Source organism: Acidimicrobiia bacterium (assembly GCA_041393965.1).
In the GTDB taxonomy this organism is placed as follows: domain Bacteria; phylum Actinomycetota; class Acidimicrobiia; order Spongiisociales; family UBA5794; genus UBA5794.
This window is the reverse complement of the sequence record JAWKJB010000002.1, coordinates 1-55,563: the sequence shown is the minus strand read 5'-3', so window position 1 is coordinate 55,563 and position 55,563 is coordinate 1. Positions and strand designations below refer to the sequence as shown.

General features: G+C 63.8%; 62 protein-coding genes, 1 pseudogene and 2 riboswitches (1 of these 65 only partly in view). Of the genes and pseudogenes, 30 read left to right on the top strand and 33 right to left on the bottom strand.

The genetic code is table 11. The features are described 5' to 3' along the window. From R2823_05070 to R2823_05005, 14 genes are all read left to right on the top strand, one after another. Nucleotides 1-623, top strand: partial view of a LeuA family protein gene (locus R2823_05070; protein MEZ5175560.1) — the end only. 628 nt of this gene lie to the left of the window's left edge; only the last 623 of its 1,251 coding nucleotides appear in the window; its start codon lies beyond the left edge, outside the window; its stop codon occupies nt 621-623. Then, entirely contained in the window at nt 620-2,431 is a 1,812-nt protein-coding gene (gene iorA, locus R2823_05065) for an indolepyruvate ferredoxin oxidoreductase subunit alpha (GenBank protein MEZ5175559.1), read from the top strand. The genes R2823_05070 and iorA overlap by 4 nt, the downstream gene beginning before the upstream one ends. Next, nucleotides 2,424-3,302 (top strand): 2-oxoacid:acceptor oxidoreductase family protein, encoded by an 879-nt coding sequence (locus tag R2823_05060; GenBank protein MEZ5175558.1) that lies wholly within the window; start codon nt 2,424-2,426, stop codon nt 3,300-3,302. Before iorA ends, R2823_05060 begins: the two co-directional genes overlap by 8 nt. Continuing rightward, a complete protein-coding gene (locus tag R2823_05055; GenBank protein MEZ5175557.1) occupies nt 3,299-4,444 on the top strand; it encodes a 2-oxoacid:acceptor oxidoreductase subunit alpha in 1,146 nt (381 codons plus the stop codon). The genes R2823_05060 and R2823_05055 overlap by 4 nt, the downstream gene beginning before the upstream one ends. Beyond that, nucleotides 4,441-5,316 (top strand): 2-oxoacid:ferredoxin oxidoreductase subunit beta, encoded by an 876-nt coding sequence (locus tag R2823_05050; protein ID MEZ5175556.1) that lies wholly within the window; start codon nt 4,441-4,443, stop codon nt 5,314-5,316. Before R2823_05055 ends, R2823_05050 begins: the two co-directional genes overlap by 4 nt. After that, nucleotides 5,303-5,839, top strand: a complete 537-nt coding sequence (locus tag R2823_05045) for a 2-oxoacid:acceptor oxidoreductase family protein (protein MEZ5175555.1) — start codon at nt 5,303-5,305, stop codon at nt 5,837-5,839. Before R2823_05050 ends, R2823_05045 begins: the two co-directional genes overlap by 14 nt. Further along, nucleotides 5,836-6,435, top strand: coding sequence for a TetR/AcrR family transcriptional regulator (locus R2823_05040; GenBank protein MEZ5175554.1), 600 nt, complete (start codon nt 5,836-5,838; stop codon nt 6,433-6,435). Before R2823_05045 ends, R2823_05040 begins: the two co-directional genes overlap by 4 nt. Beyond that, nucleotides 6,432-7,664 (top strand): CoA transferase, encoded by a 1,233-nt coding sequence (locus tag R2823_05035; GenBank protein ID MEZ5175553.1) that lies wholly within the window; start codon nt 6,432-6,434, stop codon nt 7,662-7,664. Before R2823_05040 ends, R2823_05035 begins: the two co-directional genes overlap by 4 nt. Beyond that, entirely contained in the window at nt 7,654-8,481 is an 828-nt protein-coding gene (locus R2823_05030) for an enoyl-CoA hydratase-related protein (GenBank protein ID MEZ5175552.1), read from the top strand. The genes R2823_05035 and R2823_05030 overlap by 11 nt, the downstream gene beginning before the upstream one ends. Before the next feature lie 174 nt (nt 8,482-8,655). After that, on the top strand, nt 8,656-9,396 hold the full coding sequence (locus tag R2823_05025) for a glucose 1-dehydrogenase (protein MEZ5175551.1): 741 nt from the start codon (nt 8,656-8,658) through the stop codon (nt 9,394-9,396). A gap of 123 nt (nt 9,397-9,519) precedes the next feature. Further along, entirely contained in the window at nt 9,520-10,791 is a 1,272-nt protein-coding gene (locus R2823_05020) for a 3-isopropylmalate dehydratase large subunit (GenBank protein MEZ5175550.1), read from the top strand. Next, a complete protein-coding gene (locus tag R2823_05015) occupies nt 10,784-11,302 on the top strand; it encodes a 3-isopropylmalate dehydratase (GenBank protein MEZ5175549.1) in 519 nt (172 codons plus the stop codon). The genes R2823_05020 and R2823_05015 overlap by 8 nt, the downstream gene beginning before the upstream one ends. 37 nt (nt 11,303-11,339) lie before the next feature. Beyond that, a complete protein-coding gene (locus R2823_05010) occupies nt 11,340-12,008 on the top strand; it encodes a LuxR C-terminal-related transcriptional regulator (protein MEZ5175548.1) in 669 nt (222 codons plus the stop codon). Between the two features lie 67 nt (nt 12,009-12,075). Continuing rightward, nucleotides 12,076-12,486 (top strand): nitroreductase/quinone reductase family protein, encoded by a 411-nt coding sequence (locus R2823_05005; protein ID MEZ5175547.1) that lies wholly within the window; start codon nt 12,076-12,078, stop codon nt 12,484-12,486. A 19-nt stretch (nt 12,487-12,505) separates the two neighbouring features. On the opposite strand, the gene R2823_05000 is transcribed toward R2823_05005, so the two are convergent. Beyond that, complete coding sequence (locus R2823_05000; GenBank protein MEZ5175546.1) at nt 12,506-13,057, bottom strand: hemerythrin domain-containing protein; 552 nt, start codon at nt 13,055-13,057, stop codon at nt 12,506-12,508. Nucleotides 13,058-13,137: 80 nt separating this feature from the next. On the opposite strand from R2823_05000, the gene R2823_04995 reads away from it, so the two are divergent. Further along, a complete protein-coding gene (locus tag R2823_04995) occupies nt 13,138-14,835 on the top strand; it encodes a discoidin domain-containing protein (protein MEZ5175545.1) in 1,698 nt (565 codons plus the stop codon). An 88-nt stretch (nt 14,836-14,923) separates the two neighbouring features. Then, nucleotides 14,924-15,430 carry a hypothetical protein gene (locus tag R2823_04990; GenBank protein ID MEZ5175544.1) on the top strand — a complete coding sequence of 169 codons (507 nt, stop codon included), beginning with the start codon at nt 14,924-14,926 and terminating at the stop codon, nt 15,428-15,430. A gap of 32 nt (nt 15,431-15,462) precedes the next feature. Here R2823_04990 and R2823_04985 read toward each other — a convergent pair whose 3' ends face one another. From R2823_04985 to R2823_04945, 9 genes are all read right to left on the bottom strand, one after another. Continuing rightward, nucleotides 15,463-16,437 (bottom strand): DUF2157 domain-containing protein, encoded by a 975-nt coding sequence (locus tag R2823_04985; protein MEZ5175543.1) that lies wholly within the window; start codon nt 16,435-16,437, stop codon nt 15,463-15,465. A gap of 56 nt (nt 16,438-16,493) precedes the next feature. Further along, complete coding sequence (locus tag R2823_04980; protein ID MEZ5175542.1) at nt 16,494-18,377, bottom strand: hypothetical protein; 1,884 nt, start codon at nt 18,375-18,377, stop codon at nt 16,494-16,496. A gap of 2 nt (nt 18,378-18,379) precedes the next feature. After that, entirely contained in the window at nt 18,380-19,261 is an 882-nt protein-coding gene (locus tag R2823_04975; protein ID MEZ5175541.1) for a hypothetical protein, read from the bottom strand. Nucleotides 19,262-19,294: 33 nt separating this feature from the next. After that, nucleotides 19,295-19,927, bottom strand: coding sequence for a DUF998 domain-containing protein (locus tag R2823_04970; GenBank protein ID MEZ5175540.1), 633 nt, complete (start codon nt 19,925-19,927; stop codon nt 19,295-19,297). A 10-nt stretch (nt 19,928-19,937) separates the two neighbouring features. Next, a complete protein-coding gene (locus R2823_04965) occupies nt 19,938-20,246 on the bottom strand; it encodes a hypothetical protein (protein MEZ5175539.1) in 309 nt (102 codons plus the stop codon). Nucleotides 20,247-20,311: 65 nt separating this feature from the next. Beyond that, entirely contained in the window at nt 20,312-21,103 is a 792-nt protein-coding gene (locus R2823_04960) for an alpha/beta fold hydrolase (protein ID MEZ5175538.1), read from the bottom strand. Further along, the gene (locus R2823_04955) at nt 21,072-21,509 is read right to left on the bottom strand and encodes a VOC family protein (protein MEZ5175537.1); all 438 of its coding nucleotides are present in this window, start codon (nt 21,507-21,509) and stop codon (nt 21,072-21,074) included. The genes R2823_04960 and R2823_04955 overlap by 32 nt, the downstream gene beginning before the upstream one ends. Nucleotides 21,510-21,546: 37 nt before the next feature. Further along, the gene (locus R2823_04950; GenBank protein MEZ5175536.1) at nt 21,547-22,794 is read right to left on the bottom strand and encodes a hemolysin family protein; all 1,248 of its coding nucleotides are present in this window, start codon (nt 22,792-22,794) and stop codon (nt 21,547-21,549) included. Nucleotides 22,795-22,840: 46 nt separating this feature from the next. Continuing rightward, a complete protein-coding gene (locus R2823_04945) occupies nt 22,841-23,968 on the bottom strand; it encodes a hypothetical protein (GenBank protein ID MEZ5175535.1) in 1,128 nt (375 codons plus the stop codon). A 133-nt stretch (nt 23,969-24,101) separates the two neighbouring features. Between R2823_04945 and R2823_04940 the strand changes: the two genes are divergently transcribed. Beyond that, complete coding sequence (locus tag R2823_04940) at nt 24,102-26,657, top strand: hypothetical protein (GenBank protein MEZ5175534.1); 2,556 nt, start codon at nt 24,102-24,104, stop codon at nt 26,655-26,657. 48 nt (nt 26,658-26,705) lie between these two features. On the opposite strand, the gene R2823_04935 is transcribed toward R2823_04940, so the two are convergent. Then, entirely contained in the window at nt 26,706-27,200 is a 495-nt protein-coding gene (locus R2823_04935; GenBank protein MEZ5175533.1) for a ferritin, read from the bottom strand. A 211-nt stretch (nt 27,201-27,411) separates the two neighbouring features. On the opposite strand from R2823_04935, the gene R2823_04930 reads away from it, so the two are divergent. Beyond that, entirely contained in the window at nt 27,412-27,762 is a 351-nt protein-coding gene (locus R2823_04930; protein ID MEZ5175532.1) for an STAS/SEC14 domain-containing protein, read from the top strand. Between the two features lie 64 nt (nt 27,763-27,826). On the opposite strand, the gene R2823_04925 is transcribed toward R2823_04930, so the two are convergent. Further along, on the bottom strand, nt 27,827-29,869 hold the full coding sequence (locus R2823_04925; protein ID MEZ5175531.1) for a copper-translocating P-type ATPase: 2,043 nt from the start codon (nt 29,867-29,869) through the stop codon (nt 27,827-27,829). A 107-nt stretch (nt 29,870-29,976) separates the two neighbouring features. Between R2823_04925 and R2823_04920 the strand changes: the two genes are divergently transcribed. Further along, on the top strand, nt 29,977-30,552 hold the full coding sequence (locus R2823_04920) for a YdeI/OmpD-associated family protein (protein MEZ5175530.1): 576 nt from the start codon (nt 29,977-29,979) through the stop codon (nt 30,550-30,552). Nucleotides 30,553-30,679: 127 nt separating this feature from the next. Here the strand turns inward: R2823_04920 and R2823_04915 are convergent, their stop codons facing one another. Continuing rightward, nucleotides 30,680-31,696 (bottom strand): NAD-dependent epimerase/dehydratase family protein, encoded by a 1,017-nt coding sequence (locus tag R2823_04915; protein ID MEZ5175529.1) that lies wholly within the window; start codon nt 31,694-31,696, stop codon nt 30,680-30,682. A 274-nt stretch (nt 31,697-31,970) separates the two neighbouring features. Here R2823_04915 and R2823_04910 point away from each other — a divergent pair, with 274 nt between their 5' ends. After that, nucleotides 31,971-32,837 (top strand): hypothetical protein, encoded by an 867-nt coding sequence (locus R2823_04910; GenBank protein ID MEZ5175528.1) that lies wholly within the window; start codon nt 31,971-31,973, stop codon nt 32,835-32,837. A 179-nt stretch (nt 32,838-33,016) separates the two neighbouring features. Here R2823_04910 and gdhA read toward each other — a convergent pair whose 3' ends face one another. The 3 genes from gdhA to R2823_04895 all read right to left on the bottom strand — a co-directional run bounded on the left by gdhA (nt 33,017) and on the right by R2823_04895 (nt 35,638). After that, on the bottom strand, nt 33,017-34,387 hold the full coding sequence (gene gdhA, locus R2823_04905) for an NADP-specific glutamate dehydrogenase (GenBank protein ID MEZ5175527.1): 1,371 nt from the start codon (nt 34,385-34,387) through the stop codon (nt 33,017-33,019). A 182-nt stretch (nt 34,388-34,569) separates the two neighbouring features. Continuing rightward, nucleotides 34,570-35,037, bottom strand: a complete 468-nt coding sequence (locus R2823_04900) for a DUF1003 domain-containing protein (protein ID MEZ5175526.1) — start codon at nt 35,035-35,037, stop codon at nt 34,570-34,572. A gap of 109 nt (nt 35,038-35,146) precedes the next feature. Further along, on the bottom strand, nt 35,147-35,638 hold the full coding sequence (locus R2823_04895; protein ID MEZ5175525.1) for a hypothetical protein: 492 nt from the start codon (nt 35,636-35,638) through the stop codon (nt 35,147-35,149). A 329-nt stretch (nt 35,639-35,967) separates the two neighbouring features. Here R2823_04895 and R2823_04890 point away from each other — a divergent pair, with 329 nt between their 5' ends. Beyond that, nucleotides 35,968-36,558 (top strand): VanZ family protein, encoded by a 591-nt coding sequence (locus tag R2823_04890; GenBank protein MEZ5175524.1) that lies wholly within the window; start codon nt 35,968-35,970, stop codon nt 36,556-36,558. On the opposite strand, the gene R2823_04885 is transcribed toward R2823_04890, so the two are convergent. From R2823_04885 to R2823_04865, 5 genes are all read right to left on the bottom strand, one after another. Further along, entirely contained in the window at nt 36,531-36,875 is a 345-nt protein-coding gene (locus R2823_04885; protein MEZ5175523.1) for a DUF190 domain-containing protein, read from the bottom strand. The genes R2823_04890 and R2823_04885 overlap by 28 nt on opposite strands. 12 nt (nt 36,876-36,887) lie before the next feature. Next, nucleotides 36,888-37,238 carry a CrcB family protein gene (locus tag R2823_04880; protein MEZ5175522.1) on the bottom strand — a complete coding sequence of 117 codons (351 nt, stop codon included), beginning with the start codon at nt 37,236-37,238 and terminating at the stop codon, nt 36,888-36,890. Then, nucleotides 37,235-37,585, bottom strand: a complete 351-nt coding sequence (locus R2823_04875) for a CrcB family protein (GenBank protein MEZ5175521.1) — start codon at nt 37,583-37,585, stop codon at nt 37,235-37,237. Before R2823_04875 ends, R2823_04880 begins: the two co-directional genes overlap by 4 nt. A gap of 93 nt (nt 37,586-37,678) precedes the next feature. Beyond that, nucleotides 37,679-37,739, bottom strand: a riboswitch (Fluoride riboswitch). Nucleotides 37,740-37,777: 38 nt separating this feature from the next. Next, nucleotides 37,778-38,266: an inorganic diphosphatase gene (locus R2823_04870; GenBank protein MEZ5175520.1), complete on the bottom strand. Its 489-nt coding sequence runs from the start codon at nt 38,264-38,266 to the stop codon at nt 37,778-37,780. A gap of 16 nt (nt 38,267-38,282) precedes the next feature. Then, nucleotides 38,283-38,678, bottom strand: a complete 396-nt coding sequence (locus tag R2823_04865) for a DUF302 domain-containing protein (GenBank protein MEZ5175519.1) — start codon at nt 38,676-38,678, stop codon at nt 38,283-38,285. Nucleotides 38,679-38,876: 198 nt separating this feature from the next. Here R2823_04865 and R2823_04860 point away from each other — a divergent pair, with 198 nt between their 5' ends. The 3 genes from R2823_04860 to R2823_04850 all read left to right on the top strand — a co-directional run bounded on the left by R2823_04860 (nt 38,877) and on the right by R2823_04850 (nt 40,789). Then, nucleotides 38,877-39,515 carry an HAD-IA family hydrolase gene (locus tag R2823_04860; protein MEZ5175518.1) on the top strand — a complete coding sequence of 213 codons (639 nt, stop codon included), beginning with the start codon at nt 38,877-38,879 and terminating at the stop codon, nt 39,513-39,515. 253 nt (nt 39,516-39,768) lie between these two features. Beyond that, a complete protein-coding gene (locus R2823_04855; GenBank protein MEZ5175517.1) occupies nt 39,769-39,996 on the top strand; it encodes a hypothetical protein in 228 nt (75 codons plus the stop codon). Nucleotides 39,997-40,159: 163 nt separating this feature from the next. Then, nucleotides 40,160-40,789: a hypothetical protein gene (locus R2823_04850; GenBank protein ID MEZ5175516.1), complete on the top strand. Its 630-nt coding sequence runs from the start codon at nt 40,160-40,162 to the stop codon at nt 40,787-40,789. A gap of 4 nt (nt 40,790-40,793) precedes the next feature. Here R2823_04850 and R2823_04845 read toward each other — a convergent pair whose 3' ends face one another. From R2823_04845 to R2823_04835, 3 genes and pseudogenes are all read right to left on the bottom strand, one after another. Further along, nucleotides 40,794-41,537, bottom strand: coding sequence for an ABC transporter permease (locus R2823_04845; protein MEZ5175515.1), 744 nt, complete (start codon nt 41,535-41,537; stop codon nt 40,794-40,796). Further along, nucleotides 41,534-42,457, bottom strand: a pseudogene (locus R2823_04840) (ABC transporter ATP-binding protein). Before R2823_04840 ends, R2823_04845 begins: the two are co-directional and overlap by 4 nt. A gap of 87 nt (nt 42,458-42,544) precedes the next feature. Beyond that, nucleotides 42,545-43,588 carry an NAD(P)-dependent alcohol dehydrogenase gene (locus R2823_04835; protein MEZ5175514.1) on the bottom strand — a complete coding sequence of 348 codons (1,044 nt, stop codon included), beginning with the start codon at nt 43,586-43,588 and terminating at the stop codon, nt 42,545-42,547. 89 nt (nt 43,589-43,677) lie between these two features. Here R2823_04835 and R2823_04830 point away from each other — a divergent pair, with 89 nt between their 5' ends. Then, nucleotides 43,678-44,388, top strand: coding sequence for a TetR/AcrR family transcriptional regulator (locus R2823_04830; GenBank protein ID MEZ5175513.1), 711 nt, complete (start codon nt 43,678-43,680; stop codon nt 44,386-44,388). A 175-nt stretch (nt 44,389-44,563) separates the two neighbouring features. Here the strand turns inward: R2823_04830 and R2823_04825 are convergent, their stop codons facing one another. From R2823_04825 to R2823_04805, 5 genes are all read right to left on the bottom strand, one after another. Next, entirely contained in the window at nt 44,564-45,013 is a 450-nt protein-coding gene (locus R2823_04825) for a helix-turn-helix transcriptional regulator (GenBank protein ID MEZ5175512.1), read from the bottom strand. Beyond that, nucleotides 45,013-45,702 carry a hypothetical protein gene (locus tag R2823_04820; protein MEZ5175511.1) on the bottom strand — a complete coding sequence of 230 codons (690 nt, stop codon included), beginning with the start codon at nt 45,700-45,702 and terminating at the stop codon, nt 45,013-45,015. Before R2823_04820 ends, R2823_04825 begins: the two co-directional genes overlap by 1 nt. 124 nt (nt 45,703-45,826) lie before the next feature. Continuing rightward, nucleotides 45,827-45,940: riboswitch (TPP riboswitch) on the bottom strand. Nucleotides 45,941-46,043: 103 nt separating this feature from the next. Next, nucleotides 46,044-46,307 carry a 2TM domain-containing protein gene (locus R2823_04815; GenBank protein ID MEZ5175510.1) on the bottom strand — a complete coding sequence of 88 codons (264 nt, stop codon included), beginning with the start codon at nt 46,305-46,307 and terminating at the stop codon, nt 46,044-46,046. A 357-nt stretch (nt 46,308-46,664) separates the two neighbouring features. Beyond that, nucleotides 46,665-47,441 carry an alpha/beta fold hydrolase gene (locus R2823_04810; GenBank protein ID MEZ5175509.1) on the bottom strand — a complete coding sequence of 259 codons (777 nt, stop codon included), beginning with the start codon at nt 47,439-47,441 and terminating at the stop codon, nt 46,665-46,667. Between the two features lie 4 nt (nt 47,442-47,445). Further along, nucleotides 47,446-48,828: a glycosyltransferase family 39 protein gene (locus R2823_04805; protein ID MEZ5175508.1), complete on the bottom strand. Its 1,383-nt coding sequence runs from the start codon at nt 48,826-48,828 to the stop codon at nt 47,446-47,448. 238 nt (nt 48,829-49,066) lie between these two features. Here R2823_04805 and R2823_04800 point away from each other — a divergent pair, with 238 nt between their 5' ends. The 5 genes from R2823_04800 (at nt 49,067) to R2823_04780 (ending at nt 51,812) form a co-directional block, all read left to right on the top strand. Then, on the top strand, nt 49,067-49,696 hold the full coding sequence (locus R2823_04800) for a hypothetical protein (protein MEZ5175507.1): 630 nt from the start codon (nt 49,067-49,069) through the stop codon (nt 49,694-49,696). A gap of 214 nt (nt 49,697-49,910) precedes the next feature. Further along, nucleotides 49,911-50,306 carry a VOC family protein gene (locus tag R2823_04795; protein MEZ5175506.1) on the top strand — a complete coding sequence of 132 codons (396 nt, stop codon included), beginning with the start codon at nt 49,911-49,913 and terminating at the stop codon, nt 50,304-50,306. Between the two features lie 50 nt (nt 50,307-50,356). Further along, a complete protein-coding gene (locus tag R2823_04790; protein ID MEZ5175505.1) occupies nt 50,357-50,830 on the top strand; it encodes a VOC family protein in 474 nt (157 codons plus the stop codon). A 159-nt stretch (nt 50,831-50,989) separates the two neighbouring features. After that, nucleotides 50,990-51,307: a helix-turn-helix transcriptional regulator gene (locus R2823_04785; protein MEZ5175504.1), complete on the top strand. Its 318-nt coding sequence runs from the start codon at nt 50,990-50,992 to the stop codon at nt 51,305-51,307. Further along, nucleotides 51,300-51,812: a hypothetical protein gene (locus tag R2823_04780; protein ID MEZ5175503.1), complete on the top strand. Its 513-nt coding sequence runs from the start codon at nt 51,300-51,302 to the stop codon at nt 51,810-51,812. Before R2823_04785 ends, R2823_04780 begins: the two co-directional genes overlap by 8 nt. A 101-nt stretch (nt 51,813-51,913) precedes the next feature. On the opposite strand, the gene R2823_04775 is transcribed toward R2823_04780, so the two are convergent. The 4 genes from R2823_04775 to R2823_04760 form a co-directional block, all read right to left on the bottom strand. Beyond that, nucleotides 51,914-52,834 (bottom strand): pseudouridine-5'-phosphate glycosidase, encoded by a 921-nt coding sequence (locus R2823_04775; GenBank protein MEZ5175502.1) that lies wholly within the window; start codon nt 52,832-52,834, stop codon nt 51,914-51,916. After that, nucleotides 52,831-53,928: a PfkB family carbohydrate kinase gene (locus tag R2823_04770; protein ID MEZ5175501.1), complete on the bottom strand. Its 1,098-nt coding sequence runs from the start codon at nt 53,926-53,928 to the stop codon at nt 52,831-52,833. The genes R2823_04775 and R2823_04770 overlap by 4 nt, the downstream gene beginning before the upstream one ends. A 328-nt stretch (nt 53,929-54,256) precedes the next feature. Next, the gene (locus R2823_04765) at nt 54,257-54,997 is read right to left on the bottom strand and encodes an AAA domain-containing protein (protein ID MEZ5175500.1); all 741 of its coding nucleotides are present in this window, start codon (nt 54,995-54,997) and stop codon (nt 54,257-54,259) included. A gap of 30 nt (nt 54,998-55,027) precedes the next feature. Beyond that, the gene (locus tag R2823_04760) at nt 55,028-55,510 is read right to left on the bottom strand and encodes a hypothetical protein (protein MEZ5175499.1); all 483 of its coding nucleotides are present in this window, start codon (nt 55,508-55,510) and stop codon (nt 55,028-55,030) included. Nucleotides 55,511-55,563 lie beyond the last annotated feature (53 nt).

Sequence of the window (55,563 nt, the reverse complement as noted above, 5' to 3'; positions counted from 1 at the left end):
TACGGGCGCTCGTCGAACTCGCCGTCGACATCGTCGCCGAAACCGGCGAAGACATCAAGATCGACTATCACGGCCACCGGGACCGCAACCTGTCCGTCATCAACTCGATTCAGGCTCTCGCCTCGGGAGCCCACCGTGTGCATGGGTGCGGGATCGGCATCGGGGAACGGGCAGGCAACACGCCCATGGAGATGCTGCTCGTCAACCTCAAGCTGATGGGCTGGCTCGACCTCGACCTCACGACCCTCCCCGCCTACTGTGAGGCGGTCTCCAAGGCGACCAGCACACCGATTCCCAAGAACTGGCCAGCGATCGGGAGTGACGCATTCGAGACGAGCACCGGTGTGCACGCCGCAGCCGTCCTCAAGGCCATTCGTACGGGCGACGAATGGCTCGCCAACCGCATCTACAGCGGCGTACCCGCAGACCTCCTCGGGAGGGAACAAGAGATCACCGTCGGCCCCATGAGCGGAAGGGCCAATGCGGTCGCATGGCTCACGAAACGGGGCCGTGAGACCGACGACGCGACGGTCGACAAGATCCTCGCGGCCGCAAAGACATCGGACCATGTCCTCGCCGAGGACGAGATCCTTGACCTGATCGCCGCCGGGAGCACGCAATGACGACCCTCGAAACGCGTGTCGACGAGGGCACGACCGTCCTCCTGTCCGGCAACGAGGCCATCGCCCGCGGGGCGGTGGAAGCGGGGGCCCTCATGGCCGTCGGCTATCCGGGAACGCCGAGCACCGAGACACTCGAATCGATCGCGAACCGCACCGACATGCAGGTCCGCTGGTCCCCCAACGAGAAGGTCGCCCTCGATGTTGCCCTCGGCGCGTCACTCGGCGGCATCCGCACCCTGTGCACGATGAAGCATGTCGGGCTCAATGTTGCCGCAGACACCTTCATGACGATGGCCTACACGGGGGTCGGGGCGGGCCTCGTCATCCTCGTCGCGGACGATCCCGGCATGCACAGTTCCCAGAACGAGCAGGACACGAGGGCCTACGCCCGGATGGGCTCCGTACCGCTCCTCGAACCCGCAAACAGCGCCGAAGCCAAGCGGTTCACGGCGCTCGCATTTGAGATCTCCGAGCAATACGACACCCCGGTTCTCGTTCGCACGACGACACGGGTTTCGCACAACCGAGGGGTCGTAGAACTCAGGGACCGCCAGGAAAGGCCGGTCGCCGGCTTCGAGCGTAACCCCCAGAAGTACGTCATGATTCCTGGGCACGCCCGAGGGCGACGACCGGCACTCCTGCGGCGGTTGCAGGACCTGAAAGAATTCGCAGACCAGAGCCCCCTGATCGAGGAATCCGGGACGGATACCTCGATCGGCGTGGTCACCTCCGGTATCGCCCACCACTACCTCCGTGAGGTGCTCCCGGACGCCAAGGCCCTCAAGCTCGGCATGAGCTATCCCCTCCCGATGGAACGGATCAAAGCGTTCGCAAAGACCGTCGATCGGCTCTTCGTGATCGAGGAGCTCGATCCCCTCGTCGAGAACGATCTGCGCGCCGCTGGGCTCGCCGTCGAAGGCAAGGAGTTCTTTCCCCAGGCTGGCGAGCTCAGCCCCGATGCCGTCAGGCGAGGATTTGCCGCAGCCGGAGTCCTTCCCGAGTACCTCGCGATCGAGCCAGCTCCCGGCACGGTTGCGCGGCCACCGCTCATGTGCCCCGGCTGTCCGCACACCCCTCCGTACCTTGCCCTCAAGCGCCTCGGCGCCGTCGTCACCGGCGACATCGGGTGTTACACGCTTGCCGCGCTCGAGCCGCTGTCGTCAATGGACACCTGTGTCGCGATGGGCTCGAGCATCGGCATGGCGGTCGGACTCGCGGCATCGGGAGGCGCCGCAGGCCCCGTCGTCGCCACCATCGGTGACTCGACCTTCCTCCACGGCGGTATCGCGGGTCTCGCCGACGCGGTCTACGCCGATGCAAACATCACCGTCATCATCTTGGACAACGGAACAACAGCGATGACCGGCGGGCAGGAGCATCCGGGCACCGGGACCACATTGCAAGGGCAGGAGGCGACTCCTGTCGATCTGGTAGGGCTATGCAAGTCCCTCGGTGTCCGGGATGTCCGCGTCATCGACCCCTACGACATGGCAGCAACCTATGGCGCCATCGAAGGGGCGATCGCCCATGTCGGCCCGTCGGTGGTCATCACCAACCGCCCGTGTGTCGAAGCCCCGATCAAAGTCAGGGATACACCATTCCGGGTGATCGCAGAGGACTGCACGGCGTGCCAAGCGTGCATGACCGCCGGTTGCCCATCGATCGTGTGGTCCGACGAGATGTTCGAAGGACGGCGCAAGGTGGTCATCGATACGGTGACCTGCACGGGCTGCACCCTGTGTGCACAGCTCTGCCCACCGCTCGCAATCGTGCCGGTTGACATGAACGGGAGGAACGGCGATGGCTGACGGTGCGAAGGGCCTCTTGCTGGCAGGCGTCGGGGGCCAGGGCGTCATCCTCGCGAGCATGATCGTCGCCGATGCGCTTATGCGAGCAGGGTTCGATGTCAAACAGAGCGAGGTGCACGGCATGGCCCAACGGGGCGGCTCCGTCGTGAGCCACATCCGTTGGAAACGCGACAAGGTCGACAGCCCGCTCGTCGAGAAGGGAAGCGCCGAGGTCCTTGCCGCTTTCGAATGGGCGGAAGCCATCCGATGGGTCGAGTATGTCCGCGACGGCGGTGCCGTCGTCACCGACCTCAAGACGATCGTCCCGCCGGGAGCGTGCAACGATACAAGGGCCTGGTCGAGGGCCTATCCCCGATTCGACGGCGACCTGTTCAAGAACCGGAGACTCGAATCCCGCTTCGTTGACGCAACGGCAAACGCCGCCGCACTCGGCAATGTGCGGGCCGCGAACAGCGTCATCCTCGGATCGGTGGCTGCCTTCGTCGACATCGACACCGAACACTGGGAAGCGGCAATCACCAGCCTCGTGCCGAAAGGAACCGAAGAGGTCAACCTTGCGGCGTTCCGTGCAGGGCGGCAGGCACCGTCGGCGGAGATCCCGCTCCCGGGGCCGGATCCCGAGGTTGCCCCGGGACCCCACCTCATCGAGATCCGCCAGGACTGGTGCAAGAGCTGCGACATCTGCCCGAGGGTCTGTCCCGAGTACTGCCTGAAGCTCGATACCGACGGCACGCTGCTGATCGTCGATGCCGATGCCTGCACCGGGTGTCGTCTGTGCGAGATGTTGTGCCCCGACTTTGCAATCACCATCCACCCACCGGCGGAGACAGCCGATCCGGTGCCGGCAGCATCAGGGAGGACCACCCGATGACAACCGCGACAACCGCAAAGCTCATCCAGGGCAACGAGGCCTGCGTCAAGGGCGCCCTCGCCGCCGGTTGCACCTTCTACGGGGGGTATCCCATCACCCCATCGTCGGAGATCGCCGAGCACATGGTGCGGCGCATGCCCGAGGTCGGTGGAGTCTCGGTGCAGATGGAGGACGAGATCTCGTCCCTCGCGGCGGTCATCGGTGCGTCGATCGCCGGTGCCAAAGCGATGACCGCGACGAGCGGGCCGGGCTTCTCCCTCATGCAAGAGCATGTCGGGTTTGCGACGATCGCCGAGGTCCCTTGTGTGATCGTCAATGTGATGCGGGGAGGTCCCAGCACGGGCATGCCAACCTCGCCATCGCAGGGAGATGTGATGCAGGCACGGTGGGGGACCCACGGCGACCATCCCGCCATCGTGCTTGCCCCCTCGTCGGTCGGGGAGGTCTTCGACCTCACCGTCAAGGCCTTCAACCTCGCGGAGCGCTTCCGCACACCGGTCATTCTCCTCTACGACGAGATCATCGGGCACACCCGTGAAAGCGTCGAGCTCCCGGATTCGGTGACCGTGGTCGACCGCGTGACACCAGGTACGGCCCTCGACGAGTTCTGGCCCAAGGACGCCGATCCCGATGGTGTCCCCGCGATGTCGCCGTTCGGGGACGGCTATCGGTTCCATGTGACCGGCCTCGCCCACGACCACCGGGGGTTCCCCACCAACGACACCGCCGTTGCCGAGGCGCTCATCAGCCGGCTCCACAACAAGATCGATGCCCACCTCGATGAGGTCGTCGAAGTCGACGAGTACCTCCTCGATGATGCCGACATCGCCGTGTTCGCCTACGGCATCGTTGGACGCTCCGCCAAGCTCGCGGTCGAACGGGCACGCGAGCGCGGGATCAAGGCAGGCATGATCAGACCGCTGACCGTGTGGCCGTTCCCAACCGAACAGGTGAGGGCTGTGGCCGAACGAGTCGACACGATCGTCGTTGCCGAGATGAACCTCGGGCAGCTGGTCGGGGAAGTCGAACGCTCCGCGATGGGCAAGGCCGAGATCGTCCCGCACCTGCGCTCGGGAGGCGAGCCGGTCACCCCGATCGCGATCGAGGAAGTGCTCACCAAGATCCACGGAGGACGCGCATGACCGATGTCAGGATCCACCCCGAAACCGAAACAACGGCCGCATCGAAGACCGATGTGAAGGCCTACTTGCGAGAGTGGGCGATGCCCCATGTCCTGTGTCCCGGGTGCGCCCACGGCATCGTGCTTCGATCATTCCTCGAAGCCGTCGACCAACTCCAACTCGACCAGAACAAGATCGCGATGGTTGCTGGGATCGGCTGCAGTTCACGGCTTGCCGGCTATGTGGATTTCTGCACGCTCCACGGCACACACGGACGCGCCCCGGCCTTTGCGACCGGCTTGAAGCTCGCTCGTCCCGATCTCAATGTGGTGGTCGTCACCGGCGATGGTGACGGGCTCGCGATTGGCGGCAATCACCTCATCCATGCCGCCAGGCGCAACATCGACATGACCGTGCTGCTGCTCAACAACTCGATCTACGGCATGACCGGGGGCCAGGCAGCCCCAACCACACCCGAAGGGGCGATCGCTTCGACAACGCCCCAAGGCAACGCCGAGCCGGGATTTGACGCCTGTGAGCTGCTCAAGGGTGCAGGGGCGTCCTTCGTTGCGAGGGTCTTCGCAGCCAACCCGATCGCCATGACCAAGGTGATGGCGGAAGGCCTCTCCCATCCCGGGTTCGCGTTCATCGAGTTGGTGAGCGACTGCCCCGAGTACTTCGGGCGCTACAACAAGATCGGGGGCGGGCCCGAGATGCTCAACTGGATCGCCATGCGCGATGAAGGGGTTGCCGGACCGCTGTCGGACAAGCGTTTCGTCGAGCATGTGCCGGTCGATCTGCCTGCACCCGCCCTCAAGACCGGTGTGCTCAAGAAGGAGATCCGTCCCGTGTTCCAGGGGGCAGGCGCAGGAGGTGGCCGTGGCTCGCAATGAGATCAGGATCGCTGGCGCGGGCGGGCAAGGTGTGGTGACCGCAGGCAGGATCCTTGCGGAAGCCGCGATCCTTTCCGGGAAGCGGGCGACGCACAGCCAGCTGTACGGACCCCAATCAAGGGGCGGTTCGAGCCGTTCCGATGTGGTGATCGCGACCGACACGGTTGGGTTTCCGCTCGCCGACAGCATCGATACGCTTGTTGCGCTGTCGCAGAAGGCTCTCGACAAGTACAAGCCGGATTTGGCGGTCGGAAGCACGCTGATCATCGACTCCCGCTGCGTCCTCGAGGAGCCGGACGACACCGCCGTGTTCTTCCCCGTCGTCGACACAGCGCGGGCGGTCACCGGTGGCGAACTCGCCACAGGCGTCGTTGCGCTCGGTGTCCTCCAGGCCCATACCGGCCTTGTCGACGGTGCGGCGCTCGAACGGGCGGTGGCTGCGCGGGTTCCGCCCCAGCACCGAAAGAAGAACCTCGAGGCGCTCGCTGCAGGCATGCGACTTGCGCAGGGCGCCGCGGCGTGATTCACGGAACCGACACGCGGGACCGCATTCGCCTCGAAGGCGCCGCACTATTCCGACGCAAGGGCTTCAACGGTACCTCGATGTCCGAACTCGCCGAGGCGGTTGGGATCACCAAATCCAGCCTCTATCACCATTTCCCTTCCAAGCAGGCGTTGCTGTCCGAGATCATCGAACGCACGGTTCGCCGGGTGACACCACTTGTCGAAGATGTGGCCGACATGCATGTCCCTGCCGCCGAACGGCTCCGTCTCGCGGTCATCCTCCACACGGTCGGAGCGATCGAGGACCGCGACGCCGTTGCCTGTTTCACCGACGAGGGCCGCTACCTCGACACCGAGTACATGGCAGCACATCTCGCCCGGCGCGACGCCTACGAAGCCGTCTTCCGCCGGCTGCTCGAGGAGGGCTATGAGGCAGGGGAATTCGTCGCCCAGGATTTTGGTGTCGCTGTCAAGGCCATCCTCGGGATGTGCAACTCGGTGATCCGCTGGTACCGGCCGGACGGCGCCAAGACGGCACACGAGATCGCTGAGGACTTTGCCCGATTCGCGGTGCGTGGCGCATCGGTTCCCGAACCTGCCGCTGTCGCACGATGACCGGAGCGCTCGAAGGCTTCACGGTCCTCGATCTGTCACAGGGTGCGGCAGGGCCGACCTGTGCAATGCACCTCGGCGACATGGGCGCAACGGTCATCAAGGTCGAACCCCCAGGGGGTGAGTGGGGTCGCCGACTCGGACCACCGTTCGTCGAAGGTGTCGCCGCTGCGTACCTCGGCATGAACCGGAACAAGCAGGGCATCGTCGTCGACCTCAAACACCCCGAAGGTGCCGAAATCGTGCTGCGCCTCGCACAGCAATGCGATGTCGCACTCGAGAGCTTCCGTCCCGGTGTTGCGGACCGTCTCGGTGTCGGCTACGAAGCGATGCGGGCAGCGAACCCCCGGATCGTGTATGCCGCGATCTCCGCGTTCGGGCAGACGGGCCCGTGGCGTGACCGTCCCGGCGTCGACGGTGTCGCCCAGGCCATGGGAGGCATCATGAGCGTCACCGGGACCGAGGACGGCCCGCCTGTCAAGGTTGGGGTTCCCGCGGCCGACATGGCGGGCGGCGTGTTTGCCTCCCAAGCAATCCTCGCTGCCCTCCTTGCGCGTGAGCGCACGGGAACCGGTCAACGGGTCGATGTGTCGCTCCTTGATGCGCTGCTCGCGTTCCAGGTTGTGCCCCTGTCGATGTATCTCGCGAGCGGTGTGTCGCCGAAGCGGCTCGGAAGCGCCGCCCCCTACGCCGCCCCAAACGAGGCATTCCCCACCAAGGACGGCTATGTGATGGTTGCCGGGTACACCCAGAAGCGCTGGCCCGCGCTGTGCACGGCGCTCGGCGCACCGGAACTCGCAGACGATCCCCGGCTCGACACCAACGACAAGCGGGTCCGCGACCGCGCAACGCTCCACGACCTCCTCGGCCCGCTGTTTGCGCACAAGACCACCGCAGAGTGGATCGAGATCCTCGACGAGGCCGATGTGCTGTGCGGCCCCATCCTCGACTACGACCAGCTCACCCGCACCGAGCATGTCGAGCGGTCCGGTTCGATCGTCACCGCAACCCATCCGCTGCTCGGCGAGGTCCGCTCACCGGTCCTGCCGGGCCGGTTCTCGGCGACGCCTCGCGACGGGACCGGACCTGCCCCTGCGGTGCCGGGCGAAGACACCGAGAGGGTGCTCGGGAGTCACGGATTCACCGAAGCCGAGATCACACGACTGATCGAAGACGGTGTGGTCGTCGGATCAGACAAGGAAGCGACCGTAGGAGGCAATCGTGGCCGTTGAAGAAAAGGCAGACACCTCGACCGAGGAGGTCGAAGAGGACCTTGTGCTCTACAAACGCGTGGGTTCGGTTGGTGTGCTGACGCTCAACCGACCCAAGGCCCTCAACGCGATGACGGTCGCGATGCTCGAAACCATTGGCGACCTGCTCGACCAGATCGAAGAGGACCCGGACACCCGCGCGTTGGTCCTCACCGGGGCCGGAGACAAGGCGTTCTGCGTCGGAGCAGACCTCAAGAGCCGCGGAACCAAGTTCGAGGCCGGTCTGATCCATGATCCGCTCGGGCTGCTGGTCCGCAGCGTATTCGGCAGATTCGAATCGCTGCATGTGCCGGTGATCGCGGCGATCCGTGGCTATGCACTCGGCGGAGGGCTCGAGATGGCACTCGCCTGCGACCTCCGCATCGCAACCGAGAGCGCACGCCTCGGCTTCCCGGAAGCCAAGGTCGGAAGCCTCCCCGGTGCAGGCGGAACCCAGCGCGCAACGCGACTCATCGGCCCGGGCTACGCAAAGGAGCTCATGTTCACCGCAGACCACATCTCTGCTGCGGACGCCTTCCGGATGGGGCTCGTCAACCGGGTCGTCCCCGACGACGACCTGATGGACGAAACGATGGAACTCGCCGAGCGCATCGCGAGCCGGGCACCGCTTTCACACGACCGGGTGAAGGAACTGATCAACCGAGCCACCGAAACCGACCTCGAAACCGGGCTCGAGCTCGAATCGACGAGCCACGCCGTGCTCCGAGCGAGTGAAGACCGCGACGAAGGCATCCAAGCATTCGTCGAGAAGCGATCCCCAGAATTCAAAGGCCGATAACCATCGCGTCTCCCCGTACCCAGGGTTCCCGTTCAACTGAAATGTCACCTGTGGCCCACAGAAACTCGACGGTTCGACGGCTGAGGTCCTGATGCTGGTTCTGTGGGTGAGGGCGCACCTTTTAGTTGAACGGGAACCCTGGGTACGGGTCGAACGAAAGGAAGCAATGTGAATGTGAAGGACAGAGTTGCGATCGTCACCGGCTCGGGTCAGGGGATCGGCAAAGGGATCGCTGAGGCGCTCGCCGCGGCGGGAGCGAAGGTGGTCGTCAACGATCTCGTATCAGAACGGGTCGACGAAGTGGTCGACGAGTTCAAGAACGCTGGCTACACAGCCACCGGTCACGCGGCGAATGTGGCATCGCGGGAGGGCGCCGAGGGACTCGTCGCCTCCGCCATCGACGCCTTCGGTGGCGTCGACATCCTCGTCAACAATGTGGGCATGGCACGAGACGGATGGCTGGCGAAGATGTCCGACGAGGACTGGGACACCGTCATCGAGGTCAACCTCAAGTCCCAATTCCTCATGTGTCGGGCGGTCGCGCCCCACATGATGGACCGCAACCACGGCAGGATCATCAACATCTCGTCCCGCGCATGGCTCGGCGGTCCTGGACAGGCCAACTACGCCGCTTCCAAAGGGGCCGTGATCTCCCTGACACGCACCCTCGCCCTTGAGATGGCCAGGTACGGCATCACCGCGAATGTGATCGCACCCGCCCTCGTCGACACTCCCCTGTTCCGGAGCCTGAAGGACGATGTCCAGGAGCGACTCATCAAGACGATCCCCGCACGCCGGATCGGGACACCGGCCGACATCGGTAACGCGGCGCTGTTCCTCGCCGCAGACGAGTCGTCGTATGTCACCGGCCAGATCCTCTATGTATGTGGAGGGCGTAGTCTCGGAGCAGGATGACCGAACCGACCGGGTCCGTCAGATCGACCGAATCCGGTTGACGGGAGCAAACCGGGTAATCGGATTGATCGAATCGGGTTGACGAACGCAGGCAGACAGGAGCACGATGACAGGAGTGATGCCATGGGTATGACCCTCGCAGAGAAGATCCTCGCACGAGCCTCAGGCGCCGATTCGGTGTCCGCCGGCGAGTTCGTCGTGGGGGACATCGACCTTGCACTGCTCCACGACATCTTCGCCGCCCGAGTGTTCGACATCTTGGACGATGTCCACCCGGAAGGTGCCTTCGACCCGAGCAAGGTCGCTGTCGTGGTAGACCACCTGGTTCCTGCCCCGACCGCGGAAGCGGCCGAACTGCATCAGCGCATCCGGGCCCATGTGAAACGCCTCGGCATCGAGACCTTCTACGACTCGGGCTCCGGCATCTGTCATCAGCTTCTCCCCGAAAACGGTCACATTCGCCCCGGCATGCTCGTGGTGGGAACCGACTCGCACTCGACGACCTACGGCGCGCTCGGCGCCGGCGGGACCGGGATCGGAACCTCCGAGATGGTGTACACGCTCGCAACCGGCCGGCTGTGGTTCCGGGTGCCAGAGACGATTCGGTTCGAGATGTTCGGTGACCTCCAGCGATGCGTCACCTGGAAAGATGTCATCCTCCACATCGCTGGACGGTTCGGATCCGATGTCGCCCAGTACAAGGCGATGGAGTTCGGCGGGCCGGCCGTCAAGGACGCCGACATGGCTTCCCGCCTCACTGTGGCGAACATGGCTGTCGAGGTGGGAGCAAAGTTCGGTCTCTTCGCCGCTGACGACATCACGGACAAGTACCTCATCGAGGCGAACGGAACCGGCTGTGATCCCTTCTCCGCCGATCTCGACGCGAACTATGAGGCGATCCACGAGATCAACCTCACGGATCTCCCCCCACAGGTCGCCCTTCCGAACGAGGTCGATCATGTCACCGACATCACCGAGGCAGCCGGGATCGAGATCCACCAGGCATTCATCGGGTCGTGCACCAACGGCAGGATCGAAGACCTCGAAGCCGCCGCGGAGTTCCTCGAAGGAAAACAGGTCGCGAACGGTGTGCGGTTGATCGTCTCCCCCGCCTCACGGATGGTTGTCTCCAAAGCCATGGAGTCGGGGGCCATGAGCAAGCTGATGGCGGCAGGAGCCACGGTGCTCGCGCCCGGTTGTGGGCCGTGCTTCGGCGGCCACGGCGGCCTCCTCGGACCCGGCGAACGATGCATCGGAACCCACAACCGCAACTTCCCTGGAAGGATGGGCAGTGCGCAGGCCGAGATCTTCCTCGCCTCACCGGTCACCGTCGCAGCAGCCGCCGTTGCGGGCCACATCGTCGACCCTCGCGACATGGAGGTCAACGATGGCTGACGCTCCAATCTCCGGTCGGGTCTGGAAGTTCGGAAGCGACATCAGCACGGATGTTCTTTCACCGGGTCAGTACGCCGTCGACCCGGTCGAGGTCCGCAAGCTTCATGTCCTCGAATCGGTCAACCCGGCATTCGCATCGGGTGTCGAGCCCGGCGATGTCGTTGTCGCCGGAACGAACTTCGGATGCGGCTCGAGCCGGGAGACCGCTGCCGAGAACCTCAAAGCACTCGGGGTCTCATGCGTCGTCGCCGAGTCGTTCGCACGCATCTTCATGCGCAACGCCATCGCCCTCGGGCTCCCGGTTGTTGTCTGCAGGGGTGTCCACGACACCTTCGACGACGGCGACCGCATCACCGTCGACCTCGCCGATGGTGCGGTCGCCAACACGACGAGTGGGGAGACCCTCACCGGGGACCGGCTCCCGGACGAGATGCGCGAGATCCTCGCGGCAGGCGGGATTCTCCAGGTGCTGCGTTCGTCGTCGGGGGTGAACGACCCCCGGTACGCTTGACGGACACCACACGGGTTTCATACAGTTTGCGAGCACCATGGCTTCAACGACTTCCATCGACAGCACGGTGAGTGAAGACCTCGCCGGAATGCTCGATGTCCTCGGTCGAACCGGTGACGCGATGGTCGCCATGGACGGCTCCCTCGAGATCATCGCGTGGAACGACGCCGCGAGCTCCCTCCTCGGCTACACCGCGGAAGAAGCGCTCGGACGACCGTGCGCGGAGATCCTCTGTTGGCGAGACCGATGCGGCGACGCCGTCTGCGGTCCCAACTGCCCCGCCGCCGAGCTCGGGGATCCCGACGAGATCATGGGACCTCGGGAGGTGCTCGGCCGATCGTCGAAGGACCGGACCCTGTGGCTGAGCGCATCGACGATCATTCCGCCGATCGAGATGCGCGATGAGTGCCGGATGGTGCATCTGATCCGTGAGATCTCGCTTCCCCCCGAGCTCGAGCGTCTCATCGTCGACCGCCTCGATGGATGGACCCTGGGAACCGAGAAGACGGATGAACGACTCGATGTCCTGACCCCCCGCGAACGAGAAGTCCTCGAGCTGCTCACCGAAGGCCTCGACGGGCCGACGATCGCGGAGAGGCTGTTTCTCTCCCAGGCAACCGTGCGGAACCACATCCAGCACATCCTGAACAAGCTCGGCGTGCACTCAAGAGCCGAAGCGGTCGCGTACGCGCTGCGCCGCTCGTAGGCGGCTCCATCTCCCCGGGGGCGGATTCGACCTTCAGGCGCGCAGCGCGAGGCACTACGCTCCGAGCATGGCCCGCGCGTACATCCCGCCACCCTGGATTCTCAGGGAGGTCGGCAACCGACTCACACGGCTCTTCGGGAATCCGGTGCTCGTGGTCGAGGGCCGCACGAGTGGCAACCCCCAGGAGATCCCGATCAATGTCCTTCACCACAAAGGTGAGCGATACCTCGTCGCGCCCCGAGGGGAAACCGATTGGGTTCGCAATGTCCGGGCTGCTGGGAGGGCGCAGCTGAAGAGGCGTCGCTCGGTCGAACCCATCATGCTCGTCGAGCTCGACACGGCCGACAAGCCTGACCTCATCACCGCGTACCGGCAGAAGTGGGACCGCCCGACAAGGCGTCAGTGGGAAGCATTGCCCGATCCGGCGGACCACCCGATCTTCCGCATCGTTCCGCACTCGGGGTCAACTCCGGAGTGAGCGCAGGCGATAGCCCTCGCTAGAGGATCTCAGCCGCGAGCCGCTCGAGGTCTTCCTTCGTCTTGCCTTCGAACTTGCTTGCGCACACATCGTCGTACTTGGCGCACAGTGCCGAACACGCGGACCCGGTGATCATGTTGTCGGCCATGTCGAAGAGGATGCCGTCTTCGCGGGTGATGTGGTCCACGATCAGATCCACATAGCCACGGGCTGCGTCCCGCACCGCCGCCCCTGCCTGTGTGTCTCCTTCTCGTGCCGCATCGAGGTTGGCGACCATCACCGCGACATACGCACGCCCCTGCGCGTGATCCTCGAGCATCTGGGCGATCGGGCCGGAGTCGGAAGGGAGCCCTTCCTCCTCGAGACCGGGGAAGAGGTGGTCCTCCTCCATGCCGTGGTGGAACGCGTCGGTGAACAGCCTGAAGAAGGTGACACACGATTCGAGCACATCGAAACGGAGTGCAAGCCCCTGCTCTTCGTCGGTGAGCATCTCGTCGAGCCGTCCGGCAACCTTCAGGATCAGCTGATGGTCTTCGCGCAAGATGGTGGTTGGTGTCTGTTCCTGGCTCATCCCCGAAACCTACCTGACTGGTGTGGCTCCATACAATTCTGAGGCGGTTTTCTCCGACTCCGAACGACTACCGTACCATGATGTCCAAACGGTCCCTTGCGGTTGCGATCGTCGGTGCCGCGCTCATCGCAGCGTGTACCGCTTCGTCGCCACCAACGACCGCCCCTCCACCGCCAACCACCACCCCGTCGACCTCGTCAACACCTCCCCCCGAAACAACGACCACCACCCCAGCCCCGCCATCTCGCTGGATCGAGATCGACGGCGACCGTTTCGTCGACCGGCGCACCGACACGACCTTCGTCCCGATCGGTGTCAACCTCCTGCTCAAGATCGGCGGAGGAGGAGGTGATCGGCTCTTCGCGCTCTACGACGAGGAATGGGTGGAATCCCAACTCGACGCCATTGCGGCGCTCGGCCTGAACACCGTGCGGTTCTTCCTCGACATGTGTATGCAGTGCACCACCACGGACACCGGGATTCGTGCGGAGTATCTCGACCATCTTGCGGATCTCCTGACTCGCCTCGAGGCGCACGGCCTCGTCGCCCTTCCCACCAGCAACGATGTCCCCGACCCTGGCTTCTCGAACCGTCTCCCGTGCTGTGAACCGTTCGGTGGGTATCGCAACTCCCTCTATCTCGCACCGGAGGGGCAGCAGATAGCGATCGAGTATTGGACGGAGCTCATCGAAGGGCTCCACGCGCGCGGCGCCCCGACGCACCACATCCTCGGCTGGCAGCTCGCAAACGAACAGTTCTACCTGCGCGATGTCCCACCCATTTCGATCACAACGGGGTCCGTGACCACCGCTGACGGTGCAACCTACGACCTGTCGGATGACGAAGCGGTCGCGGCCATGGTCGTGAACAATCTGCGCAGCTACATCACCAATGTCGGAGACGCCATCCGCGCAGCCGACGACGGCGCGCTGATCACGATGGGTTTCTTTTCGGCTGAGGATCCAGAATCGGGACGGGTTGGGCTTGACAATCGTTGGGTCGTCCCGGCCGCCATCATCGACGAGTCGACGCTCGATTTCGTTGACCTGCACGCGTACCCGGGACTCGGCGGTGTCTGGGACGCGATCGCCTCGTCGTACGGCATTGTTGACGACGAGCCCGCAACGCCGATGCTCCTTGGGGAATTCGGAGCGTTCGAATCGGCGTATCCGGTCGCGTCCGAGGGTGCGGCGGTGATGGCTCGGTGGCAGGCCGCGTCGTGTGTGTATGGGTTCGACGGATGGCTCTTGTGGTTCTGGGGGGCGGACAAGGACGACGAGGTGATTCCCGTCGAGGTCGATGACGCCACGATCGCACGGGCTATATCTCCCTCGGTCCGACCTGATCCGTGTGATGTCGGGCCGTTCGCAAGCAACAACCTTGCGCTCGATCGCTCCGTCACCGTCTCAGCGGAGGAGAGCACCGAGTACGGAGGAGCCAAACTCGTCGATGGGTCCGACGCAACCTGGTGGAGCGCCGCCGCCGGACCTCCACAGTGGGCGGAGATCGACCTCGGGAGCCCCCAGACCGTCGCACGGGTCGAGATCCTGATCGGCCATGTCTCACCGCCGGGTCCCCAGACCCACCGGGTGTATGTGCGAGCCGAGGGTGAATCGGGTCGGGGATCACCCGTTGGCGAGGTCACGGCCGACGCCGCCCAAGGAGATGTGCTCACGGTGACCTTCACACCACAACCGGGAATCCGCCATGTCCGGGTCGATACGACCGACATGGACGGGTGGGTGATCCTGCACGAGATCCGGGTCTTCGCCCAATAGGTCGAACCAATAGCGCGAACCATCCCCCTCCCCTGCACAGCATCCTTTGTCAGGCCCGGTTCGTGAACGGCGGGGTACGCTTGACGCCGTGAAACGGTGGATGCACGACCATGGAACGACCGCAGCGGCCGTCGTGGTTGCGGCGGGACTGACGGCCGTGTTCGGCTGGATCACCCTCGGTTCCCTCCTGAGTTGGATCGATCCGAGCCGGATCGACAACAGTTTCGCCCGGGGGTCGCTCGGTTTCGGAGGAGGCGGAAACAACCCTGGGGAGATAGCACAGAACACCACGGCGATCATCACGGTCGTGTTCGGCGCGACGGTGGTCACCACGGCGGTTTTGACCGTTGGCCTCGCGTTTCGCCAGATCTGGGCGCGGGAGGGGGCGATGTTCGTCTTTGGGATGCTCGGCATCTTCTCGGTCTCCGCGGCGCTTGCCGGTTTCGCCGCGAGCCCACCCGCACCGGCTGCGTGGTTCGGGATCCTGACCGGCCTTGTGAACTGGGCCATCGTCGCGCTGCTCGTCGCGCCACCGACCCGGCGCGATTTCGATCCCTACGCCCACTACCGGCGGGTACCGGTCGAAGCGCCGTAGTCGCCCTGCCGGACACGGTTCGAAGGGGTCGTTCAGGGCTCCTGTGCCCGCTGCCTCCGCACCACGACAACGACCGTGCCGAGGAGCACCAGGCCCGTCATGAGGATCGCAAGCGGCACACCCACACCGTCGCCGAAGACCTCAACGGCGGCGATCGGCACATAGACGAACAGTCCCGCCACACCGACTCCGAGCAGGATCCCCTCATCGGCGAAGGCCGATAGCACCATCAGGCCGATGCTGACGCCGAGCCCGAGCAGCGGCCACGGCAACTGATCTGCTTCGGGAAAGGCGATCAGCACCATGCCGAGGCCACCGAGAACGAGGCTCGTCCGACGGGGCGTGAACCGGCCCCCGAGCCCGAGCACGAACCACAACAGCCCGAGCACGAACAGTGCAACGCCGTAGAACCACTCTGGCTCGTCCGGAATCTGGGCAATCACCGCCATGGTTGCCACAGCAGTAGCGACCCCCATCGCCACCATCTGGAGCGACGAGCGGCGCAGCCCCCACAGTGCGGCAGCGACACCGAACGCGGCAAAGGACGACCACAGGAACGCTGCCTGCCCATCGATGTCGGCAATGTCGCGCAAGCCATCCATGGCCGCGAAGAAGACAGCGACCACGGTGAGCAGCCACGCGAACATCTGCGCCCGCTGAAGCGACGGAAGCTCACTGCGGCCGAAGACGATTCCGACTCCGAGGAGAACGAGTGCGGCAGCCGCGATCATCCCGAACTGTGCCCACGAGTTGATGCGGTCCCAGAACTCGACGGTGAAGATCACCGCTGCAACGAGCACCAACGCCGCTCCCGCGTACGCGGCGGCTTCGACGCCTCGCCCGATGTCGGACGGACCGGAAGCTGGGGCTTGCTGCCTCGTCGCTTCATAGTGTCTGATCCGGTCGGCGGTTTCCTCGTCGAGGAGACCCGCGCCAACCCAACGCTCAAGCTCATCGGTCACGATCAGGGCCCTCCCATGGTGCGCCGGGACATGCCACCGCTTCATCCGCGACCCATCCTATCGGCGGGCAGCCAACCCGGCGGGACCAAACCACCCGTCGGTCAACCCGATGGCAACGGCACCGTGTCGGGCGGGTCGGCGGCGTGCGCGATGTATGAGATGCCCCAATCCGTCGGGTTGGTACGGTTGTTGGTTCGCCCGTCGGACATCCACATCGAGACTTCGAGGCTGAAGAACAGATCACCTTTGCAGCTCGGCGTGCCGAACCCTCCCCCACAGAGGATGTTCTGGTTGCGCCACTCGAGATGCTGCTCGCATGGCTGACCGGTCGGTGGTTGCTGTGACAGGTCCCGGAGACAGTGCGCCTTGAGCGTCGCGGTTGGGACGGCGATCGTGCCATACACCTTGTTTGTGCCGTCGGGGAACAACGCCCGGAGCTCGATCGTCGGCCCGATCCTCCAGCCAGCGCTGTGGCACATGTCGGCACCCCTTCCCCACGGATAGGTTCCGTCGCCGTAGACCGTCACATCCGGGAACGGGGTGCGGCCATCACCTTGGCGCACATCGGGGCTTGCGACAAAGCAATGAGGAACCCCGAGGAGGTGGACGAGCAGCGTGCCGGCGACCGCAGTCTTCGTGTGGCGGAGGGCTCCGCCGTACACATCGAGTTCGAGGTCGTTCGCCGTCTCGATCACCCACTCTTCGGTTTCGTCGTCAGGGAGGTGATTGACACACAGCGTGTACCGGGTGGCGTCTCGCAGTTCGAGATCCCATATCGTCTGACGGTTGTAGTCGCGGTCCCACGGATAGCCGGCTGTGCCGGTCGCAACCGGTGTCGGACCCTTGAGCGGGGAGCGACGCAGTGCAAGAGCACCGGTCGTGTCCGCCGGCGGCAGGCTGCATCCCGCGTCGTACCGGCCAACCGACTCGGCTTCGCGCTGATCGTATGCCCACACATTGACGGTGTCGTTGGCTCGCTGAGGCACAACGACATAGGCACGGTGTGCGTCGAGGGGGAAGATTCGCACGGGTGGCCGCTGTGCCGTGTAGTGGCCGGTGAAGCGCACCGACTTTGACTCGGTGTCGTCGTTCGTGTATCCAAGGACGGAGACTTCGAACGGGCCATTCCGGTCCGGAGGCTTCCCTTTCTTGTCCGTTCGAAGCGTGACACAGGTGTGTGCCCCTTCGGCAAGCGTCGGGTGGAGCGGCTTTCCCATCTTGACTCGGGTGTCGTATGCCGCGTGCTCGGAGGGTTCCGACTTGGTGTTGACGACGGCGTCGAGTTCGGAGCCGTCCGCGGCCTTGAGCCTGACATGCAGGAGGCTGAAGGGACGGTTGCTGAACAGCACCACCGGGATCTCGGTGCCCGACGGCCACCCGGGGTCGCATCGCAGCCCCACCAGCACGCTGGCATCGGCGTCAGGAACGATCTCGATCGCCAATGGCGGCGGCTTTGGCCCGTCCGCACCGTATAGCACGAGGGCGCCGACGCCGGGAGGACAGGCAGGCGTCAGGCTGCTTGCGCATAGGTCGGTGAACCGAGCGATGGTGACGGTCGCTCCTGCGGGTCCTGCCGCCGGTGGTGAAGGCCCCGTTTGGGTGAGCGTCGTCGTGGTGGCGGCCCCCGTTGTCGTCGTGGTGGCAGGCTCTGTTGTCGTGGTGCTTGTCGATGAGGCGCCGCCCGGCAAGCTTGGCGGGAGATCGGGAACGGGCGTTCCGTCCTCTTCGTAGATCGTCGGGTAGACCGGGATCGATTCTTCGAACAGCGGGGCGGGGGCGGGAACCTCCACCGGCCCGATCACACCGCCGGGATCCCCGTCGGCCACCGGCTCAGCGGCAACGGCGATCTGAGGAATCGGGTAGTACTGCGCCGGTTCGGGGAGCGTGACCACGGGATCGTCCATGAGAGCGTCCGAAATCAGCAGGCCCGCTGCGAAACCTGAAATGGCGAGCAGTCCGAACAGAGCGATCGATCGCAAGGACATCGTCATGCGATCGTGCAGTTTCTCAAGACGACAAGGTCGATCGAGTCGACCATGGTCGGGTTGCCGACGGTGTCATGGGCAGTCACCGATAGGTAGATCGGTTCATCGGCACTCACGGTGGTGTCGTCGAACGGCCCGAGTTCAGCCGTGTAGATACTTCCCACATGTCCCATCGGTGTGCTCCCACTCGCCGAGCCAACCTCCCATCCGAGGATCACGGTGCCGACACCGGACGGGTCGCTCACCGACGCGCTGATGATCGTCGTGTGAACTTGGGTCGGGCATCCCCCGTAATTGGCTTCCTCCCAGATCTGGGCTTCTTCGGATGCAAGGTTCGAAATCGTCGGTCCGGTGGTGTCGGGCACGGTGGTTGTCGTGGTCGTCGTGGCGGTGGTACTGGTGGTGGTCGGAGCGTTCGTGGTCGAGGTCGGAGCGTTCGTGGTCGAGGTCGGCCCGATCGTGGTTGAGGTGGTCGCCCCAGCAAGGGTGGTCGAAGGAGCGAGGGGTCTCGTCGTAGTCGTCGTGGTCGGCGCAGGCGCGGTATCCGTTTGGCAGGACACCACCGGGAGGGCGTCGAGGTCGGCGTCGGGTGTCAGCCAGGCCGCCTCCACCCACACGCCGGTTGCCACATCGTACGGGGCGCGGACCTCCAACCACGCGAGGTCGTCGGTTCGTCCCGTTGCGAACACCCGATCTCCCCGGTGCAGTTCGCCGAGTCGATCCCCGTCAGGGCACTCCAGGTAGGGAACCTCGTCGAGGTGAGCCGAGACACTCGGTTCGGGAAGCGGAGAGAGGGCGCCGGTTTGGTCGGCGGCGACCCCCACAGCAGCCCCACCAACGATGACAGCTGCGCCAACGAACAGCGCCGCCTTCACGGACATCATGACCTCAATAGTGTACTTACCAAATCATGGCGGTCACAAGTGCCGCAGTGATCCCGCGTCTCCCGGACGCGCCTCCCGGACACCCCGGTCGGTGACCGTCATCGCTTCAACCGCGTACCACAGGTAGGCGACACCGAACATGGCTCGCTGGAACGCCCCGGCCAAGCTCGGGGCGACGAGCATCAGAGGCGGGGCGACGAGAGCCACCGCTACCGCAAACCAGTCGAAGACGCGACGCGACCGGCTCACGGGCCCACCTGCGACGATCACCAGAAGGACGCCAACGATGAAGGCGACACCCACCACCGACGCCCCGATCGAGTGCAGCGAGTCTTCAAACGCGTCGAAGGGGCCATTAGCGAAGGGCTTGTGCGAGAACACCGCCACCGCGAGCATCGACACGCCGAAAATGCCGTGGGCGACCTGTCCCCACCTCGACCACCGCACTGCTTGGGTGGCCGCAAGCAGGATCACCGAGAGTCCGAAGCTGACGAACCCGACCCGGGCAATCCATGCATTCGTGAGGCCCTGTGCTGCCGACTCGCTGATCGAGTGCTCAAGCACCGAGTAGCCGCTTGGCATTGCCAGCGGAGCGAGGAACACGCAGGCAAACGAGGTCCCGAGCAGCGCAAGGGCAATGATGCGGGCGAGCCTCGGCGACAGCATCGGATCGGGTTCAGTGGTCCGGGTTTGCGTGGTGGCGGGTGCACCCGGGTGCTGTCACCGCCGTGGCACGGCTCATCACGAGCTCACCGTTGTCCCCGACAGCGATACGGTGCCCGAGTTCGGTGACGACCGGAAGCAGGTGTTCGGCATCGGTCCGGTGCGTGACCACGAAGCACCCAGCTGCCATGTCGGCTTCGACGCCTTCGACCTCGGGGATGGCGGCCAACCCGTGCCGCACCTCGTCGAAGCAGCTGTGGCAGTCGATGTCGGTCTCGATATAGCTCACCTGGATTGCTCCACCGGAGCCGCTCTCGCCCATGGCCCTTCCTCATGATCGCCGATGCCTGAGGATACGGCGTCGACCTCGATGCTCGGACGGCGGCCTCACCGTCCTGGGTCCGCGTCCGGAAGGCCCGCAAGCCAGTCGGCAACCACCTGGGCCGGTTCCTGCCAGCCGGCATCGAGCATCATGTCGTGTCCCATGCCGTCGAACAAGACCGCTTCGGTCCCGTAGCGTTTCGCGGTCGCTCGGATCTCCGCTACCGAAAACAGAGCATCCTCGGTGGCGCCGAGCACGAGGACGGGATCGGTGACCAGTTGGGGTTTCGGGCGGCGGAAGATCATGTCGAGATACGCCGGGTACGACTCGGAACCGAGACGCTCAACGGTCGCCGCGACGACCCCCGGATCGGCGTTGGGGCCGAACAGGAGACCGGCGGCACGGTCGGGATCGTCGACCATAGGGCCGAGTGAGAAGGTCAGGTTCGAGCGCAGGAACGCCAGCGGATGTCGGCGAGCGGCCCGCCAAGTCGCACCGATCGCTCCCCTCGTGGGGACCGGGGCGACGAGCACTCCGGCTCTCACACCGTTGGCAGCGAGGTAGTGCTGGACGATGAGCCCGCCCATCGAGTGCCCGACGAGAACCGGTGCGGTGTCGAGCGACGCGACCACCTCCGCCACATTGCCGACATAGTCCGAAATGCGTGACCAACGAAGGTTGCCAGGCGAATCCCCATGGCCCTGAAGATCCAGCGCGTGCGTGTGGTAGCCGAGCTCGGTGAAGAACCCGACGAAGGGATCCCAGCACCAGCCCGCGTGCCATGCACCGTGAACGAACACGAGCGGCGGTCCACCGTTCGAATGGTCAGGCTGGGTGCTCGACACCGAAATCGTCATCCCGCGCTCCCTGGTGCGTTCCGAAACTCCACAGGGTCCCCTCAGGATCACGAACGGTGAATCCTCGCCAACCGTGCTTCTCATCGATCGGTTCTTGCACGACGACCGCTCCCGCAGCCACGGCGCGCTCGAAGACGGCATCGGGATCGTCGCATGCGACATAGACGGAGTCGTTGCCGGGAACCCGGCGACCAAATGCCGAGTCGTCCCTCCCAACGGTCGCGATCATGATGCCGCCTCCTTCGGGCAGGCGCATCTCCGCGTGTTTGACCACGGCATCGTCTCCATCGGCGGTGTGCATCGCGGTGTTCACGAAGCCGAACGCGTCGTGGAGGAACGCAACCGCGGCTGTGACATCACGATACGCGAGATGCGGCCAAACACTGCTCGTGGAGGTCGAGGTCATGGCGAGAGTGTACGCCCGGGCGGGATCCGGGCCCATCTCACCGTTCGGTCGGAAGCGACGGCGCCCGGATGTCGATGCTGGTGATCCTCCGGCCCCGGACCGAGCGCACCCGAAAGTCGAACCCTGCGATCTCGACATGGTCACCCGGCTCGAGGAGTTTGCCTGCCACGCCGAGCATGAGGCCAGCCACCGTGTTCCAGTCCCCCTCCGGGAGTTCGGCCTCCAACGCCTCGGCGAGATCCTCCACCGGCGCGGAGCCAGACGCATGCCAACGGCCGTGGCTCTCTTCGATGATGTCGGATGCTTCGGTCGTGTCGGTGATGCTGCCGACGAGGCTCTCGACGGCATCTTCGACGGTGACGAGCCCGACGGTCACCCCGTATTCGTCGATGACCATCGCCATATGGTTGTTGAGTTCCTGCATCTCGGTGAGCAGGCGGCTGACCCGCTTGGATTCCGGAACGATCAGGGGTGGACGCGTAACGGACCGAAGGTTCGTCTCGCCGCGGTCGCGCGCCGACACCAAATCGCGCATGCGCACCACGCCAGTGATCTCATCGAGGTCGGTTTCATAGACGGGAAGGCGACGATGTCCTGCTCGAAGGGCAATGTCGAGAGCATCATCGAGGGATGCTTCCACGCTCACGGCCACGATGTCGGGTCGTGGGATCATGATGTCGTCGACGCGGCGGTCGCCGAAACGGAACACCCGATCGATCAAGTCCCTGTCGGTCGATGTGATCTCTCCCTCTTCTGCGGCTTCGATGGCCAGAAGCCTCAGTTCGTCCTCGGTCACGGTTGCCGTTGTGGTGATCCCTTTGCCGGGGAGCTGGATGTCGGCGATCCAAACCAGCAGCCGCACCAATGGGCGGAAAAGACGCTCGGCGATGGCAACGGGTCGGGCTACAAACAATGCGGTCCGCTCCACATGGCGAATGGCGTAGGTCTTCGGGATCGCCTCCCCGTAGATGAAGAGGAAGACGGTGAGGACAACCGACGCAACCGTGACCCCCACACTGCCGAACATCCTCTGGCCGAGCACCCCGGCAATGGTGGCAGCCCCGATTTGGGACAAGAGTGCGAGGAGCAGGATCAGGTTGAGTACTTCCGGGAGTCGCTCGACGAGATCGACGAGACGGACAGCCCTCTTGTCCCCCGTTTCGGCGATGGTTCGAGCCCGCACGGGCGTGATTCGCAGCAGGGACGCCTCTGCGGCCGCAAGGAAGACGGCAAGCACAACCGCCAACACGAGCGAGGCCCCGGGGAGCACTTCAGGCGACAACATCGGGTCCAGTGCCAAACGGTGCTGCGCGTCCTGTTCTCAATGGTGTTCAGTAGCGGTAGGTCGCGATGAACGGGTGTCCGTCGACGGCATCCATGACACCGTACACATCGCCTCCGTTGCTTGTGGTGAGCACAACCAGTCGATCGAGGAGATCCACATCGTCGGCGCCCCGGTCCTCGGTCACGGTGACACGGTGCGTTGCCTCATCGATGCGCCCCCAGATCGGGTCGGCGCCGATGTCGGTGATCAGCAGCTCGACCCGACCTGACAGGGCGGCCCGGATGGCTTCGGTGATCTGGCTGGTTCCCTGCCCGCTGCCCGCTCGATCCACTGCCTTGGTGATGAACCGGTTCGTGCGTTCCTGTTCGGCGTCCTCGACGATCGGTTTCGCCATGTCGCGAATCTGCTCATCAGACACCGAGGTCGGAAACCCGCTGCGGTTCGGACTTGTCGTATCACGATCCGTGATGTTCGCGAATCGAGCGACGAGGTCGTCGTCACCGAGGACGACGAGGGGCAGCTCTCGCGGGCCGGGAGGCAAGGCGCGGTCCACCTCGCGGAGGAATCGGGCGAGATCCTCGTGCTCCTGGGATCTGGGATCGTGACCGTGGCGATTCCGATCGGATCCGACACGGTCGGGGTGCTGTTGCCGCTGGGTCTCGCGATCCACGAACCAGTTCACATCATCGAACGAGGCCGGTAGGTCGGCATCGACACGGCGCACCGACCGGGCCGAAACCGTGTAGAGGCCGACCAAGCCGCGGCTCAAGGCGAGAGCATCCAACTCGACAGCGGTGAGCTCCATCAGCAGCGGCCGAACGGCGAATGTCGGCATGATCCAGAATGCAGGCTCGGGCCGATGGCCCAGCGCGATCGCCCACGAAGCACCGTCGTCGGCAAGGTAGAACGCGAGACCCGGCCCTTGGTGTTCCCAGAACTCACGGTCGTCGACGAGGTCCTTGGCGCCTTGGAGATGCGCGGCTCGTTTGCGCCGTCTCCATCCAAGGGATTCCAGTTCTTCGTCGATACGCGACACCTGGTTCTTGAACCTGATCGGGTCCTGGGTGACCTCGCGACCCCGCTCGTGGGTTGGGATAACGATAGAAACCAAAGAAGTCCCTCGGCGGGCGGCAAGTCCATCGAACAGGTTCTCGTCCACTGTTTGTGGGCGCATGCGGTCCTTTCCGTCTCCCGGCTCAATCTACCCAGCTGGAGCAGCGAGCATCCCGCCGTCGTCGTCGTTGGCACCGCACCGGCCGAGGACGATCGGTAACCTTTTCGCAACCCCCGTCCGGCAGGATGTTGCCATGTTCTTGCAGGACCGCACAATCTGCATCCCTGGCCGACAACTCGTCACGGCCGCCATCATCGGGACGATCTTCGTCGTCTTGATGGTGATCGTGTCGGCATCCGCGGGTGCAACGAGCGACGGGTTCACAACGACACATCACGTGTCGCACCCGGCCGACGACATCACCGTCACCCGTCCCGCGTCTGGGGAGGCTTACCCGTGCAACACCGCTTTCAACACCACAGCCAGCGACCTTGCGATCGGGGCCAACGGCGGTGACGAGGCGATGGCCTCCCTCCTGTTTCGCAATGTTGCGTTCCCCGAAGAGCTGGCGATCAGTCACGCCACGCTGAACGCCACCGCAGCGGCGCCCGTCACTACCTACGGTTCGACCCGCTGGCTCACCGTGTACGCAGGGCCGAGGGCCCCAGCCGGCGAAATCAACTCCGGCAATGCGCCAGCGTGTTCGGGAACGGATCTCGGCGACGATGTTGGCTGGGCGGTTGCCGTGCCCGCCGATTGGGTTGAAGGCCAGGTCTATCCGATCGATGTCACGGAGCTCCTGACGGCGGTTCGAAGTGGTGTCAGCTGGCAGAACGGGTTGGACATCGCGTTCACGATCCGGGATCCGGCTGGCCACTTCGACGGCGCGGGGCTCGAGATCGCCGCATCGGACGGAGGGGCTCCCGCAGCGCTTGAGATCACCTATGTCGAGGCCGACCCGTCCAACCGCCTTATCGATCCCAGTTCCGGCTTCAGACCGTCCGGTCTTGGGGATGCCCTCGATGACGCTGATCTCGTATCACAAAGCGGGGGATGGAACAATCTGTGGACCCTCAAAGTCCATCGCATCACGGTCTTCCACGACGGTGACGCGATCGGTCCCGGCGACATCTTCATCATGGCGCGACCGTGGCTTCTCGGCGATTCGTCTGGTCTTGGGGTGTTCTGCTGGCCAGCCGATGGGATCGATGCCCCGATCCGCGTCGCTCCTCAGAACCTTGGCGCGTCCGGGCCAGGGGGCCAGCCCGTCTTCGACATTCCCTGCCCTCGGGAAGATGTGTGGCACATCGGCAACAACGAATCCGTCACCTTCTCGCCGCCCATGTCCACGACAGCGTTCTTGCTCCCGTCGGCCCCGATCGAGGAGTACCTATGGGCCGACTGCCTTCCCCAGGGCTACTTCTATGTCGGTGAAGAGGATTCGGATCTTTCGTTGTACAACCCTCACCAGCATCTCGACACGGTCGGCTGGCGGTCCGGAGGCGACTATGTCGCGTTTCTCGGCAATCCCGATCGTTGCCATGCCCGGCCGGGAGAGATCATCACATCGACCGGGGTGAACGGGAATGTGGCGATCGAGTACTCCTTCGACCTCGAGCGCCACGAGACCCTCGATGTGTCATGGGGCGCCTATCTGATCGGCTACGAAGGGCTGACGGCCGCGATCGGATGGGAGCTGGGTTGGTGGCCCCTCGATGTTGCCGGTCAGTCCCTCGTCGAGGCCTCAGGTTTCCGCACGCTGCCCGTGCCGACACGAGCGGTCGCGGTGGAGGCCCCCGGCGAGATGTGTATCCCGCTCGAGGTGCGAACCGCGGGGCTGGTCGCGGAGTCGTCCTGCCTCGAGCCTGGCACCTACACGGCGACACACCACAGCATCGTCGCATCCGACGGTGAACCAACCGGTGGCGGCGAGCCCTCTGTGCGGTTCAGGCTCGTCCGATTCGCCGTCGGTGTCGAACCACCGGGTTGCCTCGATTGCCAGCCGCTCCTGCCTCCATGGGTCTTCTTGAGCGCAACGGCCCTCGCGGGCCTTGCGGCGGTCGGGCTCTTTTGGACCCAAACCGCCTATGCGAGAGTGGGAGCATCCTTCCTCGCCATTGCCGCTCTCACCTCGGCCGGGCTCTTCGTGTGGACCACAGTCCGAGTCCCGACGACCGCGGCATCTGAAGCGTTGCAGGAAGCGATGAGCGAGCCCTCCCCCGCCGTCGGGGGCCCGGTGCTGTTCGAGCGACAGGACTCGATCGGATTCGACCCCGAAGCCGACCCACCCGGCGACGAACCCCCCGGCGATGCGACAGTGGACCCCGGGGACGCCACGGGGTCCTACGCCACCACATCGAGCGCCGCGACGCCGACCACGGCGCCCGAGCCATCCACCACGACCACCTCATCGGCCGCGCCGACCACGACAACCACTGCGCCAGCACCAACCACCTCGGTCGCTCCTGACACGACCGGCCCGAAGGTGTCCGGGTTTCAGGCCGATCCGGCCACCATCTTCACGAACGGGAACCCCCCGGATGTATCGATGCTCACGGCCTCAGTGACCGACCCGAGTGGGATCGGAACCGTCTCGGTGTTCTTCCGATCGGGAAAGAACCCATTCGTGTTCTGGGGCCTGATGCTGCGAGACCGAACTGGGATCTACACGAACAAGTTCGGCCCCTTCAGTTCGTTGGGGGTGTACGAGGTGCGCGTACGAGCCGTCGATGCGGTCGGAAACGCGAACTGTCAGCTCACGGATCTCTCCACCTGCCACGGCGGCTTCGTACAGGTCACGATCCCCTGATGCCGCCCGCGGAGCGGGTCTACACTGCCCCGGTTCGCTCGTGGTGGATCACGCCGGGGCTGTTCGCGCTCCGAGTTCGCTGTCGAGTAGCAACAGTGCGCTCGACTCACCGCCGGCGAGCCGGACACGCTCAAGAATGGATTCGACGGTTGATTCCTCTTCGATCTGTTCGTCGATGAACGACGAGAGAAAGGGCTCGGAAGCAAGGTCGTCGTTCTTGCGGGCAAGCCGGAAGAGGTCGTGGATCGACTTGGTAACCGCTCGTTCCTGGTTGAGGGATGCCTCGAACACGGCCTCAGGGGCACCAAAGTCTGTGGTCGGTGCGGGTATGTTGCCGATCTTCACATCGGCTCCCCGGTCGAGGATGAACGCGATGAATCGGTCGGCATGTGCGGCTTCCTCGGCTGCTTGGGCACGCATCCAGCCCGCCATGCCCACGAGGTTGCTGCTTTCGAAGTGGGCCGCCATCTGCAGGTATGCAACGGACGAGGCTAGTTCGAGAGTGACCTGTTCGTTGTATGCCGCGACAAGCTCGTCTGCCATCTTCATGACTCGTTCTCCCATCTCTTGACTCGCAGCAAGGGTATCGGTGGCAGGGCGATGCGGTGACGGAGCTGACGGCAACCCTGCCCGCCCGTGGCGACGCCGCCTGTGCACAGGCCCCCAGTACACAGGCCCCGTGCGCTGTCGCTGGGATCCCGTCCCGCCCGTCTACGCTGACGCGTCGACGCGATCATTGAAGACTGGAGGAGCCATGATCGAAGCCATCAAGAGGCCGGACACGGAGGTCCTCGCGTTCCGGATGGTCGGGGACATCACCAAGGCTGACTACGAAGTCCTCACGCCCGCCGTCGAAAAGGCAGTCGAGGAGCATGGGGCGGTCCGGCTGCTCCTTGACATGACCGAGTTCAAGTGGGAGCGCGTGGAGGCGTGGGGATCCGACCTCCGCTTCGGCCGCGCCCTGCACGACAAGATCGAGCGGATGGCGCTTGTCGGAGATCAGGCGTGGGGTAAGTACCTTGCGAAGATTGCTGCCCCGTTCTACGCCCACAAGATCGAGTGGTTCCACGACGCCGACAAGGCATGGACATGGGTCGAAAGCTGACCCACGACCCCTGCGAGATGGTTCTCGTGGTCGGTCGGCGGGTGACTGGCCAGTCGACGAGAGTTCACACCGTCGCGCTCAGATCGAGACGACGCAGGAATTGGGCGTTGACCGCAACGATCACCGTCGAAGCGCTCATCAGCAGGGCAGCCACGGCTGGCCCGAGGACGATTCCGGCCCAGGCAAACGCCCCGGCAGCGAGCGGTATCGCGAAGATGTTGTAGCCAGCGGCCCAACCGAGGTTCTGCAGCATCTTGGTGTATCCCGCATCGGAGAGCCGACGAACCGCGACCACAGCCCGCGGATCGTCCGAGGCGAGGACCACTCCTGCGGACTCGATCGCGACATCGGTGCCTGCTCCAATCGCGATGCCCACATCGGCCTGAGCCAACGCCGGGGCATCGTTGACGCCGTCACCCACCATCGCCACGACATGGCCGCGATCCTGAAGCTCGCGAACTTTCGAGTGCTTGTCCTCGGGCAGGACCTCAGCCATCACCTCGTCGATGTCGAGTTCCGCAGCAACGGCTTCAGCCACCTGGATGGCGTCGCCGGTGATCATCGCCACCTTCACACCGAGCCCATGAAGTTCATCGATGGCCGCTCGCGACTCCTCTCGTACCTCGTCCTCGACCGAGAGCGCACCGATTATGCGGTCGTCTTTCAGGACGAAGAGGATCGAGGCGCCGCGACCCTCCCATGCCGAAACGGTGTCCTTGATCGAGTCGGGAACTCGAACACCCCGTTCGCTGATCATCGTGGGGCCACCGACGGCGATCGTGTCGTTCCCCACCGACGCCTCCACGCCTCTGCCACTCATCGATCGAAAGCCGGAAGCAACGGGGATATCTCCATGTTCTTCCGCTGCTCCCACGATGGCCCGCGCCAAGGGGTGTTCGGAATCGGATTCGACGGCGGCCGCAAGGGCCAGCATCCCATGTGTGTCCCCGTCCACCGCGATCGCCCCGTAGAGCCGGTGTTCACCCTTCGTGAGGGTTCCGGTCTTGTCGAACAGCACGAAGTCCACCGTGCGCATTCGTTCAAGCGACAGTCGGTCGGTGACAAGGATCCCGTTGCGTGCCGCCATACCTGTTGAGATCGACACGACGAGAGGGATGGCAAGGCCCAACGCGTGCGGGCACGCAATGACGAGGACGGCCACGGTCCTGACCACGGCCTGGTCCGGTTGGCCGACGATGGCCCACACCGTCGCGGTGATAACGGCGGCACCCACCGCAACATAGAACAACAGCGCCGCGGCTCGATCGGCCAAGACCTGGGCGCGCGATTGCGACTCCTGGGCTTCCGCCACAAGACGCTGGATTCCAGCGAGCGTGGTGTCGTCGCCGACTGCCTCTATCTCGATACGCACGGAGGTGTCGGTCGCGACGGTCCCTGCGACCACCCGATCGCCAGGCTCTTTGGCCACGGGCTTGGACTCGCCAGTCACCATCGACTCATCGAACTCCGCCGAACCCTCAGTGATCACGCCGTCGGCAGGGACACGCCCTCCCGGCCGGACCAGTACGACATCGCCGACCGCCAAGTCGGACAAGTGCACCGTCTGGACACCCTCGTCGGTAACGCGTTCGGCTTCATCGGGGAGTAGCTCGGCAAGGGCGGCCAGTGCCCCGCGCGCCTGGCCGATGGAGCGCATCTCCATCCAATGGCCGAGCAGCATGACCGTGATCAGGGCGGCCAGCTCCCACCAGAATTCGAGGTCGAACCAACCTGCGGTGGTCGCCACCGATGCGCCGAATGCGACCGTGATGGCCATACCGATCAGCAGCATCATCCCCGGTTGACGCTCCCTCGTCTCGCGCACCGCGCCCTTCAGGAAGGGCATCCCCCCATAGAAGAAGATCAGCGTACCGAGAACGGGAGAAACCCAATCGGAGCCAGGAAATGTCGGTGCCGTGTACCCGAACCAGCCCTGGACGGTGTCACTGAACAAGACAACCGGGACCGTGAGGGCGAGAGAGAGCCAGAAACGATCCCGGAACATGGCGACACTGTGACCCTCATGCTTGTCATGGCCGTGATGACCATCGTCGCCGCTTGTTGGATCGTGCGGGGCGTGGTCAGAATCCCGGATAGTTACGCTCATCTCTTCCGGGTGGCTCTCGTGATGTTGCTGCAATCGGCCCGCCCCGTGGTTGGCGTCACACGATCACAGTATCGTTGCGGAGCGATTGTCGAGACAAGGCAGACGAGTTGACGAATCCACGAGTCGATGCCTACATCGAAAGGTCGGACAAGTGGCCAGAGGAGATGGCTGCCGTGCGGCCACTCCTGCTGGGCTGTGGGCTCACCGAGGAGATCAAGTGGGGCAAACCGTGCTACACGCATGGTGGCAAGAACATCGCCATCCTCCAGGAGATGAACGAGTTTCTCGCCCTCATGTTCTTCAAGGGTGCCTTGCTGGACGATCCCGCAGGGGTTCTCGAGGCGGTCGGGCCGAATTCCCGTGCGGCGCGACGCATGCGGTTCACTTCGGTGGATGACACCAACCGGTTGGAGGACACCGTCAGAGTCCTCGTTGAAGAGGCGATCGAGGTGGAGGAAGCCGGTCTCGATGTTGGTCCCGCCCCCGAGCTCGTCCTGGTCGACGAACTCCAAGACCGGCTCGACCGCGACCCGGCGCTCAAGGCGGCGTTCGAAGGGCTCACGCCCGGCCGGCAACGCGAATACAACCTGCACATCTCGAGCGCGAAGCAAGCCAAGACCCGCGAAACGCGCGTGGACCGCTGCGTTGACAGGATCCTCGAGGGCAAGGGCCTCCGCGACTGAAGACGCCGATCGATAGACGCGTACCCCGGGTTCGCGTTGCACGAAAAGGTACACTCTGGCCCACAGATGAAAGGTACATTCTGGCCCACAGATGAACCCTGGTGTTCCGTGGGCTGAAGTTGACCTTTTAGTTGAACGGGAACCCTGGGTACGCGTGGCCGTTCTCCTCGCCAAGCAGGCCACGCTGTTTGAACCACTCGTACATGTCCGAGACGGTCTCGTGCATCGGTCTCGGATCGTGATCCAGTTCCGCAGCGGCTTTTGCGCCGTTCACCGTCGGGCTGAACCGGAGCGCGTGGATCGACTCACGGGTGTACCACAAGGGGTCACCGCTTCGCCTGCTCACGACATCGGCGAGCGGTCCCCAGATCCTTGCGAACCACATGGGGAGCGTGATTAGGCGCCGGCGGTGGCCGGTCACATCGGCCGCGATCGCTGCGAGATCTGCGAGAGACAAGTGATGGCCCGGCAGGAGATAGTTCTCGCCGGAGCGTCCCTTCACCTCTGCGGCAAGCATGCTCGATGCCGCGTCGCGCACATCGACCCAGTCGAAGGAACCGTCGATGACGGCGGGTAGCCGACGACGGAACATCGCGAGAAACACTCGCCCCATCCGGGAAGGTCCGAAGTCGTATGGTCCGATAACGCCCGTGGGGTTGACGATCACGGCGTCGAGACCCGATTCGATGACACTGCGAAGCTCAGCTTCGCCCGCAGCTTTCGAGCGGTCGTACACGGGGAGGTGAGCCGCCGTTGCACGGGAACTGTTTTCGTCCACCGACGCTGCCGACTCGAGGTCGAAGGCGTGCACCGAGCTGCAATGGATCAGTCGGCGCACATTCGCCTTCAATGCTGCTCGCGCAACATTTCGGACGCCCCCGACATTGGTGGCCCACACTCGACCGGTCGGGTCACCGGTCACGGAGATCACCGCCGCGAGGTGATACACGACACCGGCACCGTCGAATGCGGTATCGAGACTCGACGGGTCAAGTACATCGGCCGACCTCCACTCGACATCCAAGCCCCCAAGTGCGGATCCCCGTTCGAGATCAACAGCCCGAACCTGTCGCCCCTTGGCAAGCAACTCCCGCACCAATACGGCTCCCAGGAATCCGGATGCACCAGTCACCACCGTCAACATGTCCTGATCCTGACACGGTGCTCTTCGCAAAGCCACTTCGGAGACCGCGTGCCGGCGCAACCCCCATTCTGGGCACGAGACGATCAGCCACCGAGTGCGTAGTCGATGGCGGCACACACCCGCTTGAGGTCGTACTTGCCGACGACTCCCAACCCATCGACAGGTTCGCCGTTTGATTCAGAGCTTCGACGAAACCTCCTTGTGTAAGGTTCCCTCCGGTGCCAACACAGGCGCGGCAACGAATTCACATGACGGTGGGGAGGTGGCGACACACATGGTCAGGAGATGCCGTTGGCTCGGTTTCGGGCTCTTCGCGTTGGCACTCGGGCTTGCAGCCAACTCCGTGCTCGGTCCACTCTTCCTTGAGACGATCCGCTACCACTACTCGGAGTCACTGATCAACCAAGGGATCGGGCTGGATGCCGTTGTCCTCTTCGGCGCGGTCCCAATCGCCGTTGCTGCGGGAGTCTTGATATTGCGGGGCCACATGGCCGGACCCATCCTGGCATTCATACCGACAACATTCGCGGCGTACATGGCTCCCCAGTATGTTGTCGGACCTGAGTACCTGGAGCTTCCCGGCAACAACGAGCAGTACTTCGTCTTCCATTTGGCGCTGTTCGTCCTTGCCGTCGTGCTGCTGTTTGGTGCATGGGGCTGCGTGGATCGAGACCGGCTTGTGCCAGCATCCGGACCGGCTGATCGACGACGAAGCTGGGTGATGTTCGGCGTTGCCGCTTTCATCCTGCTGGGTCGGTGGCTGCCCGGAATCGTCGACCTCGTCGATGGCGACCCATCCGGCGCGGACTATCTGGAGAACCCAACCGCCTACCTGTTGATCGGTGTCCTCGATCTCGGCGTCGTCGTGCCCGCCGCGGTCGTGGCAGGGATCGGTCTGCGACGAAACGCAAGCTGGGCACGAACAGCCGCCTACGCCGTCACCGGATGGTTCGCCCTTGTTCCCGCTTCGGTGGCAGCAATGGCCATCACCATGCAAGTCAATGATGATCCGAACGCCACGACCGGCGCCACGGTCCTGTTCAGCGTTGCGGCGGTCATCTTCACCGTCGGCGCCGCGCTTCTGTATCGACCCCTGTTCGGTGGCGGCGACGGTCGATTCGGGGATGGTCGTAAGACCTGATCACACGATGGATCGTCAGGTGCGGTGTCCTGAGGAGGCCGCGACCTGTGAACCACCGGTGGCGAGCGCAACGGTGTCAAGCATTGGTCTCGGACGGCGATCCGATGCCGGGGACCCGTCGACCGTCTCCACCCGGAACCCTGGCTTCGTGAGTTGTGCCGGTGAAACCGCGGAGGTCCTCAAACGACACCGAGGGCGTTCATGGCTCGCGCAACCCGCAGGAACCCTGCGATGTTGGCGCCCCTGACATAGTCGCCAGGTGCGTCGTAACGATCGGCGGTTTCATAGCAAAGATCGTGGATCCCCACCATGATGTCTGCGAGGCGTGCCTCGGTGTATTCGAAGGTCCACGAGTCCCTCGACGCGTTTTGCTGCATCTCCAAGGCCGATGTGGCGACACCGCCAGCATTCGCGGCCTTACCGGGGCCGAACGCCACACCGGCTTGTCGGAACAGATTGAGTGCGGTGGGTGTCGTCGGCATGTTGGCACCTTCGGCGACCGCCATGCAGCCGTTTTCGATCAGCGTCTTGGCGGCGTCGCTGCGCAGTTCGTTCTCTGTGGCACACGGCAGGGCGACATCGCACGGTATCGACCACACCGAGCCCGCTGTTGAATACACCGCGTCCCCTCCACGGCGTTCGACATACGCGTCGAGACGGAGCCGCTCCACTTCCTTGACTTCTTTCAAGAGAGGCACATCGATGCCTTTTCGGTCGACAACGAGCCCCGTCGAGTCCGAACAGGCAACTACTCTCCCACCGAGCTGTTCGACTTTCTCAATGGCGTAGATCGCAACATTGCCCGCCCCTGAGACCACGCAGGTCTTCCCATCCAGGGACTCCCCCTTGGCACGCAGCATCTCTTCGACGAAGAACGCCGTCCCGTAGCCGGTCGCCTCCTTGCGCACGAGCGCGCCTCCCCAATCGATGCCCTTTCCGGTGATGACACCCGACTCGTAACGGTTCGTGATCCGCTTGTACTGGCCGAACAGCCAACCGATCTCGCGCAAGCCGACCCCGATGTCGCCTGCAGGAATGTCCGTGTACTCGCCGATGTGTCGGTACAGCTCCACCATGAAGCTCTGGCAGAACCGCATCACCTCGTCAGGCGTGCGACCCTTCGGATCGAAGTCTGCGCCGCCCTTCCCCCCGCCGATAGGTAGGCCCGTGAGAGCGTTCTTGAACACTTGCTCGAAACCGAGGAACTTCACCGTCCCGAGATAGACCGATGGGTGAAACCGGAGCCCGCCCTTGAACGGACCGAGGGCACTGCTGAACTCGACCCGAAACCCCCGGTTGATGTGTGTCTTGCCCCGGTCATCCTGCCAGGGAACCCGGAAGATGATCTGACGCTCGGGTTCACAGATCCTCTGGATCAGCTTCTGCTCGGCGAGTTCTGGATGCCGCGCAAGCACCGGCTCAAGGGCGTGAAACACCTCAGCTACCACCTGGTGAAACTCTGCTTCGCCCGGATTGCGGCGAAGGACTTCATCGAAGATCGATTCGAGGTGCGGATCGAGTGTCGGGGGTCTTGTCGTGAGAGAGGTCATCAAGAGAGCGTAATGTCAAGTACGGTCCTTAGGAATCTCGAAGGGTCGACGGTTGGCGCCCCCTGTGCGGGTAGTTGCCGATCCCTGCGTTCAAGCTTGTTCGATTACGGCCGTAGCGTTGTTGTGCTGCTTGCGCCGAGGTCCCGAGCAACCCGATCCCCAAGCCGGCTCCGTTGGGTCTCCTATGCCGGGATCAGGCGGGAGTGGATCTCGGCTGTCAACGCGTTCACTTCCTCGGTGAGGCGCATGTTCTCCTCGAGGATCCGGCTCATGTTCTGCCAGAGGTCCATCGCCAGCGTCTGACGCTCTTCGTTCGCCGCCGCGAGCGCTTCTCGATGCTCGGCGTCGGTCTCGCTCATTGCTTTGTCCCGATCTGCCTGGCGGGTCTGCGCAAGCAGAATCAGCGGCGCCGCGTAGGCGGCCTGGAGCGAGAAGGCGAGGTTGAGGAGAATGAAGGGGTAGGGATCCCATTGCAGGGACACAGCCGCCACATTGATCACGATCCACAGCACGACAACCGCCGTCTGAACGATGAGGAAGGTCGGCGTGCCGAAGAACCTCGCGAATGACTCCGCCTTCTTGCCGAAGGCATCCGAGCCGAAGGTTCCGTGCAGGCGGCTGAGGTCGCGGCGCGCAAATGTGGGCTTCATTGACATTCCGAGTGCCTTTCGATCGACCCGTCAAGTATGCCACCGGCCGATCTTCGACCATCGTCATCGCAAGCTTCGCCCGCGAGCGAAGCCGAGGGCCAAAGGAGTCCTACGGAGCGGTGTTGGCGACCATCGTGCTGGTGTCGGTGACGGTTCCGTCTTCCGTGACGGTGAAGCGCACCGGCATACCCGGGATCGCAACAGCGAACCAGAAGACCCGGAGTCGGCCGTCTTCATCAACTGTGTAGCGCAGGCACTCGAGCGATCCCATCGGAGTCTCGATCGTCTCACGGTCGATCGTTGTCCTGTCTCGCGGGAACGAGGCGTGGGCCTGGAGGTCTTTCCATGTCGCGTAGACCGTCTTCGTCTCGCCGATCGGGTCCCCGTCGAGGGTGAATTGCGACAGCGTCTGGGTTGCACCGATCGCATCCACTGCAACGAAACAGATCCGACGCAGGTACGGATCCTCGTCTGCCGTTTCGACCCGAACGGTCACCTCGCGCCCGCGCGGACAACCGTCCCTGATCTCGTCAGCCGAAAACGGCGTCGGGGCGAATACGGCGCCAACAAAGTTGGCTCCGCCATCGCGACCGTCGATCATCGCTGCCTCGGGTTTCGGTCGTCGACGAAACAGCGAAGTCCGTCCGTCGATCCGGCAAAGAGAGAAGGCCGAGTCGTCGGCGCAGCGGGGGTTCCGATCACGAATGCTCCTCTCTGGGGTCGACGGCCGTGCCCTCGCCGCTCGTGGTGCAAGGCTTCGGACTCACACGATACCGAACCGGGCCAGCCCGTCGTTCAGGCTTGCCCGGTGGGTACCCGCGTAGACTCGGCCCGTCCTCGGGCAGACAATTGGAAACGGATCACCATGAACCAATCCGATCGATGACGGACAGTCCCCGGCACTCATGGTTCACTTCACAACGAGAGCGGATGTTGTGGTTCTTCGCATTCGCTGTGGTGGCCTTGATCTATCTCACCCTCGGGCTTGCGGGGGCGCTCGCGGAACTCATCGGTGATCGTGCGCTCAACGCAACGACCTTCGTCGTCGGTGCCCTTTTGGTGCTTGCCACGATCGCCACCCAGGGCATCAAGCGGTCTGTCGGCGTCGCCGAGATCTTCGTGTGGCTCGGTATCGGGGCCACTCTCGTCCTCGTGGTCACTCGCCTTGCAAGCCCCGTCGAGCGCAGTCACCTGATGGAGTACGCCGTGGTCGCCGTCCTGATCTACCAAGCTCTGCTGGAGCGACGCCGGAATGGGCGTCCCGTGCCGAGACCGGCATGGCTCGCCATCGGAGCCACCACGCTCCTCGGTTTCGTCGACGAGTTGATTCAGGTCGTCGTACCGAACCGTGTCTTCGATCCCGTTGATATCGTGTTCAACACGGCTGCAGCCGTAGCCGCGGTCGGGGCAAGCGTGTTCCTGGGGTGGACGCGAAGGCGACGCTTCGATCGGTCACGGATCGACACCGCCAAGACTTACGCCGCCCGCAACTGTCAGGGTTCGGTGGGTTCGGCGCGGTAGGTCCGGACTTCGATTCGTTCCATGGTGACCAATCCGTCGCCGATCATCTCGTCCAGCACGGGGAAGATGGCCTCGATGTGGTCTGCGGTATCGACGCATTCGATCACGATCGGAAGGTCCTCGGACAGCCGCAGGATGTGTGCGGTGTGGAGGTGGCTGGACTTGCCGAAACCCTCGATACCGCGCAGCACCGTCGCGCCGGCGAGTCCCGCCGTACGGATGGCCCCGACAATGGCCTGATACAGGGGCTGCCCTTCGTAGGTGTCGGATTCTCCGATGTAGATCCGGAGCAGTCGATTGTCAGTTTCGTGGTCCACGATGTGCTCCTGTCAATTCCCGAGGTAGTAACCGGCAGCCGCCAGTACGACCCCCAGCACGGTCATCAGCGTGAGGTTCACGATGGCCCGTCGTGTCGGCCTCGGATTGACACCGAGCTCGACGGTCTCGACCATCCATGTTGAGAAGGTCGACAGGCCGCCCGTGAGGCCCATCGTCGCAACCGACCACAGCGTACTGGCGCCGATCCCGACGACGACCCCCAACAGGAACGCTCCGACGAGGTTCACAGCGGCGGTGCCGAGCGGCAGCAGGGAGCTGCTGCGACGCTGAACGGCGCCCGATAGCCCGTAGCGCACCACAGCTCCGACCGATCCTGCCACGACGGCCACAACGATCGTCACCAGCCCACCGTTCCGAGCCGTCTACCGACAAGCGCCGCCGCGACGCCCCCGAGCAGCGATGCCCCGACATAGCCGACGGCAACCACAGTCGCGTCCATGTCGAGAAGCCCGAACACCTCGACGCTGAACATCGAGAAGGTGGTGAACGAGCCGAGCACCCCGATCGCCCAGAACCGTAGCGACCACTCGGCGATGACGGCGCGTTGCCGCCGAGCGAGGTAGAAACCGACGAGGAGCGAACCTGCGAGGTTCACCGCAAGCGTGGTCGTCGGGAAACGGCCCGGAGTTGTCGGGAGCAGGTCAACGACTGCCACCCGCAGACCCGATCCCAGGAGGCCACCGGCCATCACCGCTCCGGGCGCCGCGAGCCGCCGGATCAGGTCCGTACAAGATCGTCGTCGTTCGCGGGTCCGCTCAAACACGAGGCTCCTCGATGGGTGGTCTCAATAGGAGCCATCAGCCCGTCGGGCGCTTTCGGCGAGCTCCATCGCCGCGGCGGAATAATAGAAGCTGTCTGGCGAGGAGGGAGCCCTCCCGCATCACTCGGCTTCGCGGAATGCCTCTCGTGCGGCGTCGATGATGTCGCGGGCCTCTGCGACTCCTTGCCACCCCAATGCTGCGGTCTTCTTGTCCTCCAACGCCTTGTATACCTCGAAGAAGTGCTCCAATTCGCGGCGCAGGTGCACATCGAGATCTTCGATATCGACGATATCGGCCCACCGGGGGTCCCCTGCCGGAACGGAAATCACCTTGTGATCGCGAAGGCCCGAGTCTTCCATCAAGAAGACGCCGATCGGCCGAACCTCGATCCGACATCCCGGGAAGGTCGGCTCTCCCACCAGGATCAGCACATCGAGCGGATCACCGTCTTCGGCTGCAGTGCCTTCCACGAAGCCATAGTCGGCCGGATAGCGTGTCGCGGTGAACAGCATCCGATCCAGGAAGATCCGGCCGGTCGCGGCATCCATCTCGTATTTGTTGCGGCTCCCCTTCGGTATCTCAACGACCGCAACGACATCCGTGCTCACGATGGCGTCTCGACAATTACCCGGACGGCACCGCAGCGATGACCCTGCCAAGGCGCTCCCTTGCTTCGGAAGCGATGGCTTCGAGCTCCGGGTTGGCGGTCAGATCCACCATGATGCCCGGGTCGAGGGCTGCCACGACCGTCGATTCGCCATCCTCGTAGACCACCACATTGCACGGCAACAGCAGCCCCACATCGGATTCCGACTCGAGCGCCTGCTCGGCGAGTCGTGGATTGCACGCACCGAGAATCCGGTATGGGGACCTGTCTACACCGAGCTTCTCCCGAAGGGTGGCGGCAACATCGATCTCGGTGAGCACCCCGAACCCCTCCGAAGCCAGTGCCTGGCGTGCCGCAGCCTCTGCGTCTTCCATCGATAGGGCGGTCGTTGTCTTCAGTCCATACGCCTTCATCAGGCCTCCGTTGTGAGCATGCAGGTTGACGCCCCCGGCCGCCGCTCTGAAGTCGATTCTATCTGTGATCGACACACACAGGGCGCGTGATTCGACTCCATGCCTCGGAATCGCCTGCTGACAAACACCGCGGAGGCGTCGCGGTCACCCTCGGTCGATGCCTGCGGGGAACCCACCCGCTGTCTACAGTGCATCGGCATGCAAGCGCTGTTGTTGGATCTCGACTGGACACTGATCGATATTCAGGGCCACACCGATTACGGCGCTGCGCTCGAAGATGCAAGGACCCTGGTCGGGCAGTGGTCAGAACCGGGCGCTCCGGACACGAGTTGGGATGCACCGGCAAGGATCTGCATGGAAGCTCTCGTGGCCCTGGCCGGGGATGCCCGCTGGCAGGCCCTTTCGGACAGCATCGAGCACCACGAACTCGCAGCAGTTCCCCGGTCCCGACCGATGACGGGACTCGGAGACCTGATCGATGCCGTCGCGGACACACCGGTCGCGGTCGTCACCCTTGTGGGGCCCGACGCGGCGCGGCGCGCGCTGGAGACACACGCGGTTCCGTTCACGACGGTCGTTGGCCGACGCCATGACCTGCGCCCCAAACCTGCCCCCGACCAGCTCATCGAAGCGTGCCGGCTCTTGGGCGTATCTCGTTCGGACGCAACGATGGTTGGCGACTCCACATGGGACATGGAAGCCGCTCGCGCCGCGGGTACCGGATTCATCGGAATCACGAACCATCGACCCTCCGAGTTCCCATCCGCAACGGCAACGGTCGCCGATCTGGCCGAGCTGTCGCACCACTTGCCGTCACCCGCATCGCCGCGTCGCTGAGGCAGGTCTCGGTGGCGAGGGCGGCGCCCGGCAAGGGGGCCCTTCGTTGTTCCGAGCTGTTCGATCCTGTCACAGCCGTGAGATACGATCGAGCCACGACCGAAAGGATGCCCCCGTGAGAGTATTCGTTGCTGAGCAGACCTCGGAACTTGAAAGCGACTTCTCCTTCACCATCCCCGGTGAGCTGGTTCATTTACCACCGCTGACGTGTGACTGTCCCGACTGTGGATGCGACCGTTCCGTTGGTGGGTTCGTGAGTCATAAGGCCACGACAACTTTCGTCGTCCGAGACCTCGACATGTCGCCGTCGGAGTACATCGAGCTGTTCCTGGATACCTTGACGCAGGGCGGCTGGATCCGGGGACCGGCTGATGTGGACTGGGCGATCGATTTCGCCAAACAGCACATGCAGATGGCAAGCGAGCTTCCTGTTGAAACGCCGCTTCGGATATGTGACAGCGAGCCAACGGTGACATCGTAGGTTCGGCGATCGGTCGGATGCCGAATGGGCATGCCGGTCCGCACACGAGATGTCGACGAGCGAGCCCGCCCGAAAGGCAACCGATGCAGGTCGCTCACCTCACGCCGCGCAGCGAGCGAGCCGAGCGTCATCACGGTCGGTCTCGGCAACTATGTTTGGTGGCATGGCAACGATCACACGACTCACGGATTCCTGTGTCAGCATCGTCACTGATATCACTGCGACCCTGTTCGATCCGGGCTTCCACAGTTTCCTATCCGGCGAGGTCGATCTCGATTCGTTGGGTGACATCACCACCGTCGCGATCACCCACGAACACGGGGATCATGTCCATCCCGATTTCGTGAAGTGGCTGATCGGCCGTGGCGACGATGTAGCGGTGCATTCGAACCAGGCAGTTGCGGACCTGCTGGCCGCGCACGACATCGATGTGTCGACGGAAGTCCCGGCGGGATTCAGCGTCGAGGATGTCCTCCACGGCAAGATCCCGAACGGGTCACAACCTCCCAATCGGGCCTTCACAGTTGACGATGTGTTCACCCACCCAGGGGACAGTCGTGACCCAACGAGCACTGCACCCGTCCTCGCTCTCCCGATCCTTGTCCCGTGGGATTCGGCCACGGGTGCCGTCGAGTTCGCCAAGCGGCTTCGACCGGCCCAGGTCGTGCCCATCCACGACTTCTATCTGAGCGCACGCGGACGGGCTTGGATCCGTCAGTTGGTGAGTGGGGCGCTCGCCGACGCCGACATCGAGGTCCTCGATCTCGACTGGGGTGACACCGCCACCGTGTAGGTGATCAGTCCCAGCGGAAGATCCATATGGCCACTGAACCGAGCACCACCACATACACCACCATCATTACGACGCTCGACGCTGCGGGCACAGTCCCCGCCCAACTCGCCGAAAGGGCCTGCACGGCTGCCCCGCTCGGGGTATAGCTGCTCACGGTCCGAATCCCTTCTGGCATCACCTCGAGCGGGATGTAGACCCCTGCGAAGAAGAGCAATGGGAAGTAGAACAGCATCCCGAGCGCCTGACCCGAGCTCGCCGTTGACACCGCGGCCCCGATCAACGATCCGACCGTCAGCAGGCAGACCGCCCCCAACGCGTAGGAGACGGCGAACCACCAGGGAAGTTCGGGAAACGGGATGTCGAAGACCAGCATCCCGAGCAAGACGGCCGCAACCGCAGCGATGGTCACCACGACAAACTGCACAATCAGGTGAGCAGCCACAAGCGTCCTGGGGTGAACGGGAGTTGTCGATAGTCGTCGCAGGATGCCCCGCTCCCGATCGCCACCGAGCGTCGCGGGAAGGAGGGAGAGCGCAACCGTAGCCAGTCCAAGGGCGATGCTCACGGGGGCATAGACCTCGACGAGACTGCGACCTCCCAACCCCGGGTCCGGATCCGTGGCACCCGGATAGACCGTTCCGATGATGACGAGGAGCAGCGCCGGGAACACCAGACCGAAGAAGACGGACAGCGGCTCCCGCAAGAAGACCTTCGACTGGGACTTGGTGAGCGCGGTGAGTGCCTTCATGACAGCTCCTCAGCCGTGTCGAGGCGGCGCCCGGTGATGGCGACGAACGCGTCGTCGAGGGTGGGCTGGTCGACTTGGAGCCGGTCGGGGACGATCTCACGACCGGCAAGGAGGGACACAACGGCAAACAGCATCTTGTCGTTGCCGGTTACCACGATCTCGCTTCCGGCCCGGGTCACCCCGGTGACCTCCGGGAGGGCTTCGAGCCACGCGTCCTCGACGATCTCTGCGGTGACGAACCGAAGTCGCTGCTCCAGACCTACACGCTCGACAAGCCCGCGGGGGGTGTCGAGCGCCACGAGTCGCCCCTCGTCGATCAGCGCAAGGCGGTCCGCAAGCCGCTCTGCCTCCTCCATGAAATGGGTGACAAGGACGATCGTCACACCGCCATCGCGAAGCTCTTCGACCAAGCCCCATGTTTCTCGTCGGGCTTGCGGATCCAGACCGGTCGTCAACTCGTCGAGGATGACGACGCGAGGTCGACCAACGAGGGCAACCGCGATCGAGACGCGCTGCTGTTGGCCCCCGGACAGTCTCGCGTACCTCGTATCGGCCTTGTCGTCGAGTCGGAGACGGTCAAGGAGCTGACTGACACCGAGGGGTTCGGGCTAGAACGAGGCGAATGTCTCGATGACCTCCCGCACCTTGATGCGGTCCTGGAAACGGCTCTCTTGGAGTTGCACGCCGAGTCGGCTCCGGACCTGGACCCGATCGGCAAGCGGATCGAAGCCGAACACCTCGATGTGCCCGGAATCGGGCGTGCGCAGCCCCGCTATCGATTCCACCGTCGTCGTCTTGCCCGCCCCGTTTGGCCCGAGGATGGCGAAGATCTCGCCCTCCTCCACCGTGAATGACACATCGTCGACAACGACCCTGTCGTCGTAGCTCTTGGTCAACTCGTCGACGACGATCACCGCCATGTTGCTGCCTCCGCGGTGTCCAACCGTAGCCACACCGTATCGGATCCCCGCCCCGAGACGGACCACGGACCGATTCCCATCAGGTGTTCACGATTCATGGTCCGCTTTCACGATGATGACGGACTTGCCGCTGGTCGTGCCAGCTTCGAGTCTGCGAAGCGCCTCTGCGGCATCGGCGAGCTCGAACCGCTCCCCAACGGCTGCCACCATCTCACCGGTTCTGAGGTACTCCGCGACCCGCGCGATGTGTTCGTGCCCTTCCTTGGCGATGAACGAGGTGAGTCGCTGGGGAACCATCGGCGACAGGATGAACGCTCGGAGCGATCGACCAACGCCGCCCGTCCAGCGCCCACCGCCTTCGGCACCGACGATGACCAGTGTCCCATGCCGGGTGAGCGCCCGACGCAGCTTTCTCACCGGGTTTCCGCCGCCGGCGTCGACGATGAGGTCGTACCGGCTGGCGCCGTCCAAGTAGTCAGTCTTGGTGTAGTCGATGACATAGTCGGCGCCGAGGTCCTGCACGAATCCGGCCTTGGCGCCTCGTGCGACGCCCGTGACGGTTCCACCAAGGGCCTTGGCAAGCTGAACGGCGTAGCTCCCGACGCCACCCGAGGCGCCGATCACCAGCACGGTCTGACCGGGTTCGAGCCTTCCGACATCAGTCACCGCTTGGACTGCTGTGGTGCCTGAGATCGCAGCAACGGCCGCTTCCGCGTGGGTGATCCCTGTTGGCTTGGCAACCAGTTTCGATTCGTCTGCGACCGCGTACTCGGCAAATGAGCCCCGGCCGATGCCGAAGACCTCGTCCCCGACCTCGAACCGTTCAACCTCGGCGCCGACGGCGACGACGCGCCCTGACAGATCGAACCCGAGAACGGCCGTCTTTGGTCGTCTGAGGCCATAGCCCATGATGCGAACCAGGTACGGCAGTCCGGTCATGATGTGCCACACGCCTCGATCGACCCCTGCGGCCCAGACCTCGACCAGCACTTCGGTTGGCCCGATCTCGGGACTATCGACCTCCACGAGTTCGAGCGTGTCGGCGGACCCGTACGCCCGCTGGACGACGGCCTTCATTCGGGGGGCTGATGTAGCGCCTGCTGCGTCGCTGGTCGTATGTTGCCGTCCCATGCTTCCTCCAAGACTTGATTACCGTACTTAGTACGGCTAGACTATGATGCTACTCGTACTTAGTACGATCGTCAATGTGCAATCCGGAGATGCGGTACATGGCCACGAGCAAGGAGCGTCTCACCCAAACCCTCATTCTCGAAGCGGCGGTTGGTCTCGCCGACGAGCACGGGCTTGAGGCGTTCACGATGCGGAAGCTTGCCGATGTGCTCGGGACCGCACCGATGACGCTCTACCACCACATTCCTTCGAAGGAGGCGATCATCGACGGGATCGTCGAGCTGGTCTTTGCCGAGATCGAGCTGCCGCCTGAGGACCTGGACTGGAAGACGGCCATCCGCAGGCGGTGCGTGTCGGCACGCGCGGTCCTCAACCGCCACCCATGGGCCGCCCCGTTGATGGAGTCCGGGCCCTCCCCCGGTCCGGCGAACCTTCGGCATCACGACGCCGTCATCGGGTGTCTGCGACGAGGTGGCCTATCGATCGCGTTGACCGCGCACGCATACGCAGTTCTCGACAGCTTCATCTACGGCTTCGCATTCGAGGAGGCAACGCTCCCCGGCGCTGGCGCCGGTGAAGACTTGCCAAAGGCCGCTGCGGAGATCGCAGCCTCGATGCCGTTCGACGAGTATCCCCACTTGGCAGAGCTGGCTATCGAGCATGTCCTCCAACCGGGCTACGACTTCGGTGACTCCTTCGAGTTCGGGCTCGATCTCATCATCGAAGGTATCGACCAAGCCTCAAGACACCAACGCGCCCGTACGGACGACGACTCCGAGCTGGCCGTGTGGTTGCTCTGACGGATGCGATCCCTCGATCTCGACCCGGCGGGATAGGGGCATCTCGCCGGCGTTCGCGATGATCGGCTCGATCTCACGCCTGCCGAGGGTTGGTGTTCGACCGGAGCCACCCACAGAAGGGAATCGGAGGGCGCTGCGGGGACCCGGGGCTCGGCGACTTCGTCAGGGAGCACCATCAGCCGTCGCCACCGTCACCGTATTCGCCGCAACGCTCGATTCGCACCAACATGGAGGCCGATGGGATGACCGTGCCTCTCAGATATGTGCTCAACCGGGAGGCACTCGTTCCGACAAGCCGAGCGAATTCGGCGTTGGTGATTCCCGAGTCGTCAGCGGCTCTTCGAATCCGGGCGGCCACCTCGACTCGATCAGCGGCCTCGGCATCGCTGCGGGCATGCTCGATCGCGAGGGCAAATAGGGTGCTCACACCATCGGGTTCGCGGTATGAGAGATAGTGTTCGACGCGCCGGGCCACCTTCCCCCACGGCGAACGGCGCATCTCGCGAAACAGCGGCTTCCAGTCGGCAACAAGCCCGCGATCAACCAGGGTGACCAGTGCCTCATACGGCAGTGTTCGGACATCGTCGGTTGGTGATGCGTCGACATTGCGGAAGGTGATCGGCATTAAAGAGCACCACCGAGTCGAAGCGCCAGGGCTTGGCACAGCTCGACCACATCTTCCCAGCGGTGGTATCGCTCCTTGAGTCCCTTGTAGCGGGGAAGCTCGCCGATCACCTCGCTGTCCCGAGGTGCGGGATCAGCAAGGGCGATCACGAGCGAGGTCAGGACTGAGCCGTGCTCGTTTGATCGATCCGTGTAGTAGTCGTCGATCCGGGAGAGGATCTCGACGGCGTTGCCGAATCCGAGGTGTTCAGTGAGTGCCACCACATCCAGATAGTCACGAACCACATTGCGTTGCACGACCAGAAACGCCTTCACACGGAGTGTCTCTGGTGCCGTTGGAGCCACCACAACCGCCCCCTCATCCAGGTCAATCTCACAGGTCTCGAGCGGTCGGGTGCGGCGCATCTGGCGAAGGCCTGCCTCAACACCCCACAAGCTGCCCATGATCGTGAACGGCGGTTTCGAAGCCCGCACTGAGGTTGCCCACCCGTCTGTCGCCTCGACTGCCTCCAGTACGGCTTCGTACCGCTCCACCAAATCGGCAAGGACATGGTCGTGATCAAACGAGTCTCGGTGACCGGCATGCAGCGCCGCAGCTGCTCCACCCACCAACACGGCGTCAGGCACGACCTCCTGCAGCAGTGCAGCCGACGCCAAGACCGTTCTCAGTGTTGCACTCATATGGACCATATACTTATCATATGTGATAACTACTCCGATCGCAAGCCGTACACCAAGCGGGCTCTCGAGCAAGGCGCGACCACGGACGGGAGAGAAAGTAGGGAAGCGGCCGCGGTGGCGGCGGATTCATCAAGAAAGCCCGAGGAACTCGATCCCTGCGCCGGCATGATCCGGTTCAGGTTCGATGGATATCCTCGCTGGTTTACGAGGTCTCAGCCGGGACAACCCGACTCTCCAGAGCCCCTCGGGCTTTCACCATCACCGTAGCACACCGCTGCCCCCCGAGGAGGCAGAGATTTCGCGAGGTCTGCTGATCGGAGGAGTCTGTCATCGCAAACGGTTTCGGTACCTCACCCGCTGCGACGCCTTCGCAGCTCCTTCTGAATCCTCTCCTCGGTGATGTCGGAGGGACCGAACCACACAGTCAATCCGTGGGCAACGAGACCGATGCCCCAACCGAGCATGACCCACGCCGGCCAGAAATAGCTGCGGTCGGTGATCGCCCAAATCGCGACGAGGAAGGCGTTGACGGCGACGTAGACCACGAGGTGGGTCCAGAAGGCTCGCTTCTCCTTGATCCGTTTGATTGCCCACTGTCGCTGTTCGTCGGTCATCGGCCCTCTCCCATCGTCTCCCTACCCCAAAGGGTAGTCGCCCGATTGTGCGATCCACTGGCAGAATCTGGAGTCCCCGCGGTCAGTCGCCCCGGTCCGAATCCGGCGACGAACGAGCACCGGAATGGTTCGCCGTGTCGCTTGCCATCTGTCGAGCATCTCAGTGCGATCGGACTCGTCAGCGCGGCGCTATCGCTCGTGCCTGTCCGGTTTCGTTGGCGATGTTGAAGTCGAGCCAGGGGCATGGCTGGCCAGGACGCAAGACGAAGGCGCATCAGGGGATGCGTCGAAGACGAGGACGCCGCCAGCGATGTCATCTGGCCGCCGTCAACGCGGCAAACATTGCCGGTCGGGGCACTAGAAGGCCGAGAGGACTGCAGCGATGACCTGCGGGCCGTAGGACAGTTCGGGATCGTTGTGATCGGAGCCCTCGACGACCACGAGTTGATGCTGATTCAACGCCGCTTCGGAGAGGCGACGGCTCTGCTCAGGCGGGATGACTGAGTCGTCCGTTCCCAGGATGACGGTGACCGGAGTATCGATGTCGCCCATGCGGTCCATCGACGGGTAGTGGTCGCGCAGGAGCCAGCGTGCCGGGATGTACGGATAGTGGGCAGAGGCGACATCTCCCAGGGAGGTGAACGGCGAGCGCAGCACGAGGGCTGCTGGCGGGAGGTCGGTCGCGAGTTCCACGGCGACCGCCGCGCCCAGCGACTCACCGAAGTAGATCACGGGGTTGTTCGGAGCCGCCGACGCCACCCAATGCGCCGCGGCGCGGGCGTCGCGAGCCAGGCCGTCTTCATTGGGAGAGCCGGGGTTTCCGCCGTATCCCCGGTAGTCCACCAAGAGCACACCCCTCCCCTTCTCAACCAAGGCGGAGCCAAGCGAGATGCGGTCGCGACGGTTCCCCGCGTTCCCCGGAAGGACCAACACGATCGGCGCATCCTCCGGCGGCGGGGCGAACCAGGCCGAGAGGATGAGGCCGTCGTCGGTCTCGAAGGTGATCTCTTCCCAACCCTCGGCGTTGAGACGCGGTTGCGTTCGGTCCGGGAAGTAGATGAGCCGCCGCTGCCCGAGCCAGAGCACCGTGAGCAACACAATGAAGGTACCGACAATCAAGAGGATGTATCTCATGGGGTCAGTTGTAGTGCCTCACCTGGTCCCAGATGTCGGAAAGCTGCTTCTGCGGTTCGGTGCAGAGATAGATGGGAAGTCCGGCCTCTTCGTTGTTGACACCATACGGGTTGGAAATCGCGCCGACCTGACGGAATCCGGGACAGACGAGCGCCAATGCCTCCTCGACCCTCCCCACCCCGACGATGGGCCCGTGGTGTGCTGGCGGCCCCCATAGCCAATAGTTGTTGTGACCGCTACTGGCCGCCGGGAGGCCAGCCGGTTGACCCAACACATCGATCGCGCCAGCTTCCCCATACGAAGCGGTGAATATGGCAACGCGGTCCCGATCGGCTTCAGGGATCGTCTCGTAGACGGCAGCGACCTGCTCGACCAGAGCGGGCCAGCCTACGGTCTCGGCAACCTCGCCTGTTGCATCGAGCGTCGATGTATAACGAACCGGAGTCACAGGGAGAGCAATGAGGACTCCGATCACGATGCCGGCACCCGCCAGCGCTGCCACGAGGCGCCTCCGTGCGCTCGACAGCCCTTCGAACCACACTGCACCGGCAGCGAGGAGAGCCGGGTACATCGGGGCGATGTAGTAGGCCTTGGCACCGGTCACAAGAAACACCGAGAACAAGAGCCCATAGCCGATGGCGATGGACCGCCAAGTCTTCAAGGTAGGTGACCTTGCGAGGCGCCACAGGCCGATTGCGGCCGGGATTGCGAGCGTGACCGACAGCAGAAGCGGTTGATAGAAGACGAATGCGAGCGGCCCGTCGCTGCGGCTGGAGATGGCCCGAGCCATTTCGAACTGGGGAAAGCCATGATCCCACTGCCACATCAGGTTGGGGAAGGCGATGACCCCTGCGACGAGAGCGCCGAGCCACGGCCAGCGGCCACTCAGGATCCGGCGTTGCGGCGTCAGGAGGATCGCCACAAGCATCGCGGCTGCCAGGAAAGCAATGGTGTGCTTGTTTTGGAGCCCCACACCGATCACGAGCCCCAGTGCAACCCACAGTTTCGGTGACCCTCCATCAAGGAGCACGATCAGGATGAGGAGAGCGGCGCTCCACAGGGCGAAGTCGAACACTGCGGTGCTCAGGAGATGGCCCTCGCCCAGGAGCACCCCCGCAAGACCGACGGTGGCCGCGGCAAATGTCTGCGCGACTCGACCCCCTCCAAGGCGGCTGGCCATGGCGGCGGCCATCAGCGAGACGGACGCAACCGCCAAGGCAGGAAGGACACGGAGCACCACCGGAGATGTGCCGCCGACAAGCTCCGAGATTCGGGCGACCAAGGGTGTGAAGGGTGGCTGATCGATGAAACCCCACGCGAGATTCCGACCAGCAACCACAAAGTAGAGCTCATCCCGATGAAAGCCATGCCTTCCCGACACTGCCATTAGGAGCACAGCGGAAACGAGCGCCCAAACCCAAGGTCCGGGCTGAAGACGGCCGGATCGAAACCGCGAGTGTCGTTCGTGCACATCGGCGTCAGGAAGATCGCTGTCAGGAAGGCCCATGGGTACCCGCTCGCATCATGAGCCCCAGTCTCGCCGTTTCCCCCGCCATTCCGCCATTCCCTCGCGGTCGGCTGTACCCGCAGCTGTCAGCGAACGCCTCGGCTCCTATCGTGACCGGATGAGGTCGTCAACTGAGACGCTGTGGTCGAGTCAGGATCGACACCACGGTGACCGGCGGCGTTTGTTCGCCGCGGTGGCGACACACATCGAAGCGTCACGAGTGCTCTATCCGGGGTCGTTCGTCGATGTTGCGGCCTCATTCGTCTTCCCCGCCGTCACCTACATCGATTCCGATCACAGGGCGGCGACCTTCTTCGACGATGTCGAAGGTGTTGGTGAGATCGTTTCGGCATGCCAAACCAGCGTCGGAAAGCGAACGCTCGAGTTCATTGCGGGGGATTACCGAGAGGACTTGGGTCTCGCCGACGAGTCCTACGACCTGCTGGTGTCGCTGTATGCGGGTTTCGTGTCGGAACACTGCACCCGCTACCTGCGAGTCGGTGGGCAGCTGCTGGTCAACCCGAGCCACGGTGATGCAGCAATGGCTTCGATCGACGATCGGTACCGGCTTGGTGCGGTGGTCAAGTCAGGCGGCACCCGTGGCTACCGCATCGACGATCAACAGCTGGACTCCTACTTCGTCCCGAAGAAGCCGCAACCCGTCACCGTTGAACGGCTCCACAAACTCGGCAGAGGGATCGGCTACACCAACTCACCGTTCGCCGACCTGTTCGAACGCGTCAAGTGACCGGCTGGTTCAAGCCGCGTCGCCCGGCTTGAGCCGTGAAAGCGATCTCCACCGACAGCCCGCTGCTACCGCCGAGCGAATCCTCAATCGCGGTACGGCTGCGACAGTCGCTGCCGTTGGCCTGCGCAAGCATCGGCTTCGCAATCCGAAGGGGACGGAGCCGCCACAAGAACGATGGAAACAATTCAATGAAACGATCTGCGATACTGGGACGATGGTCATGCGTTGGCAATCCATCTCCGTGGACTCGAACGAACCGGCAGCCATTGCTCGGTGGTGGGCCGAGTTGCTCGGATGGCGCATAACCCATGAAGACAACGAAGAGGTCGTGCTCGAACCACCGGCAGGTTCCCCCGAAAATGGTGTGTCGCCGGACATCTTGTTCCTTCGAGTTCCGGAGAGCAAGTCGACCAAGAATCGGCTTCATTTCGACCTACGACCCGACGACCAATCCGCCGAAGTCGCCCGCGCTGAATCACTCGGCGCCAGGCGAGTGTCCGTGGGACAGAGCGCGGATGTCTCGTGGGTCGTGATGGCCGATCCAGAGGGCAACGAGTTCTGCATTCTCCGATCCATGGCCGAAATCGAAGACCCGGACTCGACGACCTGAAGGCACCATCGCCTAGATTCGACATCAAACGACCGGCACAGGGAGAAGCCATGACAGCCTCGGGGATTCCGGATCGCCTCGGAACGGTGACACCCGCGATCACCGTCAGCCCATGTTCAGAGGCAATCGACTTTTACATCAACGCATTCGGAGCGACCGAGATTGAACCCCGCATGGAAGGACCCGACAGGATGGTTGCCCACGCAGAGATCCGGATCGGCAACTCCGTGGTGATGTTGGGTGACGAGTGGCCAGACGGTCCAACCACATCGCCCAAGAACCTGGGCGGGTCGTCAGCAGCCCTGTTCATCTACACCGACGATGTCGACGCACTCTCGGAGCGGGCAGTCGCAGCCGGGTGTGAGGTTGTCTACCCCTTGGAGATGCAGTTCTACGGCGACAAGGGAGGTCGGCTGGCCGATCCCTTCGGCCACACTTGGGGTCTCGCGCAGCACATCGAAGACCTGTCGCAATCGGAGATGGAGCAGCGCATGGCCGAGTTCTACGAGGCCGAGCCGGATTAGGCAACCATTGGCCCGCCCCCGGCAGGCATTCGTCTCGGGTTGAGCGGCTGGGCGCTGGTCGACGACGCCGAGGCTCGCTCGACTCCCACGACCATCGCGATGGAACCCTCGATAAATATCGTATCTGGTATGACAACGATATCGTTTATGATATGAGGCATGTCGTCTAGTGCAAGGATCATCGCCGAAGCTCGGAAACGGGCTGGATTGACCCAAGCAGAATTCGCCCGCCGTCTGGGAACTCACCAGCCTGTGGTTGCCCGATGGGAGAGGGGTCGCACCTCGCCTTCGCTGGAGACGGTCGAGCAGGCCGTGCGAGCAGCCGGTTTCGACCTGACGATCAGCATCACCCCACGAGACGATCACGACATCGCCCTCATCAGACGAGAGCTTGCCGTCACCCCCGAACAACGACTCGGGTCCATGGCACGAGCCGTCAATGCCCTAACGGCTATGCAGGACGCTGCACATGCGTGAGTTCGATCCTGTTGCCCTCCTCGAGGTGCTCATCGACCACGATGTGCAGTTCATTGTGATCGGTGGCATCGCCGCAAGGCTCCGAGGCGCACCGCTCCTCACACAGGACATCGACATCACCCCAGCCAACGACGCCCAAAACCTCACCCAGCTCGCAGATGCGCTCACGGCTCTTGAAGCCAAGCTACGCACCGCAGAAGCTCCCGAAGGGCTTGCCTTCCCGATAGAGCCGGGCTTCTTGCAATCCGTGGACTCCTGGACATTGACCACGATCCACGGCGACCTTGATCTCGTCTTCATGCCAGACGGCACAACCGGCTACAAAGACCTCGTACGATCCGCCGACTCCACCCAAATCCGCACATCGCCAGCACTTTTCGTCATGGTGGCATCCTTGGCTGATGTGATTCGCAGCAAACAAGCAGCCGGCAGGGACAAGGACCGCGCCTCCCTGCCCCTCCTACGCAAAACCCTCAGCGAAACAGACAGCCATCAGATCGATTGATTAGGTGTTCCAAGGTTCCCCTTCGTAGCGCGGGCGGGATTCGAACCCGCGGCCTTCGCGCCAGGACCGGCCGACCACCGCTTTGACAGTTCCGCTGGTGCCTACAAGGCGGCGTACTCGCAGGCCACCTGTGTGCCAAGTCTTGCGTTGCTATTCACCAGCGCGATATTGGCTGCGAGGCTAGCTCCCTTGGTGATTTCGACGATCCGCCCAAGCAGAAACGGTGTGGCTTCTTTGCCGTGGATGTCGTTCGCTTCCATATCGGTGAGGGCTTGTTCGATGATCACGCCGATCTCCTCGGCCGGTATCTCGTCCTCGGCCGGGATCGGGTTGACAATCGCGACTCCACCATCGAGGCCGAGCCGCCACTTGGCGGCCATCAAGGCGGCGAGATCGGCGGGCGTGTCGAGCGTCATCGGCGCTGCGTGGCCGCTGATGCGGGAGAAGAACGCAGGGAAGTCATCGGTTCCGTAGGCGACGACTGGTACCCCCAGTGTTTCCAGGGTCTCGAGGGTGAGACCGATATCGAGGATCGACTTCACCCCGGCGGAGACGACCGCCACATTCGTCTTCGACAGTTCGGTCAGGTCCGCACTGATGTCGTAGGTTCGCTCTGCTCCCCGGTGGACGCCGCCTATGCCCCCGGTCACAAACACGGAGATGCCCGCCAACGAAGCCAACCGCATCGTCGAGGCGACCGTGGTGGCTCCGTGGGTGCCCCGAGCCACGACATACGGCAAGTCGCGCGTGCTGATCTTCGCCACGTCGACGCTGGTCGCGAGCAACTGGAGGTCATCGTGGGCCAGCCCGATCCGTGGGCGTCCGTCGAGGACCGCGATTGTGGCCGGGATGGCTCCGCCTTCACGGATGATCCGTTCGACCTCCGTGGCCATTTCGACGTTCTGGGGGTACGGCATTCCGTGGCTGATGATGGTGCTCTCCAGCGCAACGACGGGGAACTGCTCATCCAATGCCGTGGCCACCTCGTCGGTGAGCACGAGGTCGGGGTGTGAGGTATTCACTCTTGTTCCTTCTGGTCGAGGGCAGCTTGAACCAGGCGCGGGGTCAGATCGGGTCTCACTGTGTGCGAACTGGCAATGGTCAGAGCGGCGGCAGCATGGCCGAATCGGGCGGCTTCCTCCGGCGAGCCGCCCTTGAGCAACACATGACAGAAAGCGCCCAGCATCGAGTCGCCGGCGCCTGTGACATCCTGCACGACGGTCGGAATGGCAGGGATTTCGATGGCGTGGTCGGTCGTGCTGAGCAGCGAGCCACGCTCGCCCAGTCTGATCCAGACCAATTCTATGCCGCGGGCATGCAGGGCACGCGCTGCCGCGCGCACCTGCCGGTCCGTGCGCGTCGGCGAATCGGTGAGCGCAGCAAGTTCGTCGCGATTGGGGGTGACGGCGTAGACCCGGGCGTCGATTGCTTCCTTGAGACCGACCGCCTTGGGCACACTGACCGGCTCGAAGACTGTGCGCACGCCCGGGGCCAGATCGAGTGCGTAGTCGAGGGTGTCGCGGCGCAGGTTCCCGTCGAGGACCAGCACCCCGGCAGTTGCGATCAGGTCGCGTGCGTTGTGGAGCTGCTCCGGTCCGAGCTCGGAGGTCGCCTCCATATCAGCAATCGCGACAATCAATTCACCGTCGACGTCCAACGCCGCGGTATACGTGCCAGTCGGCCGATCGGTCCGTACTACGTGCTCGATCCGTACACCCGCCGCCGCGGTGTGGTCGAGCAGATTATCGCCCATGGGGTCGCGCCCCACAATGCTGATCAGGTGCACGCGGTCGCCGAGCCGCGCGAGGTTCTCAGCGATGTTGCGTGCTACGCCTCCCGGCGCCATCGAGCCGTGGCCGGGGTTGCTGGTCTGGCCAGACGCCCGAGCCTTGCTGCGAGCCTTGAGGTCTAGGTTGGCCCCACCGATAACGACAGCGCCGGGCCGCTCGTCCAGGACATAGCTACGGCCAAGGATCACGCCCTTCTTGCCAAGATTGGAAATGTGCACATTGATTGAGGCCCGGCTAGTTCCCAGTGTCGCGGCCAAAGCGTCGGTTCCCATCAGCGGATCGCGTCGGAGCAAGTCGACGATCTGTTGTTCCCGTTCCGTTAGCACTAAACCAGTGTAAGGGACCTTTACTGCCATAAGTAATGGTGGGCTACCACCAGATGATCGTATGGAGCAGCTGTGGATCCTTGACCGCTGTTTGATTCAACATTACTGACTCCGCTCGGTGCGCGACCCGACCGGAGTGCGGTCGCCTCGTCATCAACGGAACCGGCTTCCCGAATACCGCGACACGATGCCTCACGAGTGGGACCGGAGGATTCGACACCACGCAAGCCGTCCGATGGGTCGGCACCGGCCGCTGGAACCCCAGAGTCACGGCTCCGTTCACCTGAACGGGTTGAATGTCGCCCTCGGCAACCGGCGCCGTCGACTGTCAGCCTCGGCTACGAGTCGTCGGCCCCTCGTTCTCGAGCCACCAGCGGACACGAGCAACCGAGCGCTTCATATCGTCGCGGATCTGATAAACCCAGAACCGTTGGATGTCCCAGCCGAGTTCGATCAACCGCTGGTTGCGCAGCTGATCGCGTCTGGCGAGCTCCCCGCTCCATGCGCGGTGGTAGTGCTCGCCGTCAACTTCGATGTCGAGACGTCGGACGCCATCGATGACAGCCAAGTCGAGGCGGTAGTTCTCAATTGGCACTTGTGGTGATGTGACAATTCCGGCCGCGTACAACTCCCGATAGAAGAGGCGTTCCCATGTCGAGACCTGGTCAGGATTCACAACGTCCGGGTAGGTAGGGCCATGATCGACTTTGACGAGTCCGTCAAGAAGCGCTGGCTCATCCTTCACATCCATTGCGTAGTCGCGGAACGCTGCGAGATATGTCACCCCCTTGATCGCCTCAGAGTTGGCGTCACCGACGACGACGAGTGCAGCACGTGCGCGTGTGACTGCGACGTTGAACAGGTTCGAGTTCGCGTTCAAGAATCGTACCGAGCCGTAGGCGATCCCATCTGTGACGACCGGAGAGAAGATCATGAGATCCCGTTCGTCGCCTTGGAAGCTGTGTGCGGTTCCGACCTGGAAGTCCGCTTCGATGAGGAACTTCTTGAGATCGTCGCGGCTGTAGGCAGCATCGCGGATGCGGTTGGCCTGTGGCCGGAACGGCGACACGGAGCCACCCGTCCGGCCCGTCCCCCGACGCTAACCGTCACTGGCAGCCGCCCGGAGCCGATCCGTGATGTCTTCGGCATCCTCATGGTCGAGCAGGGCGCCGCGCATCATCACGACTGAGCCGTTCACGTGGCTGCGATAGTTGGACTGGGCTCTGACCACTTCCACCGGGACAAGAACCGCCCGACGAACCGCGTAGTTGTAGTCACGGAACAGCACGAACGCAGCGAGATCGAAGTCCCACGATCGGAACGGAGAGGTCTGGAGTTGACCTGCCTTCGGTGGCTCAGAAGTCACCCGCGTTTTCACCTGGACCCGCCGACCGTCGGCCAGCACCAGGTCATGGGACTTCACCGAGAAGTTGTCGACCAAGGTGGCCTCAAGGGCACGAGAGCAGAGCCATTCGGCGTAGTCGCCTGCGGGAGCGTTGGCGGATCGCACCACGCCGCGCTCACGTAGCTCCGCAAGGATTTCCGCGTAGGCGGATAGCAACTCGCCGACGGTCCGCGCCATTTCCTACTCAGGCTCCTCGTCCGAGAGAGACGCCGCGATCTCAGCGAACTCAG

Coding starts and splice junctions, on each gene's coding strand:
- iorA (MEZ5175559.1), top strand. CDS start 620: ATGACGACCCTCGAAACGCGTGTCGACGAGGGCACGACCGTCCTCCTG.
- R2823_05060 (MEZ5175558.1), top strand. CDS start 2,424: ATGGCTGACGGTGCGAAGGGCCTCTTGCTGGCAGGCGTCGGGGGCCAG.
- R2823_05055 (MEZ5175557.1), top strand. CDS start 3,299: ATGACAACCGCGACAACCGCAAAGCTCATCCAGGGCAACGAGGCCTGC.
- R2823_05050 (MEZ5175556.1), top strand. CDS start 4,441: ATGACCGATGTCAGGATCCACCCCGAAACCGAAACAACGGCCGCATCG.
- R2823_05035 (MEZ5175553.1), top strand. CDS start 6,432: ATGACCGGAGCGCTCGAAGGCTTCACGGTCCTCGATCTGTCACAGGGT.
- R2823_05020 (MEZ5175550.1), top strand. CDS start 9,520: ATGGGTATGACCCTCGCAGAGAAGATCCTCGCACGAGCCTCAGGCGCC.
- R2823_05015 (MEZ5175549.1), top strand. CDS start 10,784: ATGGCTGACGCTCCAATCTCCGGTCGGGTCTGGAAGTTCGGAAGCGAC.
- R2823_05010 (MEZ5175548.1), top strand. CDS start 11,340: ATGGCTTCAACGACTTCCATCGACAGCACGGTGAGTGAAGACCTCGCC.
- R2823_05005 (MEZ5175547.1), top strand. CDS start 12,076: ATGGCCCGCGCGTACATCCCGCCACCCTGGATTCTCAGGGAGGTCGGC.
- R2823_05000 (MEZ5175546.1), bottom strand. CDS start 13,057: ATGAGCCAGGAACAGACACCAACCACCATCTTGCGCGAAGACCATCAG.
- R2823_04995 (MEZ5175545.1), top strand. CDS start 13,138: ATGTCCAAACGGTCCCTTGCGGTTGCGATCGTCGGTGCCGCGCTCATC.
- R2823_04985 (MEZ5175543.1), bottom strand. CDS start 16,437: ATGAAGCGGTGGCATGTCCCGGCGCACCATGGGAGGGCCCTGATCGTG.
- R2823_04980 (MEZ5175542.1), bottom strand. CDS start 18,377: ATGTCCTTGCGATCGATCGCTCTGTTCGGACTGCTCGCCATTTCAGGT.
- R2823_04975 (MEZ5175541.1), bottom strand. CDS start 19,261: ATGATGTCCGTGAAGGCGGCGCTGTTCGTTGGCGCAGCTGTCATCGTT.
- R2823_04970 (MEZ5175540.1), bottom strand. CDS start 19,927: ATGCTGTCGCCGAGGCTCGCCCGCATCATTGCCCTTGCGCTGCTCGGG.
- R2823_04965 (MEZ5175539.1), bottom strand. CDS start 20,246: ATGGGCGAGAGCGGCTCCGGTGGAGCAATCCAGGTGAGCTATATCGAG.
- R2823_04960 (MEZ5175538.1), bottom strand. CDS start 21,103: ATGACGATTTCGGTGTCGAGCACCCAGCCTGACCATTCGAACGGTGGA.
- R2823_04955 (MEZ5175537.1), bottom strand. CDS start 21,509: ATGACCTCGACCTCCACGAGCAGTGTTTGGCCGCATCTCGCGTATCGT.
- R2823_04950 (MEZ5175536.1), bottom strand. CDS start 22,794: ATGTTGTCGCCTGAAGTGCTCCCCGGGGCCTCGCTCGTGTTGGCGGTT.
- R2823_04945 (MEZ5175535.1), bottom strand. CDS start 23,968: ATGCGCCCACAAACAGTGGACGAGAACCTGTTCGATGGACTTGCCGCC.
- R2823_04940 (MEZ5175534.1), top strand. CDS start 24,102: ATGTTCTTGCAGGACCGCACAATCTGCATCCCTGGCCGACAACTCGTC.
- R2823_04935 (MEZ5175533.1), bottom strand. CDS start 27,200: ATGGCAGACGAGCTTGTCGCGGCATACAACGAACAGGTCACTCTCGAA.
- R2823_04930 (MEZ5175532.1), top strand. CDS start 27,412: ATGATCGAAGCCATCAAGAGGCCGGACACGGAGGTCCTCGCGTTCCGG.
- R2823_04925 (MEZ5175531.1), bottom strand. CDS start 29,869: ATGAGCGTAACTATCCGGGATTCTGACCACGCCCCGCACGATCCAACA.
- R2823_04915 (MEZ5175529.1), bottom strand. CDS start 31,696: ATGTTGACGGTGGTGACTGGTGCATCCGGATTCCTGGGAGCCGTATTG.
- R2823_04910 (MEZ5175528.1), top strand. CDS start 31,971: ATGGTCAGGAGATGCCGTTGGCTCGGTTTCGGGCTCTTCGCGTTGGCA.
- gdhA (MEZ5175527.1), bottom strand. CDS start 34,387: ATGACCTCTCTCACGACAAGACCCCCGACACTCGATCCGCACCTCGAA.
- R2823_04900 (MEZ5175526.1), bottom strand. CDS start 35,037: ATGAAGCCCACATTTGCGCGCCGCGACCTCAGCCGCCTGCACGGAACC.
- R2823_04895 (MEZ5175525.1), bottom strand. CDS start 35,638: ATGATCGACGGTCGCGATGGCGGAGCCAACTTTGTTGGCGCCGTATTC.
- R2823_04890 (MEZ5175524.1), top strand. CDS start 35,968: ATGTTGTGGTTCTTCGCATTCGCTGTGGTGGCCTTGATCTATCTCACC.
- R2823_04875 (MEZ5175521.1), bottom strand. CDS start 37,585: ATGGCCGGTGGCCTCCTGGGATCGGGTCTGCGGGTGGCAGTCGTTGAC.
- R2823_04865 (MEZ5175519.1), bottom strand. CDS start 38,678: ATGAAGGCGTATGGACTGAAGACAACGACCGCCCTATCGATGGAAGAC.
- R2823_04860 (MEZ5175518.1), top strand. CDS start 38,877: ATGCAAGCGCTGTTGTTGGATCTCGACTGGACACTGATCGATATTCAG.
- R2823_04850 (MEZ5175516.1), top strand. CDS start 40,160: ATGGCAACGATCACACGACTCACGGATTCCTGTGTCAGCATCGTCACT.
- R2823_04845 (MEZ5175515.1), bottom strand. CDS start 41,537: ATGAAGGCACTCACCGCGCTCACCAAGTCCCAGTCGAAGGTCTTCTTG.
- R2823_04835 (MEZ5175514.1), bottom strand. CDS start 43,588: ATGGGACGGCAACATACGACCAGCGACGCAGCAGGCGCTACATCAGCC.
- R2823_04830 (MEZ5175513.1), top strand. CDS start 43,678: ATGCGGTACATGGCCACGAGCAAGGAGCGTCTCACCCAAACCCTCATT.
- R2823_04825 (MEZ5175512.1), bottom strand. CDS start 45,013: ATGCCGATCACCTTCCGCAATGTCGACGCATCACCAACCGACGATGTC.
- R2823_04820 (MEZ5175511.1), bottom strand. CDS start 45,702: ATGGTCCATATGAGTGCAACACTGAGAACGGTCTTGGCGTCGGCTGCA.
- R2823_04815 (MEZ5175510.1), bottom strand. CDS start 46,307: ATGACCGACGAACAGCGACAGTGGGCAATCAAACGGATCAAGGAGAAG.
- R2823_04810 (MEZ5175509.1), bottom strand. CDS start 47,441: ATGAGATACATCCTCTTGATTGTCGGTACCTTCATTGTGTTGCTCACG.
- R2823_04805 (MEZ5175508.1), bottom strand. CDS start 48,828: ATGGCAGTGTCGGGAAGGCATGGCTTTCATCGGGATGAGCTCTACTTT.
- R2823_04800 (MEZ5175507.1), top strand. CDS start 49,067: ATGAGGTCGTCAACTGAGACGCTGTGGTCGAGTCAGGATCGACACCAC.
- R2823_04795 (MEZ5175506.1), top strand. CDS start 49,911: ATGGTCATGCGTTGGCAATCCATCTCCGTGGACTCGAACGAACCGGCA.
- R2823_04790 (MEZ5175505.1), top strand. CDS start 50,357: ATGACAGCCTCGGGGATTCCGGATCGCCTCGGAACGGTGACACCCGCG.
- R2823_04785 (MEZ5175504.1), top strand. CDS start 50,990: ATGTCGTCTAGTGCAAGGATCATCGCCGAAGCTCGGAAACGGGCTGGA.
- R2823_04780 (MEZ5175503.1), top strand. CDS start 51,300: ATGCGTGAGTTCGATCCTGTTGCCCTCCTCGAGGTGCTCATCGACCAC.
- R2823_04760 (MEZ5175499.1), bottom strand. CDS start 55,510: ATGGCGCGGACCGTCGGCGAGTTGCTATCCGCCTACGCGGAAATCCTT.